At 51.8% G+C, this 48,870-nt stretch carries 55 protein-coding genes and 1 pseudogene; 29 read left to right on the forward strand and 27 right to left on the reverse strand.

Annotated elements, in window-relative coordinates:
* The 5 genes from INT19_RS04120 to INT19_RS04140 all read left to right on the forward strand — a co-directional run.
* Positions 1 to 1,198 (forward strand): sodium:solute symporter (locus INT19_RS04120; RefSeq protein ID WP_193059824.1); only part of this gene is annotated, 1,198 nt, incomplete at its 5' end.
* A 34-nt stretch (positions 1,199 to 1,232) separates the two neighbouring features.
* A complete protein-coding gene (corA, locus tag INT19_RS04125) occupies positions 1,233 to 2,201 on the forward strand; it encodes a magnesium/cobalt transporter CorA (protein ID WP_193059825.1) in 969 nt (322 codons plus the stop codon).
* Between the two features lie 132 nt (positions 2,202 to 2,333).
* Positions 2,334 to 2,912, forward strand: a complete 579-nt coding sequence (locus tag INT19_RS04130) for an NnrU family protein (RefSeq protein ID WP_193059826.1) — start codon at positions 2,334 to 2,336, stop codon at positions 2,910 to 2,912.
* Between the two features lie 133 nt (positions 2,913 to 3,045).
* On the forward strand, positions 3,046 to 4,212 hold the full coding sequence (locus INT19_RS04135) for an alcohol dehydrogenase catalytic domain-containing protein (RefSeq protein WP_038477250.1): 1,167 nt from the start codon (positions 3,046 to 3,048) through the stop codon (positions 4,210 to 4,212).
* A gap of 11 nt (positions 4,213 to 4,223) precedes the next feature.
* On the forward strand, positions 4,224 to 5,273 hold the full coding sequence (locus INT19_RS04140) for a proline racemase family protein (RefSeq protein WP_120386542.1): 1,050 nt from the start codon (positions 4,224 to 4,226) through the stop codon (positions 5,271 to 5,273).
* Here INT19_RS04140 and INT19_RS04145 read toward each other — a convergent pair.
* On the reverse strand, positions 5,270 to 5,491 hold the full coding sequence (locus tag INT19_RS04145) for a DUF1289 domain-containing protein (protein WP_089039485.1): 222 nt from the start codon (positions 5,489 to 5,491) through the stop codon (positions 5,270 to 5,272). The genes INT19_RS04140 and INT19_RS04145 overlap by 4 nt on opposite strands.
* 67 nt (positions 5,492 to 5,558) lie before the next feature.
* Positions 5,559 to 5,975, reverse strand: a complete 417-nt coding sequence (gene arfB / locus INT19_RS04150; protein ID WP_038477244.1) for an alternative ribosome rescue aminoacyl-tRNA hydrolase ArfB — start codon at positions 5,973 to 5,975, stop codon at positions 5,559 to 5,561.
* A gap of 200 nt (positions 5,976 to 6,175) precedes the next feature.
* Between arfB and INT19_RS04155 the strand changes: the two genes are divergently transcribed.
* The 3 genes from INT19_RS04155 to INT19_RS04165 all read left to right on the forward strand — a co-directional run bounded on the left by INT19_RS04155 (position 6,176) and on the right by INT19_RS04165 (position 7,983).
* Entirely contained in the window at positions 6,176 to 6,787 is a 612-nt protein-coding gene (locus INT19_RS04155; protein WP_095603896.1) for a flavin reductase family protein, read from the forward strand.
* A 144-nt stretch (positions 6,788 to 6,931) separates the two neighbouring features.
* On the forward strand, positions 6,932 to 7,501 hold the full coding sequence (locus INT19_RS04160) for a DJ-1/PfpI family protein (protein ID WP_193059827.1): 570 nt from the start codon (positions 6,932 to 6,934) through the stop codon (positions 7,499 to 7,501).
* Between the two features lie 119 nt (positions 7,502 to 7,620).
* Positions 7,621 to 7,983: a ribbon-helix-helix domain-containing protein gene (locus INT19_RS04165; RefSeq protein ID WP_038477238.1), complete on the forward strand. Its 363-nt coding sequence runs from the start codon at positions 7,621 to 7,623 to the stop codon at positions 7,981 to 7,983.
* A 35-nt stretch (positions 7,984 to 8,018) separates the two neighbouring features.
* Here INT19_RS04165 and INT19_RS04170 read toward each other — a convergent pair whose 3' ends face one another.
* Positions 8,019 to 8,795 (reverse strand): DUF1499 domain-containing protein, encoded by a 777-nt coding sequence (locus INT19_RS04170; RefSeq protein ID WP_193059828.1) that lies wholly within the window; start codon positions 8,793 to 8,795, stop codon positions 8,019 to 8,021.
* Between the two features lie 195 nt (positions 8,796 to 8,990).
* Here INT19_RS04170 and INT19_RS04175 point away from each other — a divergent pair, with 195 nt between their 5' ends.
* A complete protein-coding gene (locus tag INT19_RS04175) occupies positions 8,991 to 9,341 on the forward strand; it encodes a hypothetical protein (RefSeq protein WP_193059829.1) in 351 nt (116 codons plus the stop codon).
* A 46-nt stretch (positions 9,342 to 9,387) separates the two neighbouring features.
* On the opposite strand, the gene INT19_RS04180 is transcribed toward INT19_RS04175, so the two are convergent.
* Together INT19_RS04180 and INT19_RS04185 are read right to left on the reverse strand one after the other, a co-directional pair.
* Complete coding sequence (locus tag INT19_RS04180) at positions 9,388 to 9,600, reverse strand: DUF3820 family protein (RefSeq protein ID WP_038477229.1); 213 nt, start codon at positions 9,598 to 9,600, stop codon at positions 9,388 to 9,390.
* A 40-nt stretch (positions 9,601 to 9,640) separates the two neighbouring features.
* Positions 9,641 to 10,513, reverse strand: a complete 873-nt coding sequence (locus tag INT19_RS04185) for a LysR substrate-binding domain-containing protein (protein ID WP_193059830.1) — start codon at positions 10,511 to 10,513, stop codon at positions 9,641 to 9,643.
* A 182-nt stretch (positions 10,514 to 10,695) separates the two neighbouring features.
* On the opposite strand from INT19_RS04185, the gene INT19_RS04190 reads away from it, so the two are divergent.
* Entirely contained in the window at positions 10,696 to 11,121 is a 426-nt protein-coding gene (locus INT19_RS04190; protein WP_089039479.1) for a VOC family protein, read from the forward strand.
* Between the two features lie 50 nt (positions 11,122 to 11,171).
* Here the strand turns inward: INT19_RS04190 and INT19_RS04195 are convergent, their stop codons facing one another.
* On the reverse strand, positions 11,172 to 12,068 hold the full coding sequence (locus tag INT19_RS04195) for an AraC family transcriptional regulator (protein WP_193059831.1): 897 nt from the start codon (positions 12,066 to 12,068) through the stop codon (positions 11,172 to 11,174).
* A 194-nt stretch (positions 12,069 to 12,262) separates the two neighbouring features.
* Between INT19_RS04195 and INT19_RS04200 the strand changes: the two genes are divergently transcribed.
* Positions 12,263 to 13,324 (forward strand): NAD(P)-dependent alcohol dehydrogenase, encoded by a 1,062-nt coding sequence (locus tag INT19_RS04200; RefSeq protein WP_193059832.1) that lies wholly within the window; start codon positions 12,263 to 12,265, stop codon positions 13,322 to 13,324.
* 74 nt (positions 13,325 to 13,398) lie between these two features.
* On the opposite strand, the gene INT19_RS04205 is transcribed toward INT19_RS04200, so the two are convergent.
* Positions 13,399 to 14,166: a class I SAM-dependent methyltransferase gene (locus INT19_RS04205; protein WP_193059833.1), complete on the reverse strand. Its 768-nt coding sequence runs from the start codon at positions 14,164 to 14,166 to the stop codon at positions 13,399 to 13,401.
* A 167-nt stretch (positions 14,167 to 14,333) separates the two neighbouring features.
* Between INT19_RS04205 and nfsA the strand changes: the two genes are divergently transcribed.
* Entirely contained in the window at positions 14,334 to 15,065 is a 732-nt protein-coding gene (nfsA, locus tag INT19_RS04210) for an oxygen-insensitive NADPH nitroreductase (protein WP_193059834.1), read from the forward strand.
* 142 nt (positions 15,066 to 15,207) lie between these two features.
* Positions 15,208 to 15,837 (forward strand): hypothetical protein, encoded by a 630-nt coding sequence (locus INT19_RS04215; RefSeq protein WP_193059835.1) that lies wholly within the window; start codon positions 15,208 to 15,210, stop codon positions 15,835 to 15,837.
* 32 nt (positions 15,838 to 15,869) lie between these two features.
* On the opposite strand, the gene INT19_RS04220 is transcribed toward INT19_RS04215, so the two are convergent.
* The 7 genes from INT19_RS04220 to INT19_RS04250 form a co-directional block, all read right to left on the reverse strand.
* On the reverse strand, positions 15,870 to 16,673 hold the full coding sequence (locus INT19_RS04220) for a PEP-CTERM/exosortase system-associated acyltransferase (protein ID WP_193059836.1): 804 nt from the start codon (positions 16,671 to 16,673) through the stop codon (positions 15,870 to 15,872).
* 26 nt (positions 16,674 to 16,699) lie between these two features.
* Positions 16,700 to 19,570, reverse strand: a complete 2,871-nt coding sequence (locus INT19_RS04225; RefSeq protein WP_193059837.1) for a bifunctional diguanylate cyclase/phosphodiesterase — start codon at positions 19,568 to 19,570, stop codon at positions 16,700 to 16,702.
* A gap of 23 nt (positions 19,571 to 19,593) precedes the next feature.
* Positions 19,594 to 20,829, reverse strand: a complete 1,236-nt coding sequence (locus INT19_RS04230; protein WP_198349029.1) for a hypothetical protein — start codon at positions 20,827 to 20,829, stop codon at positions 19,594 to 19,596.
* Positions 20,798 to 21,322, reverse strand: coding sequence for a hypothetical protein (locus tag INT19_RS04235; RefSeq protein WP_226924470.1), 525 nt, complete (start codon positions 21,320 to 21,322; stop codon positions 20,798 to 20,800). The genes INT19_RS04230 and INT19_RS04235 overlap by 32 nt, the downstream gene beginning before the upstream one ends.
* Before the next feature lie 437 nt (positions 21,323 to 21,759).
* Complete coding sequence (locus INT19_RS04240; protein ID WP_193059838.1) at positions 21,760 to 22,695, reverse strand: glycerophosphodiester phosphodiesterase family protein; 936 nt, start codon at positions 22,693 to 22,695, stop codon at positions 21,760 to 21,762.
* A gap of 244 nt (positions 22,696 to 22,939) precedes the next feature.
* Positions 22,940 to 23,488 (reverse strand): adenylate kinase, encoded by a 549-nt coding sequence (locus INT19_RS04245; RefSeq protein WP_125750406.1) that lies wholly within the window; start codon positions 23,486 to 23,488, stop codon positions 22,940 to 22,942.
* Between the two features lie 373 nt (positions 23,489 to 23,861).
* On the reverse strand, positions 23,862 to 25,256 hold the full coding sequence (locus INT19_RS04250; RefSeq protein ID WP_193059839.1) for an SLC13 family permease: 1,395 nt from the start codon (positions 25,254 to 25,256) through the stop codon (positions 23,862 to 23,864).
* 92 nt (positions 25,257 to 25,348) lie between these two features.
* Between INT19_RS04250 and INT19_RS04255 the strand changes: the two genes are divergently transcribed.
* Positions 25,349 to 26,152: an AraC family transcriptional regulator gene (locus INT19_RS04255; protein WP_193059840.1), complete on the forward strand. Its 804-nt coding sequence runs from the start codon at positions 25,349 to 25,351 to the stop codon at positions 26,150 to 26,152.
* Positions 26,153 to 26,176: 24 nt separating this feature from the next.
* Here the strand turns inward: INT19_RS04255 and INT19_RS04260 are convergent, their stop codons facing one another.
* On the reverse strand, positions 26,177 to 27,160 hold the full coding sequence (locus INT19_RS04260) for an aldo/keto reductase (RefSeq protein ID WP_193059841.1): 984 nt from the start codon (positions 27,158 to 27,160) through the stop codon (positions 26,177 to 26,179).
* A gap of 67 nt (positions 27,161 to 27,227) precedes the next feature.
* Here INT19_RS04260 and INT19_RS04265 point away from each other — a divergent pair, with 67 nt between their 5' ends.
* A complete protein-coding gene (locus INT19_RS04265) occupies positions 27,228 to 28,163 on the forward strand; it encodes a LysR family transcriptional regulator (protein ID WP_319022180.1) in 936 nt (311 codons plus the stop codon).
* 104 nt (positions 28,164 to 28,267) lie between these two features.
* Here INT19_RS04265 and INT19_RS19370 read toward each other — a convergent pair whose 3' ends face one another.
* Genes INT19_RS19370 through INT19_RS04280 form a run of 4 tightly spaced genes read right to left on the reverse strand, consistent with a single transcriptional unit; the run spans position 28,268 to position 31,201 of the window.
* Positions 28,268 to 28,978 (reverse strand): sodium:solute symporter family transporter, encoded by a 711-nt coding sequence (locus tag INT19_RS19370; RefSeq protein WP_319022181.1) that lies wholly within the window; start codon positions 28,976 to 28,978, stop codon positions 28,268 to 28,270.
* Positions 28,927 to 29,742 (reverse strand): sodium:solute symporter family protein, encoded by an 816-nt coding sequence (locus INT19_RS19375; protein WP_226924472.1) that lies wholly within the window; start codon positions 29,740 to 29,742, stop codon positions 28,927 to 28,929. Before INT19_RS19375 ends, INT19_RS19370 begins: the two co-directional genes overlap by 52 nt.
* On the reverse strand, positions 29,735 to 29,959 hold the full coding sequence (locus INT19_RS04275; RefSeq protein ID WP_054641024.1) for a DUF3311 domain-containing protein: 225 nt from the start codon (positions 29,957 to 29,959) through the stop codon (positions 29,735 to 29,737). Before INT19_RS04275 ends, INT19_RS19375 begins: the two co-directional genes overlap by 8 nt.
* 48 nt (positions 29,960 to 30,007) lie before the next feature.
* The gene (locus INT19_RS04280) at positions 30,008 to 31,201 is read right to left on the reverse strand and encodes a M20 aminoacylase family protein (protein ID WP_193059843.1); all 1,194 of its coding nucleotides are present in this window, start codon (positions 31,199 to 31,201) and stop codon (positions 30,008 to 30,010) included.
* Between the two features lie 115 nt (positions 31,202 to 31,316).
* Here INT19_RS04280 and INT19_RS04285 point away from each other — a divergent pair, with 115 nt between their 5' ends.
* Complete coding sequence (locus INT19_RS04285; RefSeq protein WP_193059844.1) at positions 31,317 to 32,249, forward strand: LysR family transcriptional regulator; 933 nt, start codon at positions 31,317 to 31,319, stop codon at positions 32,247 to 32,249.
* Positions 32,250 to 32,287: 38 nt separating this feature from the next.
* A complete protein-coding gene (locus tag INT19_RS04290; RefSeq protein WP_193059863.1) occupies positions 32,288 to 32,887 on the forward strand; it encodes a class I SAM-dependent methyltransferase in 600 nt (199 codons plus the stop codon).
* Positions 32,888 to 32,892: 5 nt separating this feature from the next.
* Here INT19_RS04290 and INT19_RS04295 read toward each other — a convergent pair whose 3' ends face one another.
* A complete protein-coding gene (locus INT19_RS04295) occupies positions 32,893 to 33,762 on the reverse strand; it encodes a LysR family transcriptional regulator (RefSeq protein WP_193059845.1) in 870 nt (289 codons plus the stop codon).
* 206 nt (positions 33,763 to 33,968) lie between these two features.
* Between INT19_RS04295 and INT19_RS04300 the strand changes: the two genes are divergently transcribed.
* Both INT19_RS04300 and INT19_RS04305 read left to right on the forward strand, forming a co-directional pair.
* On the forward strand, positions 33,969 to 35,189 hold the full coding sequence (locus INT19_RS04300) for a YbfB/YjiJ family MFS transporter (protein WP_193059846.1): 1,221 nt from the start codon (positions 33,969 to 33,971) through the stop codon (positions 35,187 to 35,189).
* Entirely contained in the window at positions 35,189 to 35,791 is a 603-nt protein-coding gene (locus INT19_RS04305; RefSeq protein WP_193059847.1) for a glutathione S-transferase N-terminal domain-containing protein, read from the forward strand. Before INT19_RS04300 ends, INT19_RS04305 begins: the two co-directional genes overlap by 1 nt.
* Positions 35,792 to 35,918: 127 nt before the next feature.
* Here the strand turns inward: INT19_RS04305 and INT19_RS04310 are convergent, their stop codons facing one another.
* Positions 35,919 to 36,689 (reverse strand): NAD(P)H-dependent oxidoreductase, encoded by a 771-nt coding sequence (locus tag INT19_RS04310; RefSeq protein WP_193059848.1) that lies wholly within the window; start codon positions 36,687 to 36,689, stop codon positions 35,919 to 35,921.
* A 119-nt stretch (positions 36,690 to 36,808) separates the two neighbouring features.
* On the opposite strand from INT19_RS04310, the gene INT19_RS04315 reads away from it, so the two are divergent.
* Positions 36,809 to 37,714, forward strand: coding sequence for a LysR family transcriptional regulator (locus INT19_RS04315; protein ID WP_089039462.1), 906 nt, complete (start codon positions 36,809 to 36,811; stop codon positions 37,712 to 37,714).
* A 13-nt stretch (positions 37,715 to 37,727) separates the two neighbouring features.
* Here INT19_RS04315 and INT19_RS04320 read toward each other — a convergent pair whose 3' ends face one another.
* On the reverse strand, positions 37,728 to 38,630 hold the full coding sequence (locus INT19_RS04320) for a LysR family transcriptional regulator (protein WP_193059849.1): 903 nt from the start codon (positions 38,628 to 38,630) through the stop codon (positions 37,728 to 37,730).
* Between the two features lie 142 nt (positions 38,631 to 38,772).
* Between INT19_RS04320 and trpB the strand changes: the two genes are divergently transcribed.
* The 3 genes from trpB (at position 38,773) to INT19_RS04335 (ending at position 41,615) form a co-directional block, all read left to right on the forward strand.
* Positions 38,773 to 39,978 (forward strand): tryptophan synthase subunit beta, encoded by a 1,206-nt coding sequence (gene trpB, locus INT19_RS04325; protein WP_193059850.1) that lies wholly within the window; start codon positions 38,773 to 38,775, stop codon positions 39,976 to 39,978.
* 20 nt (positions 39,979 to 39,998) lie between these two features.
* On the forward strand, positions 39,999 to 40,838 hold the full coding sequence (gene trpA / locus INT19_RS04330; protein WP_193059851.1) for a tryptophan synthase subunit alpha: 840 nt from the start codon (positions 39,999 to 40,001) through the stop codon (positions 40,836 to 40,838).
* 156 nt (positions 40,839 to 40,994) lie between these two features.
* Positions 40,995 to 41,615: a LysE family translocator gene (locus INT19_RS04335; protein WP_193059852.1), complete on the forward strand. Its 621-nt coding sequence runs from the start codon at positions 40,995 to 40,997 to the stop codon at positions 41,613 to 41,615.
* Between the two features lie 173 nt (positions 41,616 to 41,788).
* Here the strand turns inward: INT19_RS04335 and INT19_RS04340 are convergent, their stop codons facing one another.
* Positions 41,789 to 42,136, reverse strand: a complete 348-nt coding sequence (locus tag INT19_RS04340) for an antibiotic biosynthesis monooxygenase family protein (RefSeq protein ID WP_193059853.1) — start codon at positions 42,134 to 42,136, stop codon at positions 41,789 to 41,791.
* Between the two features lie 60 nt (positions 42,137 to 42,196).
* On the reverse strand, positions 42,197 to 42,547 hold the full coding sequence (locus INT19_RS04345) for an NIPSNAP family protein (protein ID WP_089039456.1): 351 nt from the start codon (positions 42,545 to 42,547) through the stop codon (positions 42,197 to 42,199).
* Positions 42,548 to 42,622: 75 nt separating this feature from the next.
* Here INT19_RS04345 and INT19_RS04350 point away from each other — a divergent pair, with 75 nt between their 5' ends.
* The 5 genes from INT19_RS04350 (at position 42,623) to INT19_RS04370 (ending at position 45,039) form a co-directional block, all read left to right on the forward strand.
* Positions 42,623 to 43,363: an ArsR/SmtB family transcription factor gene (locus INT19_RS04350; RefSeq protein ID WP_193059854.1), complete on the forward strand. Its 741-nt coding sequence runs from the start codon at positions 42,623 to 42,625 to the stop codon at positions 43,361 to 43,363.
* Between the two features lie 110 nt (positions 43,364 to 43,473).
* Entirely contained in the window at positions 43,474 to 43,794 is a 321-nt protein-coding gene (locus tag INT19_RS04355) for a hypothetical protein (protein ID WP_193059855.1), read from the forward strand.
* 72 nt (positions 43,795 to 43,866) lie between these two features.
* Positions 43,867 to 44,331, forward strand: a complete 465-nt coding sequence (locus INT19_RS04360; RefSeq protein WP_193059856.1) for a YpsA SLOG family protein — start codon at positions 43,867 to 43,869, stop codon at positions 44,329 to 44,331.
* Between the two features lie 69 nt (positions 44,332 to 44,400).
* A complete protein-coding gene (locus INT19_RS04365) occupies positions 44,401 to 44,760 on the forward strand; it encodes a VOC family protein (RefSeq protein ID WP_193059857.1) in 360 nt (119 codons plus the stop codon).
* A 42-nt stretch (positions 44,761 to 44,802) separates the two neighbouring features.
* Entirely contained in the window at positions 44,803 to 45,039 is a 237-nt protein-coding gene (locus INT19_RS04370; RefSeq protein WP_193059858.1) for a helix-hairpin-helix domain-containing protein, read from the forward strand.
* A gap of 51 nt (positions 45,040 to 45,090) precedes the next feature.
* Here INT19_RS04370 and INT19_RS04375 read toward each other — a convergent pair.
* Both INT19_RS04375 and INT19_RS04380 read right to left on the reverse strand, forming a co-directional pair.
* Positions 45,091 to 45,725 (reverse strand): annotated as a pseudogene (locus tag INT19_RS04375) (LysE family translocator).
* A 42-nt stretch (positions 45,726 to 45,767) separates the two neighbouring features.
* On the reverse strand, positions 45,768 to 46,598 hold the full coding sequence (locus tag INT19_RS04380; RefSeq protein WP_193059859.1) for a helix-turn-helix domain-containing protein: 831 nt from the start codon (positions 46,596 to 46,598) through the stop codon (positions 45,768 to 45,770).
* Between the two features lie 162 nt (positions 46,599 to 46,760).
* On the opposite strand from INT19_RS04380, the gene INT19_RS04385 reads away from it, so the two are divergent.
* The gene (locus tag INT19_RS04385; RefSeq protein WP_193059860.1) at positions 46,761 to 47,654 is read left to right on the forward strand and encodes a dihydrodipicolinate synthase family protein; all 894 of its coding nucleotides are present in this window, start codon (positions 46,761 to 46,763) and stop codon (positions 47,652 to 47,654) included.
* Between the two features lie 65 nt (positions 47,655 to 47,719).
* Here INT19_RS04385 and INT19_RS04390 read toward each other — a convergent pair whose 3' ends face one another.
* A complete protein-coding gene (locus INT19_RS04390) occupies positions 47,720 to 48,688 on the reverse strand; it encodes a zinc-binding metallopeptidase family protein (protein WP_193059861.1) in 969 nt (322 codons plus the stop codon).
* Positions 48,689 to 48,870: the final 182 nt, after the last annotated feature.

Genomic DNA, 48,870 nt, shown 5'->3' on the forward strand with positions numbered 1-48,870 from the left:
GAATTTTAGCGGGGTGGCAGAACGTCGCGGAATGGACGCTTACATTGGCTCTGCGCTGCCGTTTATCGTGTTGGGGTTGTACGGACCAAAAATTCGTCGTGCATTGCCAGAAGGCAGAAGCATCGCCGAATTCGCCCACGCTTGTTACGGCAAGGGGGTGCGTCATTGGGTGCTACTGGTATCTGTAGCCTACATGGGCTGTTTTTTAGCAGCGGAACTGACGGCGATAGGTGCTATTACCGCGCTGCTTTCTGATGTACCACCTGCACTAGTGATTATTGGCGTTGCGCTCACTACCTTGGTGTATACGGTGATTGGTGGGTTGCGCGCAAGTCTCGCAACGGATCGCTGGCAGGCATGGCTTTTACTAGCCCTGTTATTAGCCGTAGGTAGCGTTGCGATTTGGCGGCTACCAACCATGCCGAATGACGCAGTCATGCCCTCTATTCCTATTGCAAGTGCGCTCAGTGTTGCCCTGACACTCGTGATTGCGGTGACCGCCGCCAATCTTTTTCACCAAGGCTATTGGCAGCGTGTATGGGCTGCCCAAGATGATCAGAGCTTAGGTCGCGGCGCTTGGCTAGGCGGCGGTCTGACCGTACTGGTTGTGATGGTGATCGGCGGTGTCGGCATCATGGCCGCCATGAGCGGTGTTGCTTTGGGAGAACCACCAATTCCTTTCTTTGCGCTGTTAACAGATGCGCCTGCCTGGGTGGCATTACCTGCATTAGTCTTGGCAGTCACGCTAGTGACCTCAAGTGTCGATACGCTGCAAAACGGTATAGCGTCTCTGATAGTTGGGCGTGGCGGTGAACGACATGCAGCATCTTTAACGACCGCACGTTGGATAACGGTCGCAATGATGGTGCCGGTGATATTTATTGCCCTGCAAGGACTGTCAGTGCTGCGACTCTTTTTGATAGCAGACCTACTTTGCGCTGCCATCGTGGTGCCTGTGCTGCTCGGCCTATGGCAACGCATGACGCCAATGGCGGCGATTGGTGGCGGTATCGCTGGGTTAGTAGGGGCAATACTGCCGGGGTGGCTAAGCCAGGGAAGTATTACGGCTGGCATTATGGCGGCTACCTTTCCAGGCAGTATCCCAACGTTGGGGCCTTTTCTAGGAGCGTTGCTGGCGTCTATTGTCGTCAGCGTTACAATGGCATATCTGCCTAATCGACGAAGCGTTAGGCCGTAACGTTAAGCCGTGAGCCAACTTAACAGGGACGATCATGATTCGCAGCCTACTAACGACGTCAGAAGGCGATGTGTGCGAAGGCGATGAACGCCTCATCGATGACTGGCAAGCGAAGCCCGGCAGCCACCTATGGATAGACATGAAAGGTGAGCCTGAGGAGCGCGAACGCCAGCTATTGGAGCGTTTTGATTGTCATCCAATGGCAATTCAAGATGCCCACAAAGAGCGCCATCCGCCGAAAATTGAAGAGTTTGAACACCATACCCTGATTATTTACCGAGGTATTTCGTCGTTTGATGCTCAGCTAAACTTTGTGCCTCAGCAGGTGTGCCTCTTTATTGGAGAGCGTTTTCTAATCACGCTGCACGCCGGTGAGGCGCTTAGTATTGAACGACTCTTTAATGAGCACGGGAAAACGCTGCTGGCGCTATCTCCCGAGCGTGTCGCACTGAAAATTATGTACACTTCGGCAGGCTTCTATATCGATAGCTTACTGGAGTTTGAGAGCGAGCTAAGCGATATAGAAGATGAGCTTTTGGAAGATGGTAACGATGTGCTGATGCGGAAAATCACCGCCTATCGTTCACGATTAGTAAAGATGCGCCGTGTTTTTAGCTACCACAAAGGCATTACCCAAGAGCTTACAGCCTATGACTATGCCCATCTGCCTCGCGGAGAGAGTGAAACGCTGCATGCCATCACGGATGTAGAGGAGCGCTTTGAGCGCCTATATACACTGACACAAATGTATTACGACATTTGCGGTGATCTCATTGATGGTTACATCTCGATTTCCTCTCACCAGCTAAATATCACCATGCGGGTATTAACGGTGATTACTGCCATATTTGTGCCGCTGACGTTTATTGCCGGTATTTACGGCATGAACTTTGAGTATATGCCAGAGCTGCGCTATCAGTATGGGTACTTTTTTGTTTGGGGAGCCATGCTGGGTATCGGTGGTAGTTTAATCTGGCTATTTAAACGCAAAAACTGGTTTTAAACCGAGCTGGTTTTAAACTGAGCCAGATGGTCGCCATCGGCGAAAAGTTGATAGTTCGCCATGTGATTTGAGCGCTAGTGTGGCATCCTCGCAGTCGACCAATGACCTGCAAATAACCTGAGAGCCACTTTTATGACGATCATGATTATTGGCCTGCTGATTTTTCTTGGCAGCCATTCTGTGCGTATCTTTGCTGAAGACTGGCGTCAGCGACAGATTGTTAAACACGGCGAAAACACCTGGAAGATAGCGTACTCCGTAGTGTCTGTGATTGGACTGGCAATTGCTATTTACGGTTTTGGCCAAATGCGCCTAGACCCTATCTACGTTTGGTTTCCCCCCATGGGCTTACGCCATGCGGTAGCACTACTGATAGTGCCTGCCTTTATTATGCTGGTGGCAGCCTATGTGCCGCGTAATGCTATCAAAGCGAAGCTTGGTCATCCGATGATGTTGGCCGTAAAAATTTGGGCATTTTCACACTTATTGGCTAATGGACGACTTGGCGATATCATCTTTTTCGCAGCATTTTTGGTGTGGGCTATTCTGGCCTTTAAGGCAGCCAAAAAGCGTGATCGCCTGCAGCCCGTTAACCCAGTGCCGACCTCAGCTCCCGCAACAATAGCCACCGTCGTTATTGGCTTGATAGCGTATGTTTTATTCGCACTTTATCTGCATACATTAGTTATTGGTGTGCCTGTTTTTAGCTAGTAACTATTAATAAACATTAACGGCGTCAATGGTTTATATCCGTTGACGCCGTTTTTGTTTTTAACTCTTTAGTAATAGCAAAAGTTTGTTATTGTCAGCTAGGTTCATCCAACGTTTCACAGGGGAGAAATTTATGGCCGAAGCTGTACCTCAAGTACCGAAAACGATGTCTGCCATGTTGTTAACAGGCCATGGTGATGTAGATAAATTGCAGTATCGGCAGGATGTTATTACCCCTAAACCAGGGGCGGGGCAAGTGCTGGTTCAGGTAACGGCAACGGCCAAAAATAATACTGACCGAAAAGCGCGTGAAGGACTTTACCCTACGAAAGGGAAAGAGGAGGTCACATCGTTTGCGATGGGAGGTTCGCCCACACTGACGTTTCCTCGTATTCAAGGGGCTGATATTGCTGGACGCGTGGTGGCAGTAGGCGAGGGCGTGGATGCTGCTCGTGTTGGAGAACGAGGCCTGCTCGATTTTAATATTTATGCTGATGAGCGTCGCGATATCAATCTGACGCCAGATTATTATGGCCACGGGGCTGATGGTGGCTATGCTGACTTTGTCGTAGTACCAGCCGATCAGTTTCATCATGTTCCCAACCCTGAACTGCACGATGCAGAGCTTGCTGCGATGGGGATGTGCTCGTATCAGACGGCTTATCACATGATGACGTCTGCCAACATTAGCGCGGGTGAACGTGTGCTAGTGACAGGCGCCAGTGGCGGTGTTGGAACGGCGTTAATTCAGCTTTGTCGGATCGTCGGCGCTATTCCTTACGCTGTCAGCCAGCCGGATAAAGCCGATGCGCTTCTGGCGTTGGGTGCAGAAGTAGTCATCGATCGGGGTGATTTATCGACATTTGTTGAGCGTGTATTGGCGACCACCGATGGTAAGCCGATTGATGCAGTGATGGACTTGGTCGGTGGCCAGATGACCGATCTGTTTATCGATACCATGATTGTTGATATGCAAGGCCGTAGCAGTTATCCGCGGCTTTCCATTGCAGGTGCAAGTGGTGGCAATATCAGCGAGATTATGTGGACTCGCGTCTACTTGTACCAAGTGCAGATTTTTGGTGTTTCCCATGGCACTCGCGAAGAGGCTGAACAACTGATCGAGTGGATTCGTAGTGGGGCGCTAAAACCAGTACTGCACGCGGCCTTTAAACTATCAGATCTACATAACGCTGAGCGCTACTTTGTAAACCGTGGCAGTAACTACTTGGGAAAAATAGTTATTGTTCCTGATGCGCAGTGGGAAACCCATGGTGCACCGTTTGCCCTCACCACCGCCTAGGAGCAATGTTAATGAAGAATCTGCATACGATTCAACTGATGGATACTCATGCCGGTGGTGATGTTAGCCGAATTGTGACGGGGGGTATCGACGTGCTTCCTGGTGCCACGGTACGCCAACAAATGGAATTTCTGCGTGATGATGCCGATGGTTTGCGGCGGCTGCTGCTAGAAGAGCCGTATGGTATTCCGGAGATGTCGGTAGATCTGTTGGTGCCTTCCTCGCATCCAGACGCCGTCGCGGGCTATATCATTATGGAAGTCATGGGCTACCCGATTTATTCGGGTTCTAACACGCTGTGTACAGCCACTGCTGTGTTGGAAAGTGGGCTTGTCCCCAAGAAAGAGGGGATTCAACGCTTTAAACTGGAGGCACCCGCAGGCTTGGTGCAAATTGAAGCAAAGGTGAGCAATGGGGTAGTAGAGTATGTTACCTGTGAAGGCCTGCCAAGCTATATCGACACCTATCGCGACACGATTCAAGTTCCGGAACTTGGAGCAATTACCTACTCAGTCGCTTACAGCGGTGGCTTTTATGCTTTGGTAGATGCCGAAGAGTTAGGCTTCAAGCTAGTACGCAGTGAGGAGCAGGCGCTTGCCGCTTGTGCTTATAAAATTGTTGAGGCGATCCAAGCGCAGCGCGGCTTTTCCCATTACACCCTGGGAGATGTAGGGCCATTGCCGTTTTTACATTTTATGGGGCCGGAAGAGAAAGTAGCTGAAGGCTATATTCGCTCGCGTTCAACAACGTATGTACATCCTGGGGTTATTTGTCGTAGCACCACTGGCACGGGCACCTCAGCGCGGTTGGCGCTGATGAATTATGAAGGTCGGCTGACAATCGGTGATAAGTTAGAAACCGTATCACTACGTGAAACGGGGTTTATTGGCACCTTCACCGGCACGCATCAAGAAGGCGCTTATCAAGTGGTGGAGAACACCACGACTGGCCGTAGCTATGTATTGGCAGAATCAAAAATCGTGATTAACTGCGATGATCCAATGGTGGCGTGTGGCGAACTTCATCACATTCTGAGTGACCGGCATACAGCAGAGGGCTAGCGCTCTTCTCTGCGTAATGCGTCGACATAGCCTGTTTGCTCAAGTCGCTCCCATACCGGGGTCTTCTCGGCCTCGGTCATACTTCCCCAACAGGCAATTTCATCTAGCGTCCGACCGCAGCCTTGGCACAATGAAGAGGCTGGATCAATGTTGCATACCTGAATGCAGGGCGACAGCGGACGAGCAGCGCAGAGTGTAGTGGATGAGTCGCTGGACATGATGGCTAAGCTCAATGCAGTGGTGAGAAAACGGCGCTAGGCGAGAATGACTTACTCTGTTCACTTCTTATGAGAGTGGCACTTTACCACGCAGTGACTTCGTTTTGCCTTTACGCGTTTTGTGGTCCACACGGCGTCGCTGTGAGCCTTTGGTGGGCTTAGTTGGCCGCCGCGTTTTCTGCTGCTTGCCAGCACTTTGAATCAGTGCTTTTAAGCGTGCAAGGGCATCCTCTTTGTTCAATTCCAGAGTGCGATAGCTTTGCGCTTTGATAATCACCACGCCCTCTTTACTGATTCGCTGATCAGACAGTGCCATTAAACGCTCTTTATAAATCGGCGGTAGTGTAGAGCTTTGAATATCGAAACGTAAATGCACCGCAGAGGCGACTTTATTGACGTTTTGGCCACCCGAGCCTTGCGCTCTGATCTGACTAATATCGATTTCCCAGTCCGCTATCGTCACGTTATTTGAGATAGTGAGCATTCAGTTCCTTTATGTCGCGTGTGGCTCGTAAGGCTAGCATACTTAGCGCCGAGGAGCCGATTTGAGACGGATCAAGGGCATATCTCATGAATACTATGCTCGGGCGATGGATAGCTTACGGGGCTTGTTGGGTTGCCCGGCTAGGGGCACAACTTTAAAGTAGCTTGCTACTCTTTATAACCACTGCCATAGGAATACGCATGGATTACTTACTCGATGAACAACCTTTGAGTGCTGGTGTTATCTACCGTTTGCTGTCAGGCAGTGTCTGTCCAAGGCCAATTGCATGGGTGTCAACTCAAGATAAGAACGGCAATACAAACCTCGCACCGTTCTCCTTTTTTAACGTAGCCAGCGTTAATCCCCCCATCCTGGCTTTTTCACCGCTGCTTGATGGCAGTGGGCTGCCCAAAGACACGCTGCGCAATTTAACCGAACTAGCTGAATGCGTCGTGCATATAGGCAATGAAACGTTGATAGAGGCGCTCAACACGACCAGCGCGAGTGTTCCCCCCGAGCAAGACGAGTTCTTATTAGCGGGGCTAGAGAAGGCTGAAATGCCGGGAATCAGCGTGCCACGTATTGCAGGTGCCCCTGTCGCCTTTGGTTGCAAGCTGCGCGACTTAATTCGTTTCGGCGATCAGCCATTAGCGGGAACGCTAGTGCTTGCTGAGATTGTCGCTATTCATATTGATGACGCGATATGGGATGGTCGGCACATCAATATGGACGTGCTAAAGCCAGTAGGGCGCTTGGCAGGCAGTGATTATGTACGTATCAGTGACCGTTTTGTGCTTGAGCGGCCTGCGTAATCTAGCTAATCGATGCAATAAGCCTGTGTCGTGAGTGGATGTAGTAGTGGCTTACTACCCGCTGCGTAGCCGCGCTTGCTACTCTCATCTAACACACCATTCGTGTGCTCTGTGCCTCGACCAATAACGACAAGGAGAAGTGAGATGAGCAACAAACGAATTTTAATGATTACCGGAGATTTCACTGAAGATTATGAAACGATGGTGCCTTTCCAGGCGCTAATGGCGGTTGGCCATCAAGTCGACGCGGTGTGTCCCGACAAAGTAGCCGGTGATACCGTGGCAACGGCTATTCACGATTTTGAAGGTGACCAAACGTACACTGAAAAGCCCGGCCATCGTTTCGCTCTGAACGCTGATTTTGCCAAAGTTAACCCCGCTGACTACGACGCTTTAGTGGTTCCTGGTGGTCGCGCACCGGAATACCTGCGTTTAAATCAAGACGTACTGGCGATGGTGAAACACTTCTTTGACACCCAGAAGCCGGTCGCTGCTATCTGTCATGGTGCCCAGTTGCTGGCCGCTGCTAAGGTGCTTGAAGGTAAGCAGTGTTCCGCTTATCCGGCTTGCCAGCCAGAAGTGGAACTTGCGGGTGGCCACTTCGCAAACTTGGAGGTCACCGATGCAGTGACGGATGGCAACTTGGTCACTGCACCTGCATGGCCCGCTCACCCTGCTTGGCTTGCCCAGTTTATGGCTCTATTGGATAAGTAGCACTGATAGGCTACCCCTTCGCGCCCAGCTATATTGAGTTCAACGCGGTTGGGCGCGTTTTCTGTTAGCCGCTATGCTGAAGAGCAGGCAATTTACTCGATAGCAGAGAGAGCATAACGATGTGCAAGTTGTTTATTGATGCCGACCCGGAGCTATGGCGCAGCGCCACACACTCACTGCGCATTGATGGCATGGTGACCAGCGTTCGTATGGAAAATTACTTCTGGCATCTGCTGGAAGAGATGGCTCAACGGGATGGGATGAACACGGCTCAACTGATTACGCGGCTTTATCATGAATCGATTGATGCTGGCCACGATCTTGGCAATTTCACCTCATTTTTGCGTGTCTGCGCGCTGCGCTACCAGGCGCTTCAGCTTAGCGGTGATATTCCGAAAAATGTAGAGGTGGCGATTGGCTCGCTAGATGCGCAGCAAATTCTGAGCAGAGAAGCTGCCGCGCGTACTAACCAAATGCACTGAAAGAAACGCACTGAAACTGGCTTTCTACTGTTAAATCAGTCGACAGATGAAGTCCGCTTATCCAGATTATCCAGGAAGGTTTCGATACGCAGTGCGTTGGTGCCGACATCGCTGGTTCCCAGCCGGGAGGCTGAGCGCATGTCCACCTGCACGCCGTTTTGTTGCTCAGTAAGACGAATGATGACGTCATCTTCAAAGCCAAACCAGCGGGTTGTTGCGGTCGCTTCGATAGTACTCTCTGTTATCGCGGCGATCTGCCAACCGGACGCTTCTACTTCAGCCTGAGCTGCTGCTAGAACGGTCGCTTTAGGCGCAGTTACTTGTAAAGGCTGCACATTAGGATAAGCCATTTGTTGCTGGCGCGCGGTGGCTTCTCCAGGGTAATCAACTGCATTAGGCGCCGCCTCGCGGGCGTCTCTTAACGCGACAAAGTCCGGTGGGTTTTGGGTGTCGGTGGTTATGTCATGAATGGCGGGTGCCTGCTGTGCACGCTGCCATTGCTGCCAAGGCATATAGAACAAGGCAGCGGTTGCAACAATAACGAAGATAGCCACTACGCCAGCACCCATGCGGCGGGTAAAGGCGCTGATGAGCAACAGCAAGACACTGATAGCCACAGCTGCGGTTGCTGCATAGACACCATTGCGCATCAGGTTGAAAGCGTCGCCCAGGCCAATCAACTCCCAGCGATAGGCTGGCCCTGCACCAGCCATTAACAAGGCTGATGCTATCAGTGCAATGACGCTGAGCCAGGCCAGTAGCGTTGGCCAAACTCCTCCTCTACGCGAACGAGCTGAGCGCTCCTTTGCCATAGGTCTTCCCTCATTATGAATACGATGTTGATTTACTTAGCATAGATTGCGCTAGGCCATCTGTCTTCGTTAGACGAGTTGGCTAAGACACCCTACTATGCTGCTGTTAGCAGTAACGCAAGTATTCGCTGTGACGCAAATGGACGTCAGTTTTTACAACTTGAGCTTTTTATAATTTGAGAGATTAAGACAAGCATGACATTAGCGACTGCATTAGCCCCCTCCTTGCGAGAGTTACTGGCGACGACCCCGAGCAGTGCTTTACCGATAACCTATCAGCAAGCGGCGAATGCGCTAGGCCTTTCGCCACCTAAGACTATTCAACGTATCGCACAGGCACTTGAACAGCTAATGAAAGAAGACGCCGCCGCAGAAAAGCCTTTTATTGCAACGCTTGTGATTAGCCGAAGTGGCAAAGGGCTTCCAGCGGCAGGTTTTTTTGAGCTTGCCGTGGAATTAGGGCGTTTTCCTTCAGCGCCATCCCAGCAAGAAGTGTTTTACTATGCCGAACGTGAGCAAGCCATTAACGAATGGTGTCGTTCTTAGTTTTGAAAAGAAATCAGTTTTGAGGAGAAATCAGTTTTGAGAAAATTCAATTTTTGCGCAGCGGGTTGAGCAAGTCGCTCAAACCATTGTGGTCAATTTCATGCATTAAATGCAGGAGTTGACCAATTTCTCCTTTTGGAAACCCTTCCCGAGCAAACCAGTTTAAATAGGGGCCAGGCAAATCGGCAATAAGCCAGCCTTCGTATTTGCCAAAGGGCATGGTACGCGTTACCAGTTTCTCAAGGTCTTCGGGGTTCATGGTCTACATCTCCTTATCAATGGCTGTTGCAGGTGGCAGTTTAGAGCTGCTGTGATGATTCAGCTAGAAGCTGGGCAAAGGCACGGGCAGGTTCGCTTAGGTGGCCAACAGCGCGATGCACTAACCCAATATCTCGATGAAACGTGTGCGCTTCTAACGAGATGGCGCGAACTGTTTGGGGCCAGCGTTTTAGCGCTATCGGTTGCGGTACTAAAGCAACGCCCACGGCGTTACCCACCAGCTTCACAATGGCTTCAAGCTCGTCCAGCTCACACAGGTCGCGAACTTGGCAGTGGTTGTCCCTTAAAAAACGGTCTACTTGGCGTCCACCGAAAGAGGCGCGGTCGTAGCGAACAAAAGGGGAGTGGGTTAGCAGCTCCCGCCAGCAATCACCAGGTAACTCCTGCGGGACAAGCAAGCGAAACGGCTCGTGGGCAAGGGGCGTCCAACGCAGATCGCTATGCAGCGAAAAAGGCGGCCGAATAATAACAGCCATATCCAGCTCGCCCGCATCTACCTGGTTCATTAAGTCCATGGAAAGACCCGGCACGATACGGGTGCGACACTCGGAAAACAGCCGATGAAAGCGCGCCACAGTATCTGTCAATACGGTACGCTGAATAGAGGCAATGGCACCAATAGTGATACGGCTACCAAGCCCTTGGCCTGACGGTGAAGCGCCTAGTGTGGCGTATAACCCGAGTAGAGTTTGGGCCTGAAGCAAGGTCTCTTCGCCGCGCTGGGTAAGCACCGCCGTTCGGCCGCTGCGTTCAAATAGCGTAACGCCCAGGGCCTCTTCCAGGCGCTTCATTTGAGCACTTACCGCAGCTTGGGTGAGGCCAACCTGGAGGCCTGCCGCCGCAAATGTACCGTGCTGTGCCACGGCTACTAGCGTTTTAAGTTCTCGTATCATTTGCTGTTTCTGTCATAAGAACTGTCATAAGGACACTCATAAAAAATATTTGTGAATGAGTCAAAAAACAATTGATTTTATTTTTGCATAGCGCGATCTAGGATGGCTACACAGTGGCCGTGTAATGCGGCTGACCATTGCAAATAACGCAACGAATAAATGCGCTGCAACAGGAGATAACCATGAGTCTTTCCCCTTTTCATCTCGCCATCCCTGTTTACGATGTCGCCCTAGCCAGAGCATTTTATAACGACGTATTTGGCCTGGAAGAAGGACGCTCTAGCGATCACTGGGTCGACTTTAATTTCTTCGGCCATCAGTTGGTGATTCACGAACATCCGAAAACACCCGGCCAGCAGAGTGCTCACACTAACCCGGTCGATGGCCATAATGTACCGGTGCCGCACTTTGGCGTGATTCTAGAATGGGATGAGTGGGAAGCCTTAGCCGAGCGCTTAAAAGCGCGCAATACCGATTTCGTGATTGCGCCATACGTTCGCTTTAAAGGCGAAGTAGGGGAGCAAGCCACCATGTTCTTACTCGATCCCTGTGGTAATGCCTTGGAGTTTAAAGCGTTTAAAGATCAGGGACAGATTTTTGCCAAGTAAACCTGTCCTGAAAAATATCCAAGCGAGGTGGGGGGAAGTAGTGGGTATGGTTAAGCACGTAGGGCCTGTTCCTGGCGCCTATGCTGCAGCGGTGATGCGCCAAAGTAGCGCTTATAGTCTCTGCTAAATTGAGGCACGCTGCGATAACCGACCGCTTGTGCCGCTTGGTTCACATTGTGGCTATCTTGCAACAACAGTTGCTGCGCCTTAAGTAGGCGCAGTCTTTTTAAATACTGTGCGGGTGACGAACGTGTAATCTGCTTAAAGTGCTGGTGAAACGTCGATATGCTCATATTGGCCTGCTGGGCTAACTGGTCGACGGTAAAGTCCTCAGCAAAATGGGCATGCAACTGCGATAGTACCTGCACAATACGTGAATAGTGACCGTGGCCTTTAACCAGTGCGCGTAAGGCGCGGCCTTGCTCGCCTTTTAACGCTTCAAACACCACCTCTCGTATCCTAGCTTCGCCCATGGCAATGCACTCGACTTCGTCGTGTAATGCATTTGCCAAGCGCAACACCGCGGCTTGCATGCCGTCATTCATCGCCACTGACGCCATCGGCTTAGGAGCCAGGTGTGAATGGCTCATATCGCCCATAGCGGTGACCATCTCACTCAGTAACGCTGGGTCTAGCTTCACCGATATACCTAGCAAAGGTGCCTCCGGCGAGCCGTGAGTTTCACACTCAAAGGGTAGCGGCAGGGTTTGTACGAGATAGTGGCCAGGATTGTAATGAATCTCACGATCGCCTAAATAGCCTATTTTACGACCTTGGGCGATGATGATAAGACTAGGTTCATACATCAACGGGGTTCGTTCTTGACGCCGCCCAAGGCACAGTAGCCCCACTCTGGGCAACCGAGACACGCTTAGCCCATCCCTCGTTACTAGCGGTGAGATCAAATCAGCGAGTGCGTTGCCGACGAGTTCGGTGTTGGCCACCATAGAAACTCCTAATCTGAGTGCATATTAGAGCTAAACGACAATTGTGATGTTTTTTTGAGGTTTTTTGTTATTTTGTTGCGTTCTGATGGAGGAATGAGCAAAAAATACGTAGCTTCGTTCATCGCTATCTGGTGCTTAGCAGCGAATAATGGGAACACTTTCTCGTTTTGCAGAATACTTGTTAAGGAGTTTCCATGAGCCAAGCAAAATCTTATGCTGCCTTTTCTGCTGATAAACCACTCGCGCCATTCACCTTTGATCGACGTGAGCCCCGTCCAGATGATGTTGCCATTGAAATTCTTTACTGTGGTGTTTGTCACAGTGACCTACACTTTGCCCGAGATGACTGGGGCATGAGTCAATACCCTGTGGTACCTGGCCATGAGATTGTCGGCCGTGTAACCGCTGTTGGTGATGAGGTGACACGTTTTAAGGCGGGTGATTTAGTCGGCGTAGGTTGCATGGTCGACTCTTGCCGCACATGTTCTGCTTGTAAAGATGGCGTGGAGCAATACTGCCTGGAAGGGTTTACGATGACCTACGGCAGCCCTGACCGCCAAGACGGCACGCTAACCCAAGGCGGCTATTCAGATGCCATCGTGGTGAGTGAGCATTTTGTGCTGCAAATGCCAGAGGGTATTGATCTAGCCTCCGCGGCACCTATTCTCTGTGCGGGAATTACGACGTATTCACCGCTCAAACATCATGGCGTTGGTAAAGGTCACAAAGTAGGCGTGATAGGCATGGGCGGCCTCGGTCATATGGGCGTGAAATTGGCCAAAGCACTGGGTGCGGAAGTCACCGTCTTTACTCGCTCGGATGCCAAGGTAGCAGAAGCAAAGCGCAATGGTGCGGATCACGTAGTGGTATCCAGTGACCAGGCGCAAATGGAGGCTGTCGCAGAAACGTTCGATTTCATGCTGGATACCGTTCCTGTTCAGCACGACCTAAACCCCTACCTTACTTCTCTGAAATATAACGGCACGCATATTATTGTCGGCCTGTTAGAACCGATTGAGCCTGCTATTGAAGCATTCAATTTGGTGTTTAAGCGTCGCGTGGTAGCTGGTTCGCTGATTGGTGGTATCGCTGAAACGGAAGAGCTGCTCAAGCTTTGTGCAGAGCAGAACATCACTTGCGATATTGAGATGCTGGATATTAACAACATCAATGAGGGCTTTGAGCGTATGGAGAAAGGTGACGTGCGCTATCGCTTTGTGATTGATATGGCAACGCTGAAAGATACTGCTGCGTAGCGAGTTGTCATCAATAACCCCACCGTTGACTAACGGTGGGGTTTTCGCGTGAGAACCTCTGGGCGTCGAGGCTATCACACGTGGGCAGAGACCCGCAGTCTGACGTAGTCGGCGGTCCAGTTGCCTTGCCCATCACTTAGACTGTGAGAGAGCAGGTTAATCGTATTATCAATAATGGCTACCTGCAGGTCCTCATCTAATCCGTGCAAAAACGGGCTTGCAAAGGTTTCGAGCCAGCCAGCAATACCCGTGGGTAGTGGTGTGGGGCGAGGGATTAGCTCGATAGAATCGACATGAAAGCCCGCCGTTTGAAGTAGGTTTGTGTACTCTTCCGGGGTGGGAAAGTACCAAGGATGACGGCCTCGTGAGCTAATGCCGCGAAACTGCAGCGAGGCAATAAGCGCCGTACAAATGGCGGCCACGTTGCCATGCCCCCCAAACTCTGCAACAAAACGCCCGCCGGGTTTTAGTGCGCGTTTTACGCCGGCCAATACCGTTTGCGGGTCCAGCATCCAGTGCAACGCTGCGTTGCTGAAGACCGCATCAAATTCTTGGTCAAAGGGTAACTGGTGCCCATCGACAACCCTAGCGGTGACCCCGCGCTGTTGGGCGGCGGCGACCATCTCTGCGGAGGCATCGACACCTAGCACATCGGCACCTAATTGCATAATACGCTCGGTGAGCGCGCCATCACCACAGCCAAGGTCCAGGATGCGCTGTCCGGGCTGTGGCGCTAAAAGTTTCATTACATCGCTTCCCAACGTGGGAACAAAATTGGCGTGTTCCGCGTAGTGGCTGGCGTTCCATTCCTGCCCTTGCGGTGTCAGAGAGGTGTTAGACATTATCGGCTTCCTAGCGGCGTTATTTATCTTAGGGGGACCCAATGGCTTGATTTAGTATAGCTTGCTATCAATAGCATGCGTTAAGCCTGAATTCAGGAGTAAACGCATGGAACCAGGGCACTCTAGTTGTCATATCCGTTATATCAAGTATTAAGAGGCGAGACGAAATGAATGATGTTATCAAACTGCTTCAATCCCACCGCTCTATCCGCAAATTTACCGATCAGAAGATTTCGCGTGGGCTGCTGTTAGAGCTCATCAAAGCGGGCCAGGCCGCAGCGACATCAAGCCATGTGCAGGCCTACACCATTATTAATGTCACCGACTCAGCGAATCGCGAAAAAATCGCGGAATACGCCGGTGGCCAAGGCTATGTCGCCAGTAGCGCGGTTTTTTTAGTATTTTGTGCGGATATGAAGCGTCCGACAGAGGCGTCTGAACGGACAGGTGCCAACGTTGAACGAGGTATGACAGAGCAGCTATTGGTCGCCACCGTTGATACTGCTCTAGTGGCACAAAACGTTGCAGTGGCCGCCGAGTCTGAAGGGCTTGGCATTTGTTATATCGGAGGTATCCGCAATAATCCTCAGGCGATCAGCGAGCTTTTGCACTTGCCTGACCATGTTTATCCGGTGTTTGGTATGTGCCTTGGTTATCCGGCCCATGACCCTGAGGTTAAGCCGCGTCTACCGGTAGAGGCTATTCTCAAGGAAGATACTTACCGTGAAGATACTGAGCAAGTCGAGGCGTTTGACAGCACTATGCAGGCATACTACCAAACACGCAGCACGGGTAACAAAACGACTGACTGGTCGCATAATCTAACGCCGCTCTTCGATTCAAAACTGCGTCCTCACATGCGTGACTTTTTAGCGAAGCGTGGCTTTGAAATGAAGTAACCAACGAGCGGAGCATGAGGCAGTTCATCACCGTGGGGCAAGGCGTTTAAAAGAGCAGGTTTCTTGCGCTGCACGATAATCGCGTTCATCTATACTGGTTGCATGCCAAAAGCAGTGCCGATAACAATAAAAGGAGCTATTGATGAATCTTCAGCGCGCTTATTACCTGCTAGCAGCTTTTTACAGCCTGTTTCCACTTATCGGGCTAATGGCCATTTTCTCAGGCGGGGGAACACCGTTTGCTGTGGCTCACCTCGTGTTGGGAGTGCTCGCCGTGATAGGGCTGTGGGGCTACGTACTCAAACGTGGGTTTATGAATCCCCGTATGTGGCAGCCCTTAGCCATGGTGCTGGCAGTCATGGCAGTAGGTCAGATGCTGGTGATCTTCATCCTTCCCGTTTCCAGCATTGCACTTACCTGGATGCTAACAAGCAGTATCTTCTCCGTAATGCTGGTCATAGTGCTGTTTCACTATGGAAAACGTGATCAGCCACTATGGGCAACGCCTGTAGAGGCAGATGCTGCAAAGCAGCTTGCAAAAATGCTTGATAGCGCTTCGCCTTTATCTGCTGTTCATTACGAAGGTGAACAAGAAAATAGCGTTAACGTTACTAAGGTAGGCAGTCAATATCATGCCAAAGTGACGCGGCGTGGCAAAAACGGGCAAGAGACATTTGAGCGCTACTTTCAGTATCCTGAAACACTGGTGTTTTTTCTAGAAAAATTCGCCAGCATTTCAGTTCATGATTTTCGGCAAACGGCGCTTTCTTAAATCGGTGAACGAGCCGGATTTTAAAAAATGCGTTAAGAGATAAATGTGTGAGCGATCTGAGGCTTTAATGTTTTTACGATATATTCGTATAGCGGGATCAGGCGCTCACTCATCTCTTGTTTCGCCACATGATAGTCAATGTAGTAAGCATGGCGAGTACCATGATACACAATCGGCTCACTCACTTTGGTAAACTGAAAACCTGATATCGCCAATAAGCGGGGAAGACGAGGTTCCATCATTGCAAAAACATGTCGGCGATTAGTTAAGCCAACGATAGAGTAGGTGCATAAAAAAAGGCCCAGGGCGACGAGTGAGAATGTCTTTGCCTCATCTTGTGAAAATAAAACGACTTCTTTATCTGCTGCTTCTTCTGGGGTGCTAGATTTTCGCGTTCTGAAATTTTTAGAAATGGCTAATCGTGATACTTCACACGTTTCAAGGGTCGGTAGCTTAAACGGCGTTAATGTAGGATGGTTTAGTAACTGCTTCCCTTGGTTTTGAACAGGCAAATGATCAGGAGGATTAGTGTTACTGGACAAGGGCATGACTAATCGTACGCACCCTGCAAGAATGCCACTACGTTTGTGTTCTATAAGGCAATGAGTCGAGTAATTATCGTACTCATCGGACTCATACAAACGTGCCTCATCTTCATGCATCTCATAGTTGAACTCTTTTAAGAAAACATCATGCCGTAGCCGAAAGGCGCGCCGTTTTTGGTCGTCGGTGTTAGCAATAAAAAAATGATATTCGTCGATAAATTTGTCAATCATTCCCTTATGATTACTTTTATCGTCAAACTCACTCTCTTGGGTGGTTTTCCCTGCTAGCATCTGTTGCTTCCTTCTGAGTGCGGCACTTACCAAAGTCGAATTTTTTCAGGTTTCCCTAGATGATAGCCCTGTCCATACTGAATGCCATATGAAAGAAGAACAGGTATCAGTGCTTCTTGATCTACAAATTCAGCAATAGTCTGCTTACCGAAGCCTCTTGCTATATCGGCAATCGCTTTGACAAGCGTGTGGCTATCCGTATCGATAAGTAAGCTGCGAATAAAAGAGCCATCGATTTTAATATAGTCCACAGGGAGCTGACTAAGATAGTGAAAGCTGCTAAATCCAATCCCAAAGTCATCGAGTGCTGTTCGGCAACCTAAATCCCTTACGGTTTGCAGCACGTTGCGCGCTGTTGAGAAATCTGTGATAGCAGCGGTCTCTGTTACTTCTAAAATGAGATGATGGGGATCAGCGCCACTGGTTTTTAATTGATCTGCCAGGAACTGTTTTAAACCTAAATCATGTAAAGACTGGCCTGATAAATTTACAGCCAACGACAAGCCCTCTTTTTGTAGCGTTGCCAGTGCTGCTAAGCTATGGCGCAGCACCCAACGGTCAACTTGAACAATTAAACCGCTTTGTTCAGCAACAGGTATAAACTGTGCCGGAGAGACTAAGCTACCATCGTCATTGCGCATACGTAGCAATACTTCGTAATGCTTAATATCGCGGTCTTTCAGCCGCACAATGGGCTGCGCCCACAGTTCAAATTCGTCGTTTTCTAGTGCCTTGTGCAGCCGCTCTACCCAAAAGACGCGTTCTTGAAGTTCATCTTTAGCATTTTCCGCCTGCTTGAGAAGGTACCAATGCTGATTACCACTCTCTTTTGCTTTGTACATGGCCATATCGGCGCTAGCTAACAGGTCAGCCGGTGTCTGCCCATTAACAGGGAATAGCGCGATACCAATGCTGGCGGAAACATGATGCTTTCTTTCTGCGGCTGAAAAGCTAAGGCCGTCCAACAACTGAGCAATGTACTCAGCCACGTTAATTGCTTGTTCACTGCTAATATCTTCCAGCAGAAGGGCAAATTCATCACCACCGAGGCGGGCAATAATGCTTCGCTGACTGAGGTTTAAAAAAAGCGTATCAGCAACTTCTCGTAATAGACGGTCGCCTACATGGTGGCCACTGAGCTCATTGATCTCTTTAAACTGGTCTAGGTCTAGTAGTAAAACAGCGCCTTTGGCTTGATTAGTGATAGTGCGCTTCAAGGCATCTTGGAAATAGCGACGATTATAGAGTTCCGTTAATGGATCATGTTCCGCAAGCCACGTTAAACGTGCCTCAGCAGCTTTACGTTCGGTGATGTCTAGCCCAACGGATATCTTAGAGGCATCGTGGTTGTTACTGTTCGACAAAAAAGCGTGGTACCAAACGACGGTAAAAGAGCGTCTATCCTGAGTTTGAAATGTCTTTTCTTCCTGGTTGGAAGCACTGGGATGAGTCACGGTGCTGCCATTAGCATTACTTTCGCTGTTGGCTTCATCCGCATTGTTACTAGGCAATGCCAAGTGAGCATTTTGATCAAAGATGTCAGAGAAATGGCGCCCAATGACATCTGCGTCTTTTAGCCCTAACCTTTCTAGCGTGTAGCCATTAATCAGTTGGATACGCCCTGTACTATTTTGAACAACAATAAAGACCTGTGCAGCGTCGAGTAGGCTATTAACAAAATCACGCTCTTTGGCTAGCTCATCAACGCGTTCGGCTAGCTGTCCGCTATGTTCTTGGACACTCTGTTCCAGTGCTTCTAGCTGGTGGGAAAGCTCACGGGTTGAATCTTCCAGCCTATCAATTTCGTTAGAAAAATGCCGCCGAGGCAATGGTAGTTTATCTCTTACACGACGAAACTCACCACTCGCCAGCGCAGGCAATAGGCCGGCGACTCGCCGTAGTCGAGCCATTGGGCCCAATAGGATAATCAACAGTAATAGCTCGGCAGCTAACCAGCCAACTAAGCCCACTACAAGTAGTGTCTTCGTTGCTGTACGAATAGCGGTGATCTGAGGAGTGATATCGGAAATAAGCAGGAAATACCCAGTGCTGCGCCAGTCGGCGTCTTCCTCCATATACACGGCACTTAATTCAAAATACCGGTTCATGTACTCAAGGCTAAAAGGCATGTGAACCAATTGATTCAGAACGACGTCTTGAGATGCTCGTTGAAGTAAAGAGAGTGTCTGGTCACGGTTTGTAAGCGCTAGAATATGGCTGTTCCAGTCTTCCAGTAGAAGCGCCTCGGGGGGAGGAGAGCCAGTAATACGCCCTGTCACCATCAGCGCTATTTCGCTATTGGAGACTTCTTTAGCTTGTCGCGTAACATCCGCAAGCGAGCGCGATAACACCACCATTCCAATGCTAGCGCCTTCCATAAGAACGGGAACCGCAGCAAACTGCTGGCACGTCCTAGTGCAACGTAATGTGGTAATGGGGGACTCTGTGGTCAGTACACTACCTATCCAGCCTTGAATGGGCAGATCAATGAGCGGGTCGTTGGTACCTGAGTAACCCACTCTTGTTCCTTGAGTATTAAAAACAAAGATTTCATCAATCCCCGCTTCTAATTGCAGAGAAGGCCACTGTGCTCTGAGCACCTCAGCTAGCTCATCCTGGTTATTCTCTTGTAGCGCGCTTCCAAGCTCCGGCGCCGCAGCGGTTAAGCCCGCCAACTGACGTAAGTTATCCGATGAGCGTTGCATCGCCAAGCTTATCTCACGCTGCTGCCGCTCATGGCTTTCCATCCGACTACTTTCTAACTGTTGCATGAGATGGTATTGGCCTAACCAGATAAAGAGTGCCACAAGCGCTAGCAGTAATAGACTGCTCAGCGCGATAACACGCCAAGTCAAGCTAAGCCGGTAGCGCGCTTTAGAGGACGAACGTGTGGTCATCTGCGTATCCCGTTCAGGTAATGCTAAAAGCGCAGTGAAAGCTGGAAGAGCAGCATATTCCAATGTCGGCTTGTTTCAGACGCATCCGCATCTTTATGTAAGGGTAGCCAACCAGTACCATCCACATGATGATATTCACCTGCCAACATTAGGTTGGGTCTGGGGGTCCACTGAACGCCAAAGGTAATGTCATCAGCAAATTGGGAATGGGCAGGGCCCAAGCCACTTTGTTCGTAGCGAGTACCTGAACGGTCATTTCTGTCGTTTACCAAACGATCAAAGCGAATTAACCACTGCCAATCATTGTCCATACGACGCGTATATTGCACATACCAGCTTTCACCGGTTTTCTTTTGGTCGATGGCGGGATTAAAGCCATCCAGTTCAATTGTTCTCAGCGCATACTCAGAGGTTAAGCTCCACAGTTCGTCATTGTATTGCAATGAAAATACCCAAGGCTGAAACTGGAAGCTGCCATTATTTAGTGGCGGTTGAGCGTCTTCATAGTTGGCGTTAGCACTCGCGGTGCTGAGTGCCATTAGGAAGTGTCCACCGTTGTCTTCATAGCGAATTTGGCCAATCGCAGAAGAGCCCGCTTGTAACGATCCTGGAAAACGCTTCAGCCCAAGCGCTTGATCGACATCGTCTTCTATACGAGTTTTACCGACGCCTGCTTGAAAGCGAAAAACGCCTGACTGGGTTCGCTCTTCATGATAAATACTGGCGCCATCGCCAGCCATTCCCAACGATCGAGTTCGATCAAAATAGATTGATTGCGGCAACAAGATGCTGGGGCGCGTGAAAGCGACGTCACGCGTTTGGTTATAAATACCGAAGGGATTTTTAAATCTACCTACCTGAAGACCAAGCGTACGTTGCTGGTTGGAAACCATCTGATAATCCACCACGCCATAATCTAGCGTTGGGATGGCATCACTAGTTTCACCACCAGCGCGACGGCTAAGCACCTGAGCGGCCACCAGCACATTGCGGTGAGGGCGAATAGAAGCGTTAACACCTATTTCGGTATACTCCAAACTTCCTGCATTCTCACTGCTGCGACCGAAGAAATCGTTATCGTCGGTAATGATAAGTGCCTGACTCAGGAAACCATGTACTTGCAGAGTGTCGAGCACGCTTTCGTTTGCCCAGGCAGACGAGCAAACAGGTAGTGCGAGCAAACTTGTGAGTATGGCTATAGTGGGTCTGCGGATAACGGAAAAATGTTCATTCCATTGAAATAACTTGGACATTTTCATCCAGATACTCCCTTTCAAGATATCCCAGCGCGCCAGGAGTATTCGCAATCTTCTCGCGCATTTCGAGCTGATCAGCAACGCGATTAGGCGCTTGCCCCATGCCAGAAAACACCATGCGATCCCATGCCAGTTGTAGCTGATGTGGATAAACGGCGAGCTGCTCTTTGGTGAAACGCGCATGTACAGGATCTCGGTTTGGCAGCACAAATACCTGTACGGCATCGCCGTCAGGCCATGTACGTTGCCGCATGGCAAATATCGCCCGCGTTGTGTCACGGTTTAGCCATTGCGTGGCTACCGCTGGGTGCGCCACTAGAAGTATGGTTGCGTCTTGATCAACGGATTGTGCATGGGTTTGTTCGGCAAGAAGAAAAGCCAGCACTAACCCAATAAGGCCCCGTGTGATTTGTTGGCAAGCGATACGTATCAAGTAAAGAGACGGCATAGCGCGAGTCTTGTCCATCGCCTGCTGAACGCCAAGCCCATGCAGCATACCATTCGTGCTAGCACGCTATATGTGTGTGAAATGATGACGCTTACTCCTCTTCAGCCTCTAGAGGCAAACTGTTTTTGTATAAATATTTTGTGTGATGGAAGATAAATTTTTGAACCTCGGCTCGGCAGCGGTAAGTCGAAACTGCACAATTTTTAAACCCTACATCAATTTTGTTGATCTTACCTACATCACAATCAACGAAACGACCTGCGACGAAAGTATGTATCGTCTGGAAATACCGCTCGCAAGGTTGATTGACGATGACACACGAGGGCAGTGCTTGAAGCGCTAAATACACGCGTTCAATAGATCTACTTCTTGATAGTTAAGCTGATGCTAATTGCTATCAAGGCTGAGAGGGGATGCTCGGATTCACCCCGATCAACTAAAACGCTCGGCCAAAGCCGAGCGTACAATGACGAGCCAACGATGGGTTAGTCCGCGAGTTCAAGAAGCCGATCAGCGTAATCGGTAAACAAACCGTTGACGCCCCAGTCCTGTAAACGCTTCATCTCATCAACTTCATTGATGGTGTAAACATGAACTGGAAGGCCATTCTCTTGAGCTTGGCGAATAAAATCAGCATCAATAACGTCTTCGCCGTTATACGTCACATTCGTGCCGATACCCACCGCGTACTCTTTGATAGCCTGAAAGTCTTCGTCAGTGATGTCTGCTGGCGCTGGAGTAACACCTGTCCACTCCACTAAACGATCATTATCTTCCTCGCTGGGCGAGTACCATACCAACTGGATGAGGGGGATATGCTGATTAAGCTCACGTAGTTTGAGGAGACTACCCTGCTCAAACGATTGCACCAGCACCCGACCATTTGCAATCATGTCATGCTCTTCAAGCGCCTCAACCAAGGCTTCTTCTAAACCAGGGTTTAAGAGAGGGGATTTGGTTTCAATGTAGTAACGAGCATCGTGACCAAAGCGCTCAAATAGCTCTTCCAGTGTGAGTATTTGCGCTCCTGCAAAGGCCGGGTCTGCCTTATCGACATTGGCGTCGTTAAACCAGGTGCCGGTATCAAGCGCCTTTAGCTCTTCTAGCGTGTAATCATGAATATTGCCTTCGCCGTCACTGGTGCGATCGATGGCATCATCATGGAATACCACTAACTCACCATCGGAGGTGATCTGAACGTCCAGTTCCAGGTAATCAGCTCCCCACTCATGGGCCAGTTCATAGGCTGCCATGGTGCTTTCCGGCGCATGTCCGCTGGCACCGCGATGCGCGATTACCTGGAACGACTCCAGATCCTTTAGCTGCTGCTCCAGTGGCGTTGTCTCTGCGAGTGCAGTGGACGTAGTAGCACCAGCAAAAAGACCCAGAGATAGCACGGCAACCAACGAATAACGTTGCATATAAAACCCTTAATTGAACAATTGTTCAATTATCCTACATGCCCGTAAGCGTAAATGCCAAACTGCGCATACCCTCCCAAGGTTTTATGGTAAGTCGCTTAGCGCAGCTAGGCGGCTTATAAAATAAGTTGCAGCAAGCCACTGTTAATACGCACAGATAGTGCACACAGAGCAGGTGTAGACACCTGCCTCGTCTAGTTTAGCTAGTTTAGCTAGTTTAGATTGTTTAGATTGTTTAGATTGTTTAGATAGTGGCATTGCGGTGAAGGTTATCCACGAGTATCTGCGCTTCTTTACGCGACGTTAAGCGTACAAACTGAATATGGGCGTAGCGTGGATCAATCATATCGGCGAAGTAACGTTTGCGGTTTTGATGCCATGTTTTAAGCGACCAGAGCAATACTGAATTACGGCTTAAAAATGTTTGGCGAAAGCTTTCGCGGTTTCCTGTGCCGGGCCAGATCTCTTCTTTGCTAATAATGCGCTTTATCGCTCGTGAGCAGGCTTGGCTGAAGACACGCCAGAAGGGGAAATCGATCCACACCACCATATCGACATCGCGCCACTTAATTGGCCGCGTGCGATCAAAGTTGCCATCCAATACCCACCCTTGGGTGGAGACTGACAGTGCCTCCTCCAGCTTAGCGAAAAAAACATCGTCGGGTGTGCCTTCCCAGTTAGCGCGCCAAAACAGCTGATCAAGCTGAATGTAAGACGTATCCAGCGCTACTGAGAGCTGTTTTGCCAGTGTGCTTTTGCCACTACCACTAGTGCCGACCACATTGATTTTCATGGGGGTATCTCCTGGGCGGCGCAGTAGTTTAAAGAGTGTTCTAAACACGGGCAAGTGCACTTGAGAAAAGAAACTCAAAGGCTCACAGAGAGTTACCAACATTTGGGACCTGCTAAGCGGCTTTTTCAGGATGCCGCTCTATAAAGGTTGAATGACTCAAAAACGCCTGCAATTACCGATAAGAGACCATTCAAGAAGAGCAATGACGGTGCTAGTCGTTGGCACATATTCCCGGTATGACTACCAGGAGTATGTGCTGCCAGGAGTATGTGCTGCCAGGAGTATGTGCTGCTGAATGGAAGGCGCTCAATTGATGAGATTGTTTGAGGAAATTGCTCCTTCGTTGGGCTAGAGCAATCGTTACTGGGTGCCTCTAACCCACCCAGCCCAACAGTCGCCACCAAAGGTAGTCTAATGGGATCAATAGTAAGATCGTTATTAGCGCTAATGGAATGATGATTTTCAACAATTGGCTCAGAGGCTCTTTAGATAGCTGCATGGCCATAATCAAGGGCGCCACCTGATAAGGAAAGATGACGGTGGAAAAACCTACCACTTGAGTCATTAGCACCGTAGAAAGTGGGAGTTCTGAAGCAGCGGCGAATTCGCTGGCCATGGGCGTTAGTATGGTCGCTACATTGGGTGTGGTGGCGACTACTCCAGTCAAGGTGGCCATCAATGAAAGCGACATAAAGTCCCAGAAGGGGCTACTGTTGCTCGTCTCCAGCAGTTGACTAAACTCTTTGCCCATTACATTGCCAATCCCCGAAACATTTACCAGTGTTCCCACCCCCAACGCGGCGGCCACAAATACCACGGTGCCAAAATCTGTCGCTCCATTGAATGATTTCGGGGCCATGACACCGACTTTTGGCATCATTAGCACCACCGCTGCCATCAGTCCTACCCACGCCGGGTTCACGCCGTGTAGCGTATCGGTTACCCAAAACAGCAACGTAATGCCGAGTATGACAGCCACTTTTTTTTGCTGTGTCGCATCGCCGGAAAATTTGGTTTCAGCGACGGCTTGCTTAAACTGTGGGTCAATACGGGCTGGAAATACCACTATTACCAGCGCTACGATTAATAGCGCTTTTAGCACTCCCAAAATGGGAAAGTGCAGAAGTAGATACTCCGCATAGCCAAAATGAATGCCATATAGACTTTCACTTGCACCTGCCAAAATCATATTAGGGAGGTTGGATGGAAGTACCGCAAAACTTGGCATGTTACAAGCGGCAGCAAGAGCGGTTGCTACGCCCAGCCGGCCAGCGCTGCCCGTCTCAAAGCCCACTCGTTCAGCCAATGCTAAACCAATAGGAATCAATACCACTGCTCGACCCGCTGAAGAGGGCATCACAAAGCCTAATGCTACGGCGGTTAACACTAATCCCCCAATCAGCCGTGGATAGCTTGCCGTTAGAAGCGGCGCCAATACGGCCGCTAGTCGATCGCCAAGTTTGCTTGATGTAATGGCAGAACCAATTACAAACCCGGAAATAACCATCCACACGGCTGTTGAGCCAAACCCGGCGAATAGTTGCTCCGGCGCTAGCAGACCAAAGACACTAACCAGCGCGAAAAAGATCAGGCCAGTCAGAAATGGGGGGAGTATGCCGGTACTCCACAGCACCAGCGTGAGCAGTACCATGCCAGCGCTGTAAGAAAATGCCGCTGGATTGCCCGTTAAGGGAAAAAATGCCAATAACAAAGCCACCAATAAAGCCGCTGCTGTTATTGCGTGGGAAAAGCGAAGTGAACGGCGCATGAAGGGGGTCCTGGTGGCGATGAACTCAATTGCGCGGTGCGCGCAGCTGGACCTACAATAGCGCCTGCATGCTGACGTGTTGAGGGCAAGATATGACAATAAATAGCGATAAGGCGACAATGTCGCCACCCAGTGATATAGCGTTTGTCCTCGATCCTAGTCGCCCTGTATTGACTCGCGCTCGCAGTATGCAGGCTGAAACCGGGGTATTGCCGCACGCTCACCCACGCGGGCAATTGCTATGGGCTAAACACGGCGTGCTGCGTGTTACCAGTGAACAAGCGGTGTGGGTTGTACCCTCTACTCACGGCGTGTGGATACCCAGTGGCTGTCTCCACCAAGTGAGTTGTGAAACGCTGGTGGAAACCCGCAACCTCTACATTGATCCTACTTGCAGGGCACGTGATCAGGACACCCATGTGGTGATGGTGGCGATGAGCACGTTGATGCGCGAGATTGTGCTAAGGCTAAACGATTCCCTAAAGTGTCGCGACGGCGATGCCAGCACGACGCGCCTAGGTCTAGTCGCTATTGATGAACTAAATAGTCTACCCGCTGAGAATTTGTCGCTACCTGCTGGGGCTGACCCGCGGTTGCGACGTATCATCAGCCACATGGTCAACCACCCGGATAATCGCCACACATTAGCTGAGCTGGCGGGCCTTGCCGGGGCGAGTGTACGAACGCTAGAAAGACTATTTAAGTCCGACACCGGGCTGACCTTTCGCCAATGGCGTACCCGCTTCAAGTTGATGAATGCGCTTGAAGCCCTGGATAGAGGCGAAAGCTCAACCGCAGTGGCCTATACGGTAGGCTATAAAAGCGTCAGCAGTTTTGTGGCTGCCTTCAAAACGGAGTTTGGCTATACACCTCAAGTCCGCGCCCGCTGCCAATAATGCGGCGATTAGGCGTTAGTTGTCTCATGCATTAACCCCTTTCATGCCTTCCGGCGTGTAGCGCTCACCGATGACCGGAATGCGAGCAGTGGCTGCTTCCAACTGGCGTTGTTCATCTGGGGTCAGAGTGATAGCCGTTGCAGCTGCATTCTCTTCAAGATAACGCAGCCGCTTAGTTCCTGGAATTGGCACGATATTGGGGCCTTTAGACAGTAGCCAGGCGAGCGAAAGCTGTGCGGGTGTGCAGCCTTTGTCGGCGGCCACTCGACCAATCACGTCGGCGATTCGGCGGTTGGTACTTATGGCTTGATCTGAAAAGCGCGGCAAGTTAGGACGGAAATCACCTTCTTCGAAATCCGTCGTGTCCTGAAATCTTCCCGTTAAAAACCCCCGGCCTAATGGCGAGTAGGGCACAAAACCGATGCCTAGCTCTTGGCAGGTAGGGAGCACCGCTTGCTCTACGTCGCGTGTCCAAAGCGAATACTCGGTTTGGACGGCGGTAATCGGATGCACTGCATGGGCGCGGCGCAAGGTGTCAGCGCTGACCTCGCACAGGCCGATATGGGCAATTTTTCCCTCTTTGACTAGCTGGGTGAGTCCTTCCATGGTCTCTTCAATAGGCACATCCGGGGTTACGCGATGGACGTAGTAGAGATCGATTTGCTCGACCCCTAACCGTCGCAGCGATGCCTCGCAGGCCTTGCGCGCATACTCGGCGCTGTTGTCCAGGCGTCGTTGATACTCACCGGGCTTGCGCACAATGCCAAACTTGGTTGCGATACGCACTTGCGGCTTATGCTTGGCCAGAAAGCGGCCAATAAGCTCTTCGTTATGGTGCGGCCCGTACATATCTGCCGTATCAAAAAAGTTGATGCCCAGCTCCACTGCCTGCGCTAATACGCGTAGCGATTCACTGTCATCCCGGGGGCCGTAGAATTCGCTCATGCCCATGCAGCCCAGGCCAATGGCGGAAATAGAAAGGTCGGTGCCAAGTGTACGTTGTTGCATGCTGTCTCTCCGTGAACCGTTCTTGAGTAGCGGAGTGACAGCGTGGCACTATCCCATAATGAAAAAAATGAACGAGTTCGATAAGCCGTTTTCCGGTTTTGAAAAGCAGATGCCCCGTGGGTGGGTGTGGGATGACACCCGCGCCTTTTTGGATGTGGCTCGTCACGGCACGCTGAGTGGTGCCGCCGCGGAACTGCATTTGGGCATTGCGACGCTCTCCCGACGTATTGAACGGCTGGAAAAAGCGCTGCAGCTACCGCTATTTGTGCGCCAACAGTCGGGCTACCAACTGACCGAGGAGGGCGCAGGGCTGGTCGAGAAAGCGGAAGCACTGGTAGCGGCTGCGGTGGCGTTTACCACCGATGTTTCCCGCCACTCACAGCTGACTGGTAGAGTGCGTTTGGCTACCGCAGAGAATTTGGCAACGGCATTGATTCTACCTGCGCTTGCGCAATTTCAGCGTCAGTACCCTGGTATTACGCTTGAGCTAGTGACGGATATCTCGACGGCCAATCTACACCGTCGTGATGCTGATTTAGCCCTCAGAATGGTCAAACCCGAGCGCGGTAATGTCACCCTTCGCCGCTTGGGTTCCTTAGGCTATGGGCTTTACGCTAGCTCAGCCTATGCGGCGCAGCGTAAAACAGCGCTTGATACTGGCGACTACGATATGGATGCTTTTATCACCTGGGGGGAGGCGCAGGCCCATTTGCCTGCAGCACAGTGGGTCGAGCGCGTTCTACAAGGGCGAGAGCCAGCGTTAACCACTACCTCTTTGGCAACTCAAGTCGCCGCAGCTAAAGCAGGGCTAGGTATTGCAGTACTACCGCACTTTTTGGCTCAGGAAGCGGGATTAGTCTGTATTGCTTCTGATCTTGGCGTGGATCAGCCTATTTACCTCGTTATCCAAACAGACCTGACACAGTCACGCCGAACCCGTGCTGTGGCGGACTTTCTTATTGAACTGGTCGCCAGTAACCATGCTCGCTTGAGCATGGGCTGAAAAATGGGGATATGGCTCTAATTGATGCCATCAACGCCCTCTCCGTAGCCAGGGTCTCGGTAGCCAGGATTCCCGTAGCCAGGAGAGAGCGTTAAAGCCAAGCGTCAGCCTTTGGAGCTGAGAGCCTGAGCCGGTGAGTACGATGATGCACTGTGTGTCACGAGACTCACGCCGATGAATACTACGGTATTGACGACTAGGCCACAGAAGCCAGCGTGCCAGCCGAATGGAGTACTGACCCCAAACTGGAACAATAGGGTTAGGGCCGCGCCTACTGCTAAACCTGCAAAGGCACCAGAGCGTGATGCTCGCCGCCAGAATAGTGCGCCAAGCAGCATCGGCAGCAACTGCACCACGATGCCATAGGCGCCGAGTAACAAGCCAACCAATGAGCCAGGGTTGGCTAGGGCTAGCAAGTAGGCTGCTAAGGAGATTACCACCACACCGTAGCGAGTCAGCCTGAGTGCCTTGTCATCAGATATACCACGCAGCACGGGCAGGTGCTGCCCCACGTCTCTTACCAGAATAGTGGCGGAGGTATGAGCCAAGTTGGCAGCCGTAGACATTGCCGCGGCCAGCGCGCCGGAGAGGGCTATACCGATTAGCCACGCAGGGAAGTCAGCTAGTTCGACCACTAACGTCAACAGCACGCGATCAGCAGAGTCGAGCGGGCTATCTTCGAGTAGTAATACTCCTGCGAAGCCGATAACCAGCAATGGCACCAGCAAGTAGCTATAAAGTGGATAGAGTACGAACACCTGTTTCAGGGTTCGCTCACTGCGCGCACTATAAAATTCATGAAAATGTGCGGCCACATTACGCAACCTAGAGCACTTACTAGGATGGCTGTCGAGAAGGCTCCCCAGCCCATACCGCCAGCACCGGGCATGGTTAGATATTCCGGCGCTTCGCGCTGCAGTTCGCGGAACATTTCACCGACTCCACCAAAGAACTGGTCAGCCGTTGCCAAGCCTAGAAACCACGCGACACCCACCATCATCACGCCCTGGAGCAAGTTGGTCCAGCCGATGCCTTGTAAGCCGCTCGCATAGACATAAGCCGCCACCACGCCACAGGCCAGTAAGCTGCCGAGCCAGAACGGAATGGTGCCTGAGGTTGCCGCCTCGAAGAGCAGTCCCGCACCCGCGATCTGAATAGTTAGGTAGGGGATCATCGCCAGTACGCTGACCACACCGATGAACAGCCCCAGCAGATTCCCCCGAGTTGGATAACAGGCAGAGAGGAACTCCGCCTGGGTCAGAAAACCATGGCGACGGCCAAGCCGCGAAATGTGTGGCGCGATTAACCACCATACAATCACAGCGAGCGCCAGGTAGGCGATGATATAGAGTGCCGGCGCCCCTTTACTGTAGGCCCAGCCGGGAGCTCCAAGAAAGGCGAAAGCAGAGAATATCTCCGCTCCGAGAATGAAAAACAGCACCAGCAGCCCCATGTGGCGCCCACCAGCGACGTAGCCTTCCAAAGACGAACTCTGGTTATGCCTTGCTCGCAGGCCCACCGCTAGAACGATCAGCAGGTAGGCTAGGGTGATGGTAGTGATCAGCAGTGAATCACTCATCGTTCACCTCCTGTGCGGCATCATGGCGATAGGCAATCACTAGTCCCACAAATAGGACAAAGACCCAAGCGACGTACCAGAACATGAAGAAGGGCAAGCCAATCACCATCGGTTCGATGCGGTTGGCTACTAATGCGCCAGGCCAGATCATCGCCAGCGCACAGATAGTGAAGTAAATCAGCAATCCCCTAGGGGGAAGCGAGGGGCGGGATTTCATATGCATACCTCATTATTGTGGTGTTATCGGTAGTAGAGCAGGCCTCGTTTAGGCGGCAGCGAGTGCGCCGAGGCCGATGGCCAACAGTAGTTGGCAACCAGTGGGAATAATGTCGTCGTTAAAGTCGTAACGAGCGTTGTGTAATGGTGCGGTGGCTTCATCCTTGGCTGTACCGAGGAAGAAGTAGGCTCCTGGACAGCGCTGCAGCATGAAGGAGAAATCTTCGCCGCCAAGGCTAGGGTCGACGTCGCGCACCAGGGCAGCTTCGCCGAGTGTTTGCACTACGCAGGATTCCACGTGGCGGGTTTCCGCCTCGCTATTGACCGTCGCTGGGAATATGCGTTGGTAGTCGACCTCAATGTCGCCGCCATGGGCAATGGCCACCCCTTCACAAACACGGCGAACAGCATGCTCAATACGATCCTGAGTGTCGGCATCAAGGCTTCGTGCTGTACCGCTGATGCGTACTTCATCGGGAATAATGGCGAAACCGTCAATATCGCCCCCCTGCAATCCACACAGGCTGAGGGCCGCGGGGGAGAGAGGATTAATATCACGGGCGACCACGGAGTGTAGATTTTGAATCAGGGCACCCGCCATACGTACAGGATCTGTCGATAGGTGTGGGTTGACGCCTCCATGGCCCCCTTTTCCGCGTACCCGGATATCGAGCCGATCGGTGGCTGCCATGATGGCACCTGAGCGGACGGCCACTTGGCCAGCAGGCAGAGAAGGCCAGTTGTGCAGGGCGTAGATGGCCTGCATAGGAAAGCGCTCGAACAACCCCTCTTCAACCATTGCCCGGCCACCACCTAAGCCCTCTTCTGCGGGCTGAAAGACTAGGTGAATGGTGCCAGCGAAGTCGCGGTGTTCAGCCAGGTAGCGGGCGACGCCAAGCAGCAGGGTCGTGTGACCATCATGGCCGCAGGCATGCATGCGACCGGGCACTTCGGATGTGTGGTTGTGCTCGCTAAGCTCTTGGATCGGTAGAGCGTCCATATCGGCGCGTAGACCAATCTGGCGTCCATTGTCGGGCTGATCACCGGTGACAGTCGCAACGATACCGGTTTTGCCGATGCCAGTTTCAAAGGTCAAACCGAGACGTTCTAGTTCTTCAGCGATGCGCTTAGCCGTGGCATGTTCCTGAAACCCTAGCTCTGGGTGACGATGCAGCTCGTGCCGCATTTGGGTCAGCTCGGCGTGGTGACGCTCGAAGAAATTTGCGTTGATGAGTTTTGTCATAGTCGATTCGCATAGTTGTTGGATGGACCAATTCATCTTGGTTGTTTCGGTGGCATAGAGAAAATAGTTTTTTTATTAGCTTTCCATGCTTATATTGGATGGAAAGAGCCGCGGCGTGTCATTCAATGGGAATGAGATGGACTTCAAACGCTTAAAATATTTTCAGACCGTCGTAGAGGAGGGAGCTATCTCCTCAGCAGCACGACGGATACCACTTGCTCAGCCAGCCCTGTCACGTCAATTGCTGCTGCTTGAAGATGAGGTCGGTACCACGTTGCTAACTCGTTCACGGCATGGCGTTCGCCTGACCGCCGCAGGCGAATCGTTCTACCGTGATACCCGGCGTTTGCTTGGCGAATTCGAACAGGCCAAGCGCAATGCACGGCGCATCGCCGACGGCCAATTCGGTGAGTTGCGTCTGGGGGTGACGGTGATGCACTTATGGGTGCCGCAGATAATCGGTTTGCTCAACCGTTTCCGCGAGCAATATCCTGAGGTCACGCTGAAGGTGGAGTCGCTGCTTTCGGGGCCTCAGGTCGATGCAATTCGCCGTGGGAGGCTGGATGCTGGCATGTTGTTCTTCCCTCCGGAAGACGATGACAGCCTCTGTAGCCATTGCTTGTATGAAGATCATCTCGTATTGGTTACCAGTGCCACCTCACGCCTAGCGCGACACCCGCCGCGATACCTAGCCGAGCTCAATGACGAGAACTTTATCTGGTTTGATCGTAGCGCCACCCCGGTCTATCACGACAAGCTGATTCACGCCTTTCAGCGAGCGGGGTTCACGCCTCATGTGGTACAGGAGGGAACTGACAACGCTACTATGTTGTGTTTGGTGGCTGCTGGCATGGGCTGCAGTATTTTACCGGCCATGACCATGGCAGGGGCACCAGAAGGGGTGGTAAGCCATCGCTTAAAGGATCTCAAGCTAGCTTTGCCTCTGATGCTGGTGTGGCGCAGGGATTCAGGGTTGTCGGCGGTACGCCGGCTGATCGAAATTGCCGAAACAGAATCTTTGGCGACTGATGATGACGCTGGCGCGTAACGTTCATCTTGATGGAAATTAATAATATGGAAACACCTATGCCCCCCACCGATATTGGCCGTGCATACAACCAGATCACTCATCTCTGGCAGAGCGAAAAATTTAATCTCGCGAACGGTATAGACGCGCACAAAAGAGCGCTAGCGTTTGTGAAGAATCGAGGCAGGGCGCTGGATATTGGCTGTGGTTGCACAGGACGTTTTATTGATCTGCTACAGCAGGAAGGCTTTACACCAGAGGGGGTGGATATTTCTGCTGAAATGGTGCGGCTGGCTAAGCAGAAACATCCAGACGTGACTTTTCACCACCAGGATATTTGTCAGTGGCAACCGCTGGGCAAATACGATGTCATTACTGCGTGGGATAGCATCTGGCATATTCCATTGGCTCAGCAGGAAGCTGTGATAACCAGGATTATTAATAGCCTGAGCGAAGGTGGCGTCTTTATCTTCTCCTTCGGTGGCACTGATGAACTCGGTGATCACACGGACAGCTTCATGGGGCCACCGGTTTACTACTCATCGCTCGGTACTAACGGCTTTTTATCCCTGCTGATAAAGCTTGGCACAGTATGCAAGCACCTAGAGTATGACCAACATCCTGAACTGCACGCGTACTTGATTGTTCAGAAGGGATGAGGAGTCTATAGCCCGGCTTGCTGGTGTAACGTATCGACAAAACGGGCTAAGGCAGGCGACCAAGTAGCGGGTTCCGATGTGACAAAATAGGTATCGATATTGGCAATGGCGGAGGGTAGTTCCAGCGCGTGAATGCCGAAGCGGTGCCGGTGCGCTTCAATGATAATACGTGGCAGCACGGTGTACCCCATCCCGGCTGCTACGCAACCAAGCATGGCGTCTAGCGTGCCAAACTCAAAAACACGCACGGCATTTATTCCCTGAGATGCCAGCAGTAATTCGATACGTTGCCGGTAACTACATCCCTGGCGAAATGCGAGAAACGTTGCTGTCAGTAGTTCTTCAGAGCTGGGTACGCTCGTCATAGGGGCTGAACTTACCAGCACAAGCTGTTCGCTGAAGACTTTGAGCGAATGATAGCGATGATGATCGATAGCGCCGGCCACAAACACGCCATCCGCCTGACCGTCCATGAGCTTCTCGATCAAGCTGGCGGTGGGGCCGGTCGCCAGCGTCATATCAACCTCTGGAAAGTCAGCATGATAGGCCGCCAGTATCGGGGGAAGGCGTAGCGCCATAGTCGTTTCCATCGACCCCAAGCGCAGCTGGCCTGTTGCGTTCTCTGCGCTTTGAAACAGCATTAATGCTTCGTCATGTACTGCCAGCAACCGTTCTGCATAATCCAGTAACGCTAGCCCCGCAGACGTAAGGCGCACGCCACCCGCGCGATGAACCAGCTGCGCGCCTAATTCCTCCTCAAGTTTTTTGATATGAGTGGTCACGTTAGATTGCACCGTGTGCAGTTGCTTTGCGGCAGCCATAAAGCTGCCGGTTTCTGCCACCGCCATAAACAGCCGCAATGATTTAAACTGCATTCCCATCTCCCTTAAGCAACCACCGTCTCAAATCCATCTCAAGAACTATCTCAAGAGCCATCTCAGAAACTATCTTAAGAGCTATCTCAAAAAAAGATAGAGGCTATCATTATAAATCGTTTCTAAAGAATTGTTGGTGTGGGTAAGCTACTGGTAAATACGCCTGTTGCCAATCTTGCCGCACAGCGATTTAGTAAGGATACGACATGATCAATAGCAAAGACTTGCCTGCTCTGATGACCGGCGTGATGGCCACCTTGGCAGGAATAGGCATCGCCCGTTTTGCCTACACACCGCTATTACCGGCACTGATTCAAGAAGGGTGGTTCAGTGCCAGCCAAGGAGCTTATCTAGGGGCTGCTAATCTTCTCGGTTACTTTATTGGTGCGCTGTCTGCTCACGCTCTGAGTGAGCGTTTTTCTGTCCGCGCGGTGATGGGGGCAAGTTTCGTAGCGATCGCACTGAGCTTTTTCCTCTGTGCGGGGGCGGGCAGTTTTAGCTGGTTTTTCTTTTGGCGATTAGTCTCAGGTATTGCTGGCGCCATTCTCATGGTGGTTGGCCCATCGTTGGCTCTGTCGACTACACCTCCGGAAAGGCGGACTAGTGTCGGTGCCCTGGTATTCACTGGCATTGGCTTCGGTGCACTGCTTTCAGCATCGGTGGTGCCAGTGCTTCTGGAGCTAAGCCTAACGGTTACCTGGGGAACGCTGGGTCTGCTCTGTATTGCTGCTGCTCTGGTATGTGACTGGGGCGTTACTCAGCTCTCCTCACCGCCGGTGGCTAGTCAGGAAAAGTCAACAAGCCAGACCAGGTATGCAGGAATAAATGCCGCTGTGCTACTGGTGATCGGGGCGTATGCCCTGGACGCCGTCGGGTTTGTTCCACATACCGTATTTTGGGTGGATTATCTCGCCAGAGAAAATGCCTTAGGGCATCAAGCGGCTTCTCTACAGTGGGGCATTTTCGGCTTGGGCGCTGTGTGCGGGCCACTGGTAGTAGGAACGTTGGCGCGAAAAGTGGGCTGGCACCATGGTTTAACCCTCGCTTTTTTAGCCAAGGCTGCCGCTGTGTCCCTGCCAGTATTTTCACTCGCATTGCTTAGTCAGTCAGTTTCCTCGTTTGTGGTAGGTGCGATGATCCCAGGTATTGTTGCGCTGACGTCTGGACGACTGGCTGAATTAGTCGGCCCTACCGCCCACAAAAAGCTCTGGGGACAAGCGACTGCCGCTTTCGCTGCGGCTCAAGCGTTTGCTGGCTACGCGATGTCGGCGCTCTATGTAGCCTGGGGCACTTATTCACCGCTATTTGCGATTAGCAGCCTGGTGTTGGTAGGCGGCTTTGTACTGGTGTTGCTTAGCCGAGGCCAGCAGCAGCGTCACGCCCCTCTCTCTACTGTTCCTCACTCCAATAAGAACCGGAGGCCATAATGCAGCTTTTTCTTAACGCAACGTCACCCTATGCGCGCCTAGCGCGGATCATCTTACTTGAGAAGGATCTGGTGGATGACGTTACATTGCGCTGGTGCGACCCTTGGGCAGATGACAAAGCGCTGCTAGAGGTTAATCCCGCCGGGCGAATTCCAGCGCTAGTGACTGACGAAGGCACGACACTTAGCGAGTCGATGTTGATTGCTGTTTATCTTGATAGCGTCAGTGCTAGCTCGCCCATGATTCCCCAAGCTCGATTAGCGAATGTACTGCATCTGGCCGGGCTTGGTCAGAATCTGATGGATGTTGCGTTTACGACTGTTATCGCCAGAAAGCACTATGGCGCTGAGATTGATCACAGTGAGCTTGGGCGAAGGCGCCAGCGAGCCATGCAACGAATAGTGGAACAACTGGACAGTGAACTCCACGAAACTCAGCTGGCGCCGTCGATTACGCTTGGTGAAATCGCCTGCGCTGTTGCGCTAGAGTACGTGGCCTTCAGGTTGCCAGAAGTGCACTGGAAGGAAGCGTACCCACAGCTTAAAGCATGGCATGCCGCAGTAATTGCCAGGGATAGTTTTCAGCAGACTGCATTTGTGTAGTGAGAGAGTCAGGAAGGGGGAGGCCATGATGTGTTGCGCCTTCCCCCTCGACTCCAAAGTTACATGTGTTAGTAATGCTATATAGTTAAGCGTCCTTGTATTTATGGTCTTGATTTCTACCGCTCGGCTAATTGTCGATGTGAATGGTCAGCCCCTTTTTTCCAGCGGCGATATGATCGGCGAGGATGTTAAATTGATACTCTCCACTATTTTGGCGCCGGAAGGGAATAGGTGATTCATTAAAGAGATGATTGAGGCGAAGGTGCCAAGTGGCGAGTTCTTTCTCTACGTTAGCTTTTGAAAGCTTGCCACTGCCATACACGGCATGAGTGGGCAATACATCCAAGCCGGGAAAAAAGAGAGCGCCGTGGGTGATGGGAAATAACAACTCCTCCAAGGGTCCATTAATGCCACGAGGCGAATAGTCCTCCTCTGGTCCCCCCACCATTACTGAAAGTAGGGCTCGTTTGCCTTTGAGAATACCGTCCCCGTAGCGATACCGGTTACCTTCGCCTTTGTATCCGTAAGCGAATCCGTAGGCATACACTCGATCTATCCAGCCTTTGAGAATGGCGGGCATACCAAACCACCAAAGAGGGAAATGAAATATGACTGCATCGGCGGCAAGCAGCTTGTTTTGCTCTGCGGCAACATCCAACGTCTGTTGGTGATTGGTATAAGCGTGCTGCGACTCTTGGATAAAATCTAGCCGGTCTTGGTTTATACGGTTGGGGAAATCCAGCTCATCAAAAGTCGCTTTCCAACCCATGCCATATAGGTCTGATTGCAGCACGACATGGCCTTGTTGTTCCAGTATTCGTACCGTTTCGGTAACGAACAGGCGAGTTAGTGATGTGGGCTCGGGGTGGGCATATACCACCAATATGGTCTTGGACACTTTACTGCTCCTACAGGCGAGTTAGCGAGTGACTATCACTCTAAGTGGATACAGTAGGCAGTGTGCGCAAGATTGAGGTATCAGTGAAATTAATAGTTTTATGACTTACTATCGTAAGCATGGATACCAAAAGACTTGATCTGAATTTGTTGGTGACATTAGAGGCTTTGCTTGAAGAGCAAAATGTCACCAGAGCGGCCGCGCGGCTGAATCTGAGCCAGCCTGCTGTCAGCGCTCAGTTGAGTCGCCTTAGGGATATGTTCAATGATCCGCTGCTGATTCCTGCTCATCGTGGAATGATGCCTACCGCCAAAGCGTTGGAGTTACTTTCCCCATTGCGTTTTGCACTAGATCAGGTGCGAGAGACGCTAACAACGCACCAGCACTTTGAGCCTGCTCAAGCAAAGCTGACCATCACGATTGCATGTACCGACTATCTGCAAACGGTTGTTGGTTTGTCGATCATGAACGAGTTAAGGCGAGAGGCACCCGGCGTCAGGATCGCAATACGTAATCTGGAACCACCTCGGTTGGAAGCCCTGATGGCGTGTGGTGAAGTGGACCTTGCACTTATGACGCCAGAAGAAGCACCACAGACTTTACGATCAAGACCCCTGTACGACGAAACCTATGTGTTGGTTGGCTGCGAGAACCACCCGCGACTCAGTGATGAAATGACAATTGAAGATTATGTCCAACTTGAGCATGTGATTGTGTCGCTCAGTGGAGACAATTTCTTCACTCCAGTGGATCAGGTCTTACATACATTGGGCTATAAGCGCAACGTTGTGCTATCGACCGCTTCATTCCTGTTCATCCCTGAAATTGTTGCTCACTCGCCTCTTGTGGCACTGGTGCCACGGCGTTTAGTCGCCCAACGTTCCGACCTTAAAATTGTTGAATCCCCCATTAAATCACTGGGATTCAAAGTCGGTATGGTGTGGCATGAGCGTAATCATGGTCACAGTGCACATCGTTGGGTGCGTGAACAAATAGCCCACATACTTTGTGCAAACAAGCGCTAAAGGAGTAGCCAGACTAGCAGCGTCCAGCCTCCAACTCCCGCTTAAGCCACTCTGCCAGTGGCTCGCTGCGGCGGCTGTTGGCTTGTTTCGGCAGCCATAGGCAGAGGCGGGCGGGTGTTTCGATACTTCCCCAAGGAGCCACAAGCCGCCCGCTGCGTAAATCGTCTTCCACCAGTAGTTTGGGTGCTATTGCTACGCCTAAGCCTGCCACTGCTGCTTCAATCAGATAATAAAGATGGGCAAACCTTTGGCCCTGTTGAAGGGCATCCTCCAATGCACGTTGCTCCAGCCCTTTGGCACTCGCCCACTGTGGCCACGCCTGGGGACGTGAAGCGGTCACTAACAGCTTGTTGGTAAATAACGATTCTGGCTTGGTTGGGTCGATGTGTGCTGCTAGTAGTGGGCTTGCTACTGGGCAAATCTGCTCGGGAAGTAGCTCGATAACCTCCACATCCGCGGGCCAGGGCGGTTCAATAAATGCCAGGGTAGCGCTGGTATCTACCTGTTGGCTGGGCAGTTCGCTGTCACTTACCACGACTTTTAGCTTCAGTTGCGGCAGCTCTTGGTTCAGGCGATCCAGGCGGGGAATTAGCCAACGTGCTAGCAGGCTGCCGGGGCAGGCCAGGGTAAAGGGCGCTTCTTCCACATCACGCTTGAGTGCTGCGCAACTATTGCGCAGTTTGCTAAATGCCTCTCCCACGCCGCTTTGCAGTTGCTCACCATGGTGAGTCAGCACCAGTCCACGCCCTGCTTTTGCAAATAGCGCTACACCAAAATGCTCATCCAGGCTTTTAAGTTGGCGGCTAACCGCGCCATGGGTAACGCTTAGCTCATCGGCAGCAGCAGTTACGCTACCCAATCGGGCTGTGGCTTCAAAGGCGCGCAGGGCGCTAAGCGGCGGCATGCTGTTCTGCATTGCTGATCCCATAATGATGTTCTGTTTTAATAGTTGATTAAAACTCACCTATTGGTGACATCTTATCGATTTTTATCTTCGTGCGCTTGCGCTACTTTCATTGCAATCAAAACCGCTTCCCAAACCGCACTCAGAGGTCGTGATGAACCAATTCGTGAACCTGCCCGATGCCAACGGACTGTTTGGCAGCTTCGGCGGCCGCTTTGTCGCTGAAACACTCATGCCGCTCATTTTAGAGCTGCAAGATGAGTACGCTGCTGCTAAAAATGACCCCGAATTCCAGCGCCAGTTAGCCTACTTTCAAGGGGATTACGTCGGGCGGCCAAGCCCGCTTTATTTCGCTGAACGACTGACCGAACACTTCGGTGGGGCGAGTATTTACCTCAAGCGCGAAGAGCTTAACCACACCGGCGCGCACAAGATTAACAACTGCATTGGCCAGGTACTGCTAGCCAAGCAGATGGGCAAAAAGCGCATCATTGCTGAAACCGGTGCCGGTATGCACGGAGTGGCCACCGCCACGGTAGCAGCGCGTTTTGGTCTGCCTTGTGTCATCTATATGGGCTCAACCGACATCGAACGCCAGCAGCCTAACGTGTTCCGCATGAAACTACTGGGGGCTGAGGTGATTCCCGTCACCTCCGGCACCGGCACACTCAAAGATGCCATGAACGAAGCGCTGCGCGATTGGGTGACCAATGTTGACGACACCTTCTACATTATTGGAACCGTGGCTGGGCCGCACCCGTACCCTGAAATGGTGCGCGACTTCCAAGCGGTGATTGGTCATGAAACCCGCAGTCAAATGCTCGAAAAGCAGGGGCGTCTGCCGGATTCGCTGGTGGCCTGTATTGGTGGCGGATCAAACGCGATGGGGCTGTTCCATCCGTTCTTAAACGACCCAGATGTGCAGATGATTGGCGTAGAAGCGGGCGGCAAAGGTGTTAAAAGCGGCCTGCATGCCGCCAGCTTGAACGGCGGGACGCCTGGCGTACTGCATGGTAACCGCACCTACCTGCTGCAAAACGAAGATGGCCAGATTATTGATGCCCACTCGATTTCCGCAGGGCTGGATTATCCCGGTATCGGCCCAGAGCATGCATGGCTCCACGAGCAGGGACGGGTTGAGTACGTTTCCGCCACAGACGATGAAGCGTTGGAAGCCTTCCAGATCTGCTGCCGTCAGGAAGGTATTATTCCCGCCCTGGAAACTGCCCACGCCTTGGCGGAAGTGGCTAAGCGTGCGCCCCGGCTTCCCCGTGAGCACTTAATGGTGGTCAACCTTAGCGGTCGTGGCGACAAAGACATGATGAGCGTCGCCCATCATCTAGGTGAGAAATTCCAATGAGCGCGAACCAGGAGACTGTTATGAATACCCCCACTCGTCTTAAAGACTGCTTTGCCGCGCTCAAGCAGCAGAACCGCCCAGCGCTGGTTAGCTACCTCACCGCAGGTGATCCAGACGCGGAGACTTCACGCCGTCTGCTACATGGGTTGCCAGAAGCAGGGGTGGATATCATCGAACTCGGCATGCCGTTCAGTGACCCTATGGCCGATGGTCCCGCGATTCAAAAAGCCGCGCTGCGTGCCCTTGAAGGTGGCCAAACCCAGGTTAAAACCTTGGACATGGTGCGCCGTTTCCGCGAACAGAATAGCACCACGCCGATCGTACTGATGGGCTACTACAACCCGATTTACTGCTATGGCGTTGAGCGCTTTCTAACGGAGGCCGCCAGCGCTGGGGTCGATGGGCTGATTGTGGTGGATTTACCCCCTGAGCATGATGAAGAACTCTGCCAGCCAGCAGCTCAGCACGGCATTGATTTTATCCGCTTAGCCACCCCGACCACCGATGCTAAACGGTTGCCCAAAGTACTCAGCAACACCTCTGGGTTTATCTACTACGTATCGGTGGCGGGGGTTACTGGCGGTAGTGCGCCAACACCACAACGGTTAGAGGCGTCGGTCGCTCAGCTCCGCGAATATACCGAATTACCCATTGCCGTTGGCTTTGGAATACGCACCGCCGAGCAAGCCGCTACCATTGGACGCTTCAGCGATGCGGTGGTGGTTGGCTCCGCGCTTGTTGACTGCATCGAACATGCCAGCACGCCTGATGAAGCCGTTGAGCGAGTGCATGGCTTAGTCAGTGAGCTGGCAGAAAGCGTCAGGATGTGCAGGAAGGTGAGTGAGTCACAAGTTTGTTGATACAAGCAGCGTAAAAAGAACGAAACATTAAGAGAGCAGGCCAACGCGCCTGCTCTTTTTTAACGTTGAGCAAAATCCTAATTAAAGGTTAATCTAGCTGGATCGATGGTGAAATAATGAGTGGAAGCTCACGCGAGCTAATAGGAACGGGCTTTTATGAACCTGACAACACTGCTGTTTTTTATCCCTGCCTGCTTCGCCCTGAATATGGCGCCTGGCCCTAATAACCTGCTTTCATTAACCAATGCTAAACGCTATGGCGTTCGAACAGCTTGTTTAGCGGGTATTGGGCGGCTAATAGCATTCGTCGGCATGATTACGCTGGCAGCGACTGGCTTGGCGACGCTGCTTTACACCTCTGAAAAGATCTTCCTAGTCATTAAGGTGGTTGGTGGCCTCTATTTGTTATGGCTGGCATATCAGCTATGGGGCGCCGACACTACCGCAAGTGATAGCGCTGAAACCCAACGTATGAGCCTATTTGAGCTGGCGCGACAAGAGTTCTTGCTTGCTGCTGGTAACCCCAAAGCCATTCTGATTTTTACCGCTTTCCTACCGCAGTTCGTGGAACCTAGCGGCAATGTAGGTCTGCAGTTTTTGGTGCTAGGTGTGCTGTTTTTACTATTGGAATGGGTAGCGATTGCTGGTTACGCCTATGCAGGTAGCTTCTTGAGCCAGTGGTTTTCTCGACCAGCCATGCGGCGCTTATTTAACCGCGGCTGTGCGGGCCTGTTAGCCAGCGCCGGGGTAGGGCTATTGCTAGCTAAAAAAGGGTGAGTAAGCGTTAAGACTCGCTGTTTAAATACGCTAGATTCCTTTGCTGACTGCTATGAGGCGTGAATGAAAACGGGCGAGATCACCTTTCGCATCTTCGCTGGCATCCAGTCAGTTGGCTAAATATTTTGAGGTCGGTGTGGCGCATATTGGGTTGCCCGCCGACCTCAATCGTTCTACGAGTGGTGCGCGTGACGCGAATCCTCAGGTGCCTCGAGCCGGTCGTTCATTCCGTAATCTCGGATGATGGAAGCGACACGCAGCCGGTAGTCGGCAAAGATATCTTGTCGACCAGCTTTCTGAGCCGCTCGGTGAGATTCAAGCGAACGCCACTGCTTCACGGCATCTTCATCCCGCCAAAAAGACAGCGACAGCACTTTGCCGGGTTGCGTCAGACTCTCGAAGCGCTCAATCGATAGAAAGCCGTCGATAGCTTCCAAATCTTGGCGTAATGCGCTGGCAGTATCCAAGTAGTCTTGATAACGGTCAGTATGTGGAAGCACTTCGAATATCACAGCGATCATGGCAGATTTCTTGTATTCATAAGTTCTTATATTCACAGATTCTTTATGTTCACAGCGTCGTTACGTCGATACGTTCATTACATCGACAGCCTCAATGCCCAAGGTGCCGTCTACCACTTCTACAAAGCTGCGCTCCTCTTTGAGGATGAATCGTTGCTCTTGGGCCATTGTGAAGTTCGCGTGTCCTCCTTCATCAGATCTCAGCCGAGCGCGATAGGCCTCATAGGAAGCCAGGCTATCGAAGGCAATGAGGCCCCAGGCGATATTGTTGGTGCCCTCTAAAGGCAGGAAGTAGCCAATAAGATGGCCGCCACACCAGGGGATGATTTTTCCCCAGTTTTCCGCGTATTGCTTGAAAGCGTCGCGCTGGAAAGGGTCGATCTCGTAGCGAATGATGCAGGTAATGCTCATCTGATTATCTCCGTTGAAAGGCAACGGAGACGATACCTAATTGCCGCACCCAAATGGTTCGACTAAGATCGAACCATGAATGAAGCCCCTAACATTGTGCGCGTTGCCGCACTGATCGGAGATAACGCTCGGGCGGAAGCGCTCTGTGCCTTAATGTCTGATCGCGCGCTAACGGCGACTGAACTGGCAAATATGGCCGGTGTGACTAAGCAAACCATGAGCTTCCACCTCGGAAAGCTGCGAGAGGAAGGACTACTCGCGGTCGAAAAGCAGGGGCGGCACCGCTATTTTAGGCTGGCGGGGCCACATGTTGCTGAACTTTTGGAGTCGCTGATGGGCCTCGCTTTCCGAGGCGACGATAAGCATCTGTCCATCGGCCCGCGCGACCCCGCGCTGCGCAAGGCGCGAGTGTGTTACGACCACCTTGCAGGGGAGCTGGGGGTTTTTGTGTACGAACAGATGCTTGAGACAGATATCCTTCAGCAGCTTCCAGGCGGACTACAGCTGACTAACCAGGGACGGCTGTGGTTCCAGAAACATGGCATTGATGCAGACGCGCTGGCTTCTTCGAAGCGATCATTTTGTCGAGCGTGTTTGGATTGGAGCGAGCGTAGGAATCATCTTGCCGGCGCGCTCGGGGCGGCGCTGCTTGCGCGAATTCAGGTGCTTGGCTGGGCGAAACGGGAGGAAGACTCCCGCGTTATCGTTTTCAGTGCCAAAGGGGAAGCGTCGCTGCGGGCAATGTTCGCAGTGAACAACATGCCATCCACTCCCGACACCTCACCATTAGAATCCTTCTCGCTTGTTTGTAAATAATGTTCATTTTTCAGTGCTTGTAGCTACTTACTACCGCAGGCATTATCAGCGCTCGTGATTGCTGGCCGAAGGCGGCAACCATAAGGATTTCGTCGCACTGGGGGGAAGTAATGGGGAAGCTCTTTTCACTGATCGTACTACTGGCAATTGGCTACGTGGGCATCTATATCTATTACGGTGTCGCCGTAAAACAAGAAGTGCAGCAGCAATTGGATGATCGCGGTCTGCCCTCGGTGAGTGTTGATAACGTTGAGTATGGCCTGTTTGCACTGATTAACACTGCTGCAGAACTGACAGTGACCGTTACTTACCGCGGTTCTCAGGCAGCAGTGAACATGGTAGTGCAAGGGCACCCAGTGTTTTCAGACGACGTTAGCGTTGAGTTCGATGGTCTTCAAGCACTGAGCTTGGGGATAGGCTTCGGGCAGTAGGTTTTACAACGTCCACTTACAACACCGCGTGGCAATGCGTTTGCCGCTCAATGAGAGACACGTGGCTAATTTATGCTTTCCAAAATTATAAGCGGCGGCCAAACCGGCGCTGACCGAGCGGCACTGGATGCCGCATTAGCACTGGGTTTCCCCATAGGCGGATGTTGTCCCGTTGGCAGAATGGCTGAAGATGGACCGATTAGCAGCGCCTACAGCCTTGAAGAAATTGGCGGAGGGTATCGTCAACGTACCAAGAAAAATGTACAAGATGCAGATGGCACCGCTATCTTTTATGCGTCTTATCTTCACGGGGGAACAGAAGCCACGGTTCTGTTCTGTATTCAGCAATCAAAGCCCTACAAGCTGATTGATATTGAGCTGATAGACCCGCTGCACGCGGCGATGTTGCTGGCCGACTTTGTGCACGACCGACACATTACGGCACTTAATGTTGCAGGCCCCCGCGCCAGCACTTGCTCGGTAATGTACGCGTACGTTAAACAAGCGATTGAGCTGGTTATTAAGCAGTCACGTTAGGCTAAGCTGTCACTGAGTGGCATCTAAGCGTGCTCATAACCTGAATTCGGTAACGTAAAGGAGCAACCTATGCACCTGCATGAAAAGCTTAATTACGTCGAGTTTGCAGCGAAAGATTTAGCGGCGACAAAAACGTTTTTCACGACGGTATTCGGCTGGGAATTCGTCGACTACGGCCCTGAATACAGCGCGTTTTCCAACCAGGGGTTAGATGGCGGCTTTTATCATTCAGATGCTTGCAGCCGAACCGCTAATGGCGGCGCACTGCTGGTTTTCTACAGCGCCGATATTAACGCAACGCTCGATAAGGTAGCGCAAAGCGGCGGTGACGTTATTCAGCCTATTTTCGAATTCCCAGGCGGCTTTCGATTTCACTTCCTAGAACCCAGTGGCAATGAGTTTGCGGTTTGGTCAGAGGCGCGCACTTAAAACGCGAACGCCCCAGAGGTCTTGTTAAAGAGGAGTACATGAGTGGCCTTTTCTGATGCAGAAAGAGATGCGCTTTTGAGTGCCAAAGGCGTTGGCCCTACCGTCCTCAAGCGTTTTGAAGAGGTTGGTATCGACTCATTTACGGAGCTGGCCGCCCGCCAAGTTGATGAAATAGCACAAATGGTAGCCGCCATGCTGCACACCACCTGCTGGAAAAACAGCCCGCAGGCAAAGGCAGCCATTTCTGCTGCTATTGCCAGAGCGCAAGAGGGTGTGTGACACACCGCAAATATAGCGAGCAACCAATGGCTAGCCTATTGTGTCATCAGGCTAGCTAGCAATAAGCGGCAGCCAAACATGCTCATAGCCAATCGATAACGCCACGGCGACCAGTAGCCCCGCCATTACCCAGTTGAAGCTCTTAATGATCCCTGCGCTTTGAATACGCTGGCCAACCAAACTGCCCATCAAGACATAACTGCCGGGTGCGCCAGCGGCTAATATTGCCAATCCGAATGCCCAAACCACTAAGCTAAGCCCCTCAATACCCGCCGCAGGAAATTGCAGTGTAGCAAGGGGGAGGGTGGCAATAATGGCTTTTGGGTTAAGCAGTTGCATCACCAGCCCATCGCGAAAACGCAGCAGATGTGGGGTGTGGCCATGGTTGTTTAACTGGGTGTTTAAGTCGCTACTTAAATCAGCGCTTGAGCGGGCAATTTTTATTGCGAGATAAACAATATAGCTACACCCCAACGAACTCACGACGATCAGTGCTTCATCGTCGATCCAAGCGGCGCCCCTGCCCAGCCCAATAGTAATAGGTAAGTAAACATCGCGGTGCCTACCCCCAGACAAAAACCTAGCGATTTTTTGGCTTGGCCATTGATGCCAACGTTTAAGCCCAGCAGATTCACAGGCCCAGGCGTATACATAGCGCCCAGGGCATAGGCGACGATTCCTAGCATGGTGATGCCTCGTTTGTTTAATGGCGGTTCTAAAACTGGCAGTTAACGCGCGATATCGCGTTGGTATTGGTGGGGTGTCATGCCATAAATGCGCTTAAAGCGCCGATTAAAATGGCTAAGATCGGCAAAGCCAAAGCGTAGTGCCACTTCGTTAAGTGGGGCACCGGCGTCTAGTGCAGTACGGGCCGCATTGATTCGGCAATTAATCACGTACTGATGGGGGGTAATGCCGTAGTGCTGGCGAAACAGGCGCAAGAAATGGTACTTGGATAAATGCGCTGCCTGGCAAATATCATCCAGCGACATATCGCTTTCCAAGTGGGCGTGGATATACTCCTTAGCCAGACCCAGCAGAGCATCAGGTCGACTTGTGATTGGGTTGGATTGTGAAATGCCGCCGAGCTGAACGGTTCTCTCGATAACCCGATAAAGCGCATTTTCCTGATCCATGCAGCTACCTGCTTGGGAGGTGACCAAGCGCGCCAGTTCCAAGATGGCGTGGCGCAGTTGCACATCCTGAATCAGTGTTTGGTTGGAACGAAAATCCGTGGCATGTTCGCGCCCAAGCGTATCAGCGAACAGCGGCTTGACCTGTTCTGGATGGGCATAAACCATCAGATAGTCCAATGCATGCTCACCGCCTGGTTGGCCATCGTGAACCTCCTCAGGGTTGAACAGAATCACATTGCCCGGCGGGCTTTTATGGAACTGCCCACCGCTAAAAAAATCCTGACGCCCAGACAGCGTTACGCCGAAGGCAAACTCCTCATGGGCATGGCGGTCATAGCTGAAATCTTCAATTTCCGCCTGAAGCACCGTTAGTGTTGGCACATGCTGGCTTTTGATGAATTGAAACCGGCTTGTATTCGCCATGCCAAACCCTCCTGATAAGTCACACCACCTAGCTTATGCGCTCCTGGGTATCAATTGCTTGTACATAATTGCTAACTAACCTTGAGAGACTCTCTAGCCTCATCATGCAGCATCACGTATGTTAATAGCCCCTTATCTGTCATCGCAAAAGGATCATTCACCATGTTCACCGGCCTGAGCGCATTTCCGCTAACTCCCATGAACGAGCAGGGCATACATGAGCATGAGTTTGTTCGTTTAGTGGAACGCTTGGTGGAGGCGCGGGTGGATTCTATCGGCGTGCTGGGGTCGACGGGCAGCTACGCTTATTTAAATAGTGAAGAACGCGCCCGCGTAGCCAAGCTGTGCGTTGAGCATGCCGCCAGCGTGCCAGTGGTGGTGGGCATAGGTTCGCTCCGCACCCGTGATGTACTGGCCAATGCAGAAAGCGCCCAGCAAGCAGGCGCTAGTGGCGTGCTGTTGGCGCCAGTGTCTTATCAAAAGCTGACCGAGGATGAGGTATTTGGTCTTTTCGAAACGGTTTGTCGTTCGCTGAGTGTGCCGCTATGTGTCTATGACAACCCAGGCACTACGCACTTTGAATTCAGTGATGAACTGCATGGTCGCATCGCCCAACTGCCCCAGGTTCGCTCGATTAAAATTCCCCCAGTGCAGAATGATATAGCCGCCGCACAGGAGCGCGTGGCACGGCTGCGTGGGTTAATTCCCAGCGACGTAACCATCGGCATTAGCGGCGACCCAGCGGCCGCCACGGGCATGCTTGCTGGCTGCGATGCTTGGTACTCGGTGATTGGTGGGCTATACCCTGAAACTGCGCTGGCGCTAACCCGTGCCGCCCAAGCAGGAGACGCAAAAGACGCCAACGCGCTTTCCGCTGCACTTGAACCGTTATGGGCGCTCTACCGTGACTTCGGCGGCAGCCTGCGGGTAGTTGCTACCATTGCAGAACTTACCGGAACAGTAAGCCAACCCTGTTTGCCCCAGCCGCTACAAACGCTGCAAGGCGATGCGCGGAAAAGGGTGGCGGCGGCGATTGACGCTTTGCAACTAAGCTAACGCGTTTATCGATGGCAGGCCCTGGCTAAAGCGCTGGCTTCCCCAGGGCCTGTTGCAGATGCGAATTAAAGCCCTTGAGCGCCGCGACGTAGCCAATTATGCACGAAGGCTAGCTTGCGCATCGCCGGGTCGGAAAGCACAAACGGATAAAGATCCGAAAGCCCCATCGAGCGGTTTACATGATTAACCCCGGCGACTAATGATGCCGCGATGTGAATCAAGCGCTCAGCATCCGGTTCGGCGTAAGCATCCCAACCATAGGTGTTGGGCAAGGCCGGCGAGGTCATGCCCGCCGACACAAAACTATCGGTGATATCGGTTAGGTGCAGCAGGTGCGAGGTGGTTTCCGCCCAATCCTCATGAGGGTGGGAGGACGCATAGGTAGACAGAAACCGCTGCCGCCAATCCGCAGGCGGGCCATTGTGATAATAGTGCTGCAACGCTGCTGGATAATCCTCGCGCTCATCGCCAAACATCTCACGAAACGCATCAAGAAAGTCATCCCGTAAGCTCAGCCGCCACCACAGCATATGGGCGATTTCATGGCGCATATGGCCAATCATCGTGCGGTAAGGCTCTGCCAATGCCTCTTTGCGAGTTGTGCGTATCACCGCATCAGCTTCTGCGACACTGATGGTAACCACACCGCCCACATGCCCCATGGGCACCGGCGTTCCCCCTTCGGCAAGCATATGAAACACCGGTGGCGCGCCAGGGTCTTCCGGGCGAAACCAGTTCCAACGGCCAAGGTTGTCGATTACCCAGCGTTTAGCAGCCTCCGTTTGCGCCCAGTTGGGCATGGCATCTGAAATGGAAGGATCGGGTGCTAGGGCTGTCATCGCGCAGGCACGGCAGAATTCACCTTGCTTAGGCGCAATCCAGTTGCAGCCAATGACTTCACGGTTGGCGCAGAAGGGCGGCATCGGCAGAAAGGCACGTGCTTGCGGGTCGTAAGCCACAGGCACACCGTCTGCAGTCACCAAATTATCAAACCAGAGTGAACCGGCACCGACCGGATTAGAAAACACACGCATAGGTCGGGTATCTCAAAAGAAACGAGACTTCAGTCTAGGAGCCAATGCCTCGATAAGCCAATAGTGACGTTTTTATCAGTTTTCACATTGATGGCAGGTGGGGATGCGAGTCAAAAAAGCTTAGCAATTTTATGTGGTTTAAGTGGTTATGCAAAAGTTATCGAGTTACTTTTTCCGTAATT

Source organism: Halomonas sp. 3A7M, from assembly GCF_014897875.1.
GTDB lineage: Bacteria > Pseudomonadota > Gammaproteobacteria > Pseudomonadales > Halomonadaceae > Vreelandella.

Excerpts from the sequence above, each read along its gene's own strand:
- INT19_RS04265 (WP_319022180.1), top strand. The coding sequence starts at position 27,228 with ATGAACGAGTTCGATAAGCCGTTTTCCGGTTTTGAAAAGCAGATGCCC.
- INT19_RS04230 (WP_198349029.1), bottom strand. The coding sequence starts at position 20,829 with ATGAAAATGTCCAAGTTATTTCAATGGAATGAACATTTTTCCGTTATC.
- INT19_RS04170 (WP_193059828.1), bottom strand. The coding sequence starts at position 8,795 with ATGGCAAAGGAGCGCTCAGCTCGTTCGCGTAGAGGAGGAGTTTGGCCA.
- INT19_RS04235 (WP_226924470.1), bottom strand. The coding sequence starts at position 21,322 with ATGCTGCATGGGCTTGGCGTTCAGCAGGCGATGGACAAGACTCGCGCT.
- INT19_RS04215 (WP_193059835.1), top strand. The coding sequence starts at position 15,208 with ATGAATCTTCAGCGCGCTTATTACCTGCTAGCAGCTTTTTACAGCCTG.
- INT19_RS04355 (WP_193059855.1), top strand. The coding sequence starts at position 43,474 with ATGGGGAAGCTCTTTTCACTGATCGTACTACTGGCAATTGGCTACGTG.
- INT19_RS04340 (WP_193059853.1), bottom strand. The coding sequence starts at position 42,136 with ATGATCGCTGTGATATTCGAAGTGCTTCCACATACTGACCGTTATCAA.
- INT19_RS04365 (WP_193059857.1), top strand. The coding sequence starts at position 44,401 with ATGCACCTGCATGAAAAGCTTAATTACGTCGAGTTTGCAGCGAAAGAT.
- INT19_RS04300 (WP_193059846.1), top strand. The coding sequence starts at position 33,969 with ATGATCAATAGCAAAGACTTGCCTGCTCTGATGACCGGCGTGATGGCC.
- INT19_RS04360 (WP_193059856.1), top strand. The coding sequence starts at position 43,867 with ATGCTTTCCAAAATTATAAGCGGCGGCCAAACCGGCGCTGACCGAGCG.
- INT19_RS04335 (WP_193059852.1), top strand. The coding sequence starts at position 40,995 with ATGAACCTGACAACACTGCTGTTTTTTATCCCTGCCTGCTTCGCCCTG.
- INT19_RS04175 (WP_193059829.1), top strand. The coding sequence starts at position 8,991 with ATGACATTAGCGACTGCATTAGCCCCCTCCTTGCGAGAGTTACTGGCG.
- INT19_RS04155 (WP_095603896.1), top strand. The coding sequence starts at position 6,176 with ATGGATTACTTACTCGATGAACAACCTTTGAGTGCTGGTGTTATCTAC.
- INT19_RS19375 (WP_226924472.1), bottom strand. The coding sequence starts at position 29,742 with ATGAGTGATTCACTGCTGATCACTACCATCACCCTAGCCTACCTGCTG.
- INT19_RS04195 (WP_193059831.1), bottom strand. The coding sequence starts at position 12,068 with ATGGTGGCCAACACCGAACTCGTCGGCAACGCACTCGCTGATTTGATC.
- trpA (WP_193059851.1), top strand. The coding sequence starts at position 39,999 with ATGAATACCCCCACTCGTCTTAAAGACTGCTTTGCCGCGCTCAAGCAG.
- INT19_RS04130 (WP_193059826.1), top strand. The coding sequence starts at position 2,334 with ATGACGATCATGATTATTGGCCTGCTGATTTTTCTTGGCAGCCATTCT.
- INT19_RS04275 (WP_054641024.1), bottom strand. The coding sequence starts at position 29,959 with ATGAAATCCCGCCCCTCGCTTCCCCCTAGGGGATTGCTGATTTACTTC.
- trpB (WP_193059850.1), top strand. The coding sequence starts at position 38,773 with ATGAACCAATTCGTGAACCTGCCCGATGCCAACGGACTGTTTGGCAGC.
- arfB (WP_038477244.1), bottom strand. The coding sequence starts at position 5,975 with ATGCTCACTATCTCAAATAACGTGACGATAGCGGACTGGGAAATCGAT.
- INT19_RS04185 (WP_193059830.1), bottom strand. The coding sequence starts at position 10,513 with ATGATACGAGAACTTAAAACGCTAGTAGCCGTGGCACAGCACGGTACA.
- INT19_RS04140 (WP_120386542.1), top strand. The coding sequence starts at position 4,224 with ATGAAGAATCTGCATACGATTCAACTGATGGATACTCATGCCGGTGGT.
- INT19_RS04145 (WP_089039485.1), bottom strand. The coding sequence starts at position 5,491 with ATGTCCAGCGACTCATCCACTACACTCTGCGCTGCTCGTCCGCTGTCG.
- INT19_RS04180 (WP_038477229.1), bottom strand. The coding sequence starts at position 9,600 with ATGAACCCCGAAGACCTTGAGAAACTGGTAACGCGTACCATGCCCTTT.
- INT19_RS04260 (WP_193059841.1), bottom strand. The coding sequence starts at position 27,160 with ATGCAACAACGTACACTTGGCACCGACCTTTCTATTTCCGCCATTGGC.
- INT19_RS04315 (WP_089039462.1), top strand. The coding sequence starts at position 36,809 with ATGGATACCAAAAGACTTGATCTGAATTTGTTGGTGACATTAGAGGCT.
- INT19_RS04165 (WP_038477238.1), top strand. The coding sequence starts at position 7,621 with ATGTGCAAGTTGTTTATTGATGCCGACCCGGAGCTATGGCGCAGCGCC.
- INT19_RS04390 (WP_193059861.1), bottom strand. The coding sequence starts at position 48,688 with ATGCGTGTGTTTTCTAATCCGGTCGGTGCCGGTTCACTCTGGTTTGAT.
- INT19_RS04290 (WP_193059863.1), top strand. The coding sequence starts at position 32,288 with ATGCCCCCCACCGATATTGGCCGTGCATACAACCAGATCACTCATCTC.
- INT19_RS04295 (WP_193059845.1), bottom strand. The coding sequence starts at position 33,762 with ATGCAGTTTAAATCATTGCGGCTGTTTATGGCGGTGGCAGAAACCGGC.
- INT19_RS04135 (WP_038477250.1), top strand. The coding sequence starts at position 3,046 with ATGGCCGAAGCTGTACCTCAAGTACCGAAAACGATGTCTGCCATGTTG.
- INT19_RS04220 (WP_193059836.1), bottom strand. The coding sequence starts at position 16,673 with ATGCTAGCAGGGAAAACCACCCAAGAGAGTGAGTTTGACGATAAAAGT.
- INT19_RS04255 (WP_193059840.1), top strand. The coding sequence starts at position 25,349 with ATGACAATAAATAGCGATAAGGCGACAATGTCGCCACCCAGTGATATA.
- INT19_RS04205 (WP_193059833.1), bottom strand. The coding sequence starts at position 14,166 with ATGTCTAACACCTCTCTGACACCGCAAGGGCAGGAATGGAACGCCAGC.
- INT19_RS04160 (WP_193059827.1), top strand. The coding sequence starts at position 6,932 with ATGAGCAACAAACGAATTTTAATGATTACCGGAGATTTCACTGAAGAT.
- nfsA (WP_193059834.1), top strand. The coding sequence starts at position 14,334 with ATGAATGATGTTATCAAACTGCTTCAATCCCACCGCTCTATCCGCAAA.
- INT19_RS04200 (WP_193059832.1), top strand. The coding sequence starts at position 12,263 with ATGAGCCAAGCAAAATCTTATGCTGCCTTTTCTGCTGATAAACCACTC.
- INT19_RS04245 (WP_125750406.1), bottom strand. The coding sequence starts at position 23,488 with ATGAAAATCAATGTGGTCGGCACTAGTGGTAGTGGCAAAAGCACACTG.
- INT19_RS04190 (WP_089039479.1), top strand. The coding sequence starts at position 10,696 with ATGAGTCTTTCCCCTTTTCATCTCGCCATCCCTGTTTACGATGTCGCC.
- INT19_RS04305 (WP_193059847.1), top strand. The coding sequence starts at position 35,189 with ATGCAGCTTTTTCTTAACGCAACGTCACCCTATGCGCGCCTAGCGCGG.
- INT19_RS04345 (WP_089039456.1), bottom strand. The coding sequence starts at position 42,547 with ATGAGCATTACCTGCATCATTCGCTACGAGATCGACCCTTTCCAGCGC.
- INT19_RS04240 (WP_193059838.1), bottom strand. The coding sequence starts at position 22,695 with ATGCAACGTTATTCGTTGGTTGCCGTGCTATCTCTGGGTCTTTTTGCT.
- INT19_RS04280 (WP_193059843.1), bottom strand. The coding sequence starts at position 31,201 with ATGACAAAACTCATCAACGCAAATTTCTTCGAGCGTCACCACGCCGAG.
- INT19_RS04385 (WP_193059860.1), top strand. The coding sequence starts at position 46,761 with ATGTTCACCGGCCTGAGCGCATTTCCGCTAACTCCCATGAACGAGCAG.
- INT19_RS04350 (WP_193059854.1), top strand. The coding sequence starts at position 42,623 with ATGAATGAAGCCCCTAACATTGTGCGCGTTGCCGCACTGATCGGAGAT.
- INT19_RS04320 (WP_193059849.1), bottom strand. The coding sequence starts at position 38,630 with ATGCAGAACAGCATGCCGCCGCTTAGCGCCCTGCGCGCCTTTGAAGCC.
- corA (WP_193059825.1), top strand. The coding sequence starts at position 1,233 with ATGATTCGCAGCCTACTAACGACGTCAGAAGGCGATGTGTGCGAAGGC.
- INT19_RS04250 (WP_193059839.1), bottom strand. The coding sequence starts at position 25,256 with ATGCGCCGTTCACTTCGCTTTTCCCACGCAATAACAGCAGCGGCTTTA.
- INT19_RS04380 (WP_193059859.1), bottom strand. The coding sequence starts at position 46,598 with ATGGCGAATACAAGCCGGTTTCAATTCATCAAAAGCCAGCATGTGCCA.
- INT19_RS04225 (WP_193059837.1), bottom strand. The coding sequence starts at position 19,570 with ATGACCACACGTTCGTCCTCTAAAGCGCGCTACCGGCTTAGCTTGACT.